Genomic DNA, 57,671 nt, shown 5'->3' with positions numbered 1-57,671 from the left:
GGCTGGACTATCTATCGTGTTGTTCGCGTTACTTTTTTGCATAAGGCTTCTCTATAGGACGCATTCAGTGTTGGCAGCGATTCAGAGTGCTGCGTGACGATATCGTTACTGACTGTATTTGCAAGCCTTATACCAAATTTAAAGTTTGTTTAGCTGTTGATTTTAAAGGGTATTGTTTGTATTGGACTTTGCGTGTGTCGCGATATGTCGTGTGTTGGCGATATATCGCGACCTTTAATTTTAAGAATAGAGATCGTGCTTGATTTAGCCTGTGGCTAAATTGGCCGAGTAATTGCGAGTTTATTCATACGTGAACGCAAAGTACTTGGCGGCAAACCAAGTACAGCAGCCGCGCCGCCACTGCCTGAGATCCGCCACTGGGTCTGCTTTAGAATATTAATAATATGCAGACGCTCGACTTGTTGCAGTGTTTGATTGCTAACAACTTTGTCGACTTCTTCAAGCGGTGCTGACATAGCGAGTTGGCTAAACTCTAATATGGGACCATGGGCCAAAATCATCTCCCGTTCTAATACATTTTGCAGTTCACGCACATTGCCTGGCCAGCTATTTTGCATCAGCTTTTGCATGCCTTTTTGGCTCACTTGGCTAATTTTCTTACCCAGTTTGCGGTTTAGGTCTTGAATTAAATGACTGACTAACTCTGGAATATCGCTTAAGCGCTGCCTTAATGGTGGCACCACAATTGGAAATACGTTTAAGCGATAATACAGGTCCATACGAAACAGACCTTGCTCTACACGTTTTAGTAAATCGTGGTGAGTCGCGGTAATGAGACGTATATCAACCTTAATGGTTTGGCTGCTGCCAACGCGTTCAAACTCTTGTTCTTGAATAACTCTTAATAGCTTTGATTGCGCTTCTAAACTTAGTTCAGCCACTTCATCTAAAAAGAGGGTGCCTTGATGGGCAAGTTCAAAACGCCCTTTGCGGCGGCTGGTGGCACCCGTATAAGCCCCTTTTTCATGACCAAATAGTTCGCTTTCTAATAGCGCACTTGAAAAGGCGGCGCAGTTAACACTGATAAGCGGTTTATCGGCACGATTACTCAAACGGTGTAAGTTACGGGCGACTAACTCTTTACCAGTGCCGTTCTCACCGCTTATCAACACGGTACTTTCAGTATTAGAGACTAGTTTAATTTGTTGAATCAATTGATTAATAGGTGTGCTTGAACCCGATATTTCAACATCACCGGTACGATCTGCAAGCTCTAGCTGCAGGTACTGGTTTTCAAAAGATAGCTTCTCTGACAGCGCTTGAACTTGCTCGAGCGCTTGCCTTAAAGATTGCTCGGTTTGCTTTTGAATACTAATGTCACGAAATATCGCGACAACGCCCATCATCACCCCATCTTTATAAACGGCTGTTGATGTGTAATGCACTGGAAAGCTAGAACCGTCTTTGCGCCAAAACACTTCATGGCTTATCTCTCGGGCGATGCCATCAATTAACGTGTTATAAATTGGGCAATCATCTTTATGGTAGTGGCTACCATCGCTATGACTATGGTGATGACAATCATGAATATTCTTACCTAGTAATTCATGAGCTTGCCAGCCAGTCATCTTCTCGGCTGCTGGGTTAATGAATACTGCATTTCCCTCAAGATCAAAGCCATAAATACCTTCACTGACCGCATTCAAGATCAATTGATTTTCAGGCAAAAAGTTGTCGTGATGGGTTTTATCTTTAAGGTTAATGGCAGACATAAGCAGCTTAGTGCAGAGGGGGGGATGGGGTCATTATAGATTAAAATACTCGTTAAAAAAATTCAGTCACGAAATAACGTGACAATTAGCGAGATAGAGCTTAATAGCGCAGTTGTTCATCTGTGCATTTCGCTATTTACTTGCTGAAAAGAGAGATCCCATCAACCTTTAATCTAATTGCGGTGATTATTTTTTATACTTATTTAAGGTGATGAAATTAAAGATTTAATCATACCTTTGTCTTTTGATTAGAGCAGTGATTGCTAATTTACCCATGGTAATTGTTTATTTTTTGTTATAAAAATGTAGTTGAAGTGTATTTTCATTTCTGGGGAAGTTTGACTATATGCCTGCATAGATAGGCGCTAATAAAGATATAACAATAAGTAGAGATTACGATGAATATTAATAATAAGACGTTTGGCTTAAACGCCATAGGGCTCGCGGTTGCGCTTGCTATTTCAGGAGTGACAGCAAATGTGACAGCAGCTGAAGTCGATGCTGAGGTAAAAGCTGAAGTTGATAGTAATGAAGACATTGAAACCATTGCTGTTGTTGGTTCACGTGCTGCACCGCGCTCCATTGGTGACTCACCTGTACCAATTGATGTCATAGGCGCAGAAGAGATTAAAAAGTCTGGTAACTCAGACATGTTAGAGATCTTAAAAGGCACCGTGCCATCTTTAAACGTACACTCTAATCCCATTAGTGATGCAGCGAGCTTAGTGCGTCCAGCAAATTTAAGAGGCTTACCTGCAGATAGCACCTTAATCTTAGTGAATGGTAAACGTCGTCACCGTTCGTCAGTTATTGCATTTTTGGGAGGAGGGATTAACGATGGTGCCCACGGCCCAGATATTTCTGTGATCCCTAGTGCTGCGTTAAAACAAGTTGAAGTCCTTCGCGATGGAGCGGCAGCGCAATATGGATCAGATGCGATTGCGGGGGTGATTAACTTTGTGTTGAAGACGGATGCTGAAGGCGGATCGATTGAAGCTAAAGCTGGCGAGTATTATGAAGGAGATGGTACGACAACCGAGATTAATGGCAATGTGGGGATGCCATTGACGAAAGATGGCTTCGTTAACTTAAGTTTTCAATATAAAAACTCAGACCCGACTAGCCGCAGTGTCCAGAGACCAGACGCCGCTGCATTTGGCGAAGCGGGACTTGCCGTTGATAACCCCGCGCAGGTTTGGGGTTCACCAGAAGTTAAAGACGATATCTCGTTATTTGCTAACTTAGGGCTAGATTTAGACGATAAATCAGAAGCCTATCTATTTGGTAATTATTCAGAACGTGATGTAAAAGGTGGTTTTTATTATCGTAATCCTCACACTCGTCCGGGTGTTTACTCTAACGATGACGGCGCGACGTTATTGGTTGGAGACTTAACCCCAGGGCCAGTCGGTCAGGTCAATGAAGGGCTAGGCATGGGCGATGGTATTAGTTGTCCAACCATTAATATCACCTCGGCCAATGTTACAACTCAGCAAGACTATATTGACGGAGTACAGAATAATCCTAACTGTTTTGCATTCAATGAAGTTGATGGGTTAGCCGCTGGGTTTACGCCTAACTTTGGCGGTAATATTGTGGATACGTCCTTAGTCGCTGGTACTAAAGGTGAGTTTGAAATTGAATGGCTAGAGGGCGTGCTTTATGACTTTAGTGGTTCATATGGTCAAAATGAGTCCAGCTATAAGATTTACAACACAGTGAACGCATCATTAGGTGCTGACTCGCCACGTGATTTTAACCCAGGTGGTTATACTCAAACAGAATGGAACTTTAATGTCGACCTCGTGAAATATATGGACTGGGGCATGGCGGATGATGTTAGCTTTGCCGGTGGTTTAGAGTGGCATGATGAGACGTTTAAAGTCACAGCAGGTGATGAAGCTTCATTTAAAGTGGGACCGTTAACATCTCAAGGTTTTGGTATCGGTTCTAATGGCTTCCCGGGTTTCCAGCCGTCTGCAGCGGGAGAGTATAGCCGTCGAAATTCGGCTGTTTATATCGATGCAAGTTTACCTTTCACAGAAGCCTTTCTCGCCGAGATCGCAGTGCGTTATGAAAATTATGACACCTTTGGTTCAACCATGAACTACAAGATCGCTGCTAACTACCATATTCTCGATGAGCTCTCTGTACGTGGTTCTTTTAATACTGGTTTTAGAGCACCAACGGTAGGTCAGGCTAATGTCAGTAATGTTCAAACTAACTTGTCTGATGGAGTGTTAGTGGACTCAGCGTTATTGCCACCAACGAATCCTATTTCTGTGCAGCTAGGCGGTACAGAGCTTTCACCTGAGGAGTCTCAAAGTTTTACCTTAGGTACGGTTTATAGCCAAGGCGACTTCTTTATGACTGTTGATTACTACAACATTCAAGTAGAGGACCGTATCAGCCAGTCTGATAAAATTAGTTTAACGGATGCCGATAAGGCGGCGCTTAAAGCCGCTGGTGTGCCCAATGTTGACGGTTTAAGTCAGGTGAGCTTCTTTACTAATGATTTTGATACCACCACTCAAGGTGTTGACGTGGTTGCTAACTATACATCAGAACTGTTTGCAGGTGACGCCAGCTTCTCTCTAGCCTATAACTGGAACGAAACTGAGGTAGATAAGTTTTCTGATATTACCGGCGACTTTAAAGTGCAGCGCTTAGAAAATGACTTACCAAAACATCGCGCGACATTCACTTGGGGGCAAGGCTGGGATAATGTTGGTTTGTTTACCCGAGTTAATTACTTTGGTGAGTATCAAGGCGTACATGTGGATTACGACGCAACGGTAGTGACAGGGAGCGCTGCAGTAACTGTTGATATGGAGTTGAGTTACTTTATTAATGACTCATTTACCATCGCCGTTGGTGCGCAAAACTTACTTGATCAACAAGCCGAAGAGTTAGATTTTAATAAGAATACGGGGATACCAAATAACAATTGGGGGGGGCAATATTATGAGACCTCGCCATTTGGTTTTAATGGTGGTTACTACTACGTAAAAGGCACTTATAACTTTTAATGAGTTCAATATTGGCTAATACTAATATCAGCTAAAGCCAAAAAGCCTTGTCGTTAGACAAGGCTTTTTTTGTGGTTTTTGGGGCTAAGTAGTTAGCCATTGCCGCTTACTTTATACCAATCAGTATAAACATTTAGTCACTCAGCGAGAGTTTAGCGGTTTTGAGGCAAGGCAACGAATGAAGAGCATAGTTGTTCTACGTTCAAGTTCGTTAACACAGCATCAGAATCGCTAAAACTCGCCAGTCTGGAACGTTTTTGGCTGCCTACTTCTGCGTTGAATAGATTTATAAGGGAATAACCATTATTACAGCTCTTCGCCTTGAATTAGTTTGCCAAAAATCGTTCTGAGCTGATCAAATTCTTATACTGATTGGTATTAGTTGCTAGCCTTTGGCTTTTTGTAGCCCTTGCAGGACTGACTCCATGGTCAGCTGAGTCGGCAGAATGACGCCATCTGGTGCACCAGGGCCGTAGACTTTATTGTAGGGGGTGCCGCCGCGGCCTTGAGTACGCATATAGTCTTCAATTATTTGGTTAGGCTCAGTCCAGTCACCTAACATTAAAATAATGTTGTCAGCAGCTAGGGCATTAACGATTTTTTCTCTGTGGGTCACGCCCACTTTATTGGCGTAACAGACGTTGCACCAGTCTGCGGTGACATCCACAAATACTGTGTAGCCTTCATCCACAAGCGGCTGAATTTGATTGGGAGTTAAGGTTTGCCAATGCAGCTTTTTGTATGCCTCGTAGTCTTCGCCATAGTTAATAAAGGCAAATACACTGCCGACGCATATTGTCATAAAACCTAAGACAACAATCACACCATTAGGGATGATTCTGCCTTTTATTTTAAGCCAGATAAGTGAAGCAATACTTAAGCAAAGTAGGCTGAAAAAAACTGCCATACTGATTGAAATTGTGTCCATCAATACTCCAAAAAAATGACCTAAAGGCCGCTGTATTAGGCGCCTAAAAAACTAAGCAGTGGCAATGGTAGCTGGCTGATTAATGCTTGCACTGTCCCAAGCTAACACTATTGTGCACCAGTTAAATGAAAATAACCTGAGTAATGGAAAGTAAATTTTGCTGTTCTTATGCTAGCAGACACTGCACTTTTGGCTGCAAATCGCTAAACCAAGTTGGTCAGATAAGGTATTAATCATGTATATTGTGGCCAATTTCTCGCTAGCCACTGGCTAGAGTATAAGTAAGGATGGTTATGACTTTTAGCGCTTGGCTAGGTCTACTAGCAATTTGTTGTTTAGGCGCAATGTCGCCGGGGCCGAGTTTGGCTATGGTGGTAAGGCACACACTTGGTGGTGGCCGCGGTAAGGGCATTATTTGTGCTTGGGCACATTCCATCGGTATTGGTGTTTATGCCTTATTGACCCTATTAGGTTTGGCTGTGCTGCTTAAGCAAGCACCTATGGTGTTTAACGGTATTGCGATTATTGGCGCGCTATATCTTGCCTATATGGGCGTACAGGCACTGCGCTCTAAAGGCGGTATGGCTGATAAATTGGCAGCAGGGGAGTCGACCGATGCGCTCACAGCTGCTCGAGATGGTCTCGCCATTTCACTATTTAACCCCAAAATTATGCTGTTTTTCTTAGCACTATTTAGCCAGTTCGTGATGGTAGCAGACAATATGACCGGCAAAGCATTAATCGTGCTGACGCCACTGGTTATTGACGGTTTGTGGTACACGTTAATCGCGCTAGTGCTATCGCATTCTGCTGTATTGCCTAAGCTTAGAGAGAAGTCGGCATTGATTGATAAACTGTCAGGTGTGGTGTTGATATTATTGGCGGTGAGAGTGATAGTGACGCTATAGATTTCAATTGTTAGCAACAAAAAACGCCATCATTAATGATGGCGTTTTTGATCATAGTAAGGGGTTAACTTTACTATTTAGCTTAAGAGTTAAATACCTGTACAGCGTCATCTTTTGCTGCTTCTGGCTCTGGCTCGCGAGATTGCACAGGATTCTTGATATGGTCTTCAAGGTTATCGTTCAACATCGCTTTATATTCATCAGTAAACCACTCAAGAGCATTGTCTTTTTCAGCAGCAAGATCTGATGATTTTAATGAAGCTTCAAATGCGTTGAAGCGAGCAGCGGCAAAACGCATTGCAGTGCCGACTTTACCAACGTCTTGCTCTTTACCTGCTAGCTCGTTTGCCAATGCAATGAATTGATCGGCTAGTTCAAAAATGGTGGTTTCTTTTTTAGCTTCTGACATCTTGCTTGTGCTCTTATTTATCTAGGATAGTGTCTCGATTCTAACTTAAATGAGACATTAATGAATCATTGATATTAACTATTGGGATCTGAGTCGGTGATCACGCTACCATCTCGAGAGTCATAGTAGATAGATAGAGTTTGCTCTTCGATGTAGAAGTAGCGGCATTGATCTGGGCTAATATAAGTGGCGAAGTACTCTGCATCTGCAGTATTAACATTGTTCGACACCACTGGAGGATCTTGCTGCACTGTGCGCCAAACAGACATGCAGTCAGCCACATTATTCAGCCTTGGGCTAGATTCAAACGGTGGGTAGTTTTGTGCAGGAAAGCCCCATTGGTTTATATCAAGCTGACCATTACTTCCGTCTTCAAATACTTGCAGGTTATCAACGGGGCCTGAGCCTCCTTTGGATGCCCACTTAACGTTAGCTAGACTTATACCGCCGCTAAATGCGGCGCCAGTTGCTTTGACTTCAGCAATCTGCGCATCTTGTTTAATATTAATAAATTTAGGAACAGCCACAACAGCCAAGAGCGCTAATATAATGATGACAATGACCATCTCTATTAAGGTAAAACCCAAAGACGTTGTATTTCTTGGCATGAATAATTCCTTTATTCTTAATTATCTAAGTCATATCCTAACGAGCTATATGGCGAAATACAATATTAGCTGGAACGACTTAAGCTGCTAGCTACTCGGATCTGAGTCTACGATAACGTTGCCGTTATTGGAGTCGTAACTGATTGATAGGTTGGTGTTGTCTGTGTATTGATAAGTACATGCTGCAGGTTCATTGTAAATAGCTTTATAGTCGGTTTCATCTGCTTTAGTTGCATCGGAAACCGTAGGCTCATCGTTTTGTAAAATGATTTGCCACACTGAAATACAATCTTCAACATTATCAAGCTGGGGTGACGGTTCATTATCAGTATGATAATGCTGGGCAGGCCAACCATTAGCATTAAAATCAACGTGTGCATCATCGGAGTCGCCATATACCGGTAAGTTTTCAGCTGGACCACTGCCCACTTTAACGGCCCATACTGAGCGCGCTAAGTTGATACCTGATTTAAATGCACCGCCAGTATTTTTGACTTGGGCCACTTGTGCATCTTCTGACAGGTTTAAAAACTTCGGTGCAGCGATTACAGCTAAAATCCCCAATACAATAATGACAACAACAAGTTCTATAAGGGTAAAACCTGCTTGAGCTTGGCTGTATTTGGGAGAAAATCGCGCAGTAAATTGCATTGCTATTGTCCGAGGCATGTAACGAGCGCACATCTTACCACTGACAATGTTTAATACAAATGATTAAAGGTTGGTGCGTTTGTGGAAAGTAATAGCTAACTAGACATATTTGTTGTTAATTGCGGTGCGTTTTTGCGCCAATCAGCTAATTATTCAGTTGCTGAATGCGTCAAAGTTAAGCAATTGCACGGCCTAGATTGCAAGCGCCGCAGAGACATTTTAAGCTTGTGTCATACACTGTAAGCCAACTGAATATGGCTTGCCTTTAAATATTTAATATTATGTTGAGAACACAGATGACAGCTACAACTTGGGCAGACTTTATTGCTGAGCAACAGCAGCAGAACTACTTTAGCACTCTGCAGCAGTTTGTCAGTGCTGAGCGCGCCGCAGGTAAAGTTATTTTCCCGCCAGAAAATGAAGTGTTTGCCGCTTTTGATGCCACACCACTTGATAAAGTTAGAGTCGTGTTGATTGGTCAAGACCCTTACCACGGCCCAAACCAAGCACATGGACTATGTTTCTCGGTAAAAAAAGGCATTAAAACACCCCCCTCTTTAGTCAATATGTACAAAGAGCTGGCTACCGATATTGATGGCTTTACGATTCCAGACCATGGCAACTTAACTGCCTGGGCAGAGCAGGGAATATTAATGCTTAATACGGTATTAACAGTGGAGCAGGGGAAAGCGCATTCTCACGCAAAGTCAGGCTGGGAGACTTTTACCGCCAATGCTTTAGAGTTACTCAATCAGCAGCCACAACCGATTATCTTTGTGCTTTGGGGCGCCCATGCGATTAAAAAGGGCAAGGGGATAAAGGCGCAGCAGCATGAAGTGATATCAGGGCCACATCCATCGCCATTATCGGCTTATCGCGGCTTTTTTGGTTGTAAGCATTTCTCTCATATTAATCAGTTACTACAAGCGCGTGGCGAAGCGCCAATCAACTGGCAGGTTTAATCATGAACAGCCAAGCGAGCTTTGTTAATCTGTAAATTTAAACACAGTGTTAGGCGTAATAATCATAGGTAAAGGTACATCCCAGTGCTCGCAAGGTAGGGTATCGACTTGCTGGCAGTCATGGCTAAAACCGATTGGATAAGGCTTACCTGATTGCTGCCAATTAGCGAGAGTGCGGTCGTAGTAGCCGCCGCCCATACCCATGCGATTGCCTTGTTTATCAAATGCCACTAACGGGGTAATGACTACATCAAGCTCATGGGTAAGGAGCATTTGCGTGATATCGAGTTTAGGTTCCCAAATCTTAAGCGAGTTTTGGACTAACTTAGTGTTTGCTGTATAGCGTAAAAATACTAAATTGCCGGCGCTAAACGGGTGTAATCTTGGCAGGTAAACCTCAATATCTTGTTGCCAAAGCGCTTCAATTAACGGCTTGGTATCTAACTCGCCATCGTTCGTTAAATACAGGGCGATGCGGCGGACATTGTGCTTAGATAAAGCTGAGATAGCCAATTCGGCTGCATCGCTGGCGTATTGTGTTTGTTGCCCAGCGCTAATGGCACGCCTAGCTTGACGAATTGTGCCGCGGATAAGTGTGCGGCTTTCTTGGCTTAGATTTGAACTGCTTGCTGGCATGGGTTGGCTTCCTTTCATCTCAAGTCAGTGTAACTTTCGAGTAAAACAAAAGCCACAGTAATAGACACGCCGCTTGATTCAAAAGAAGCAAGCGGCGTGTGATTTGCGGCTTTAAGGCGTATTGGTTAACGATCCATATTCATCGACTTTAGCAGTACGGGGCTGTTGTAGTCAGCAACGTCAGTTTTAGCATTAAGCCAAAAACGGCGACGGGTTAAGAAGTAGCTAAACAACACAGCGAACAAACCAATCTCAATAAAGTTGTACTGAATGTACATGAGTGCTGAGGCTACGATGTTGCCTAATCCTCTAAAGTAGTTTTCATCTGCAGGTACCGTGCCCAGTGCACCATTAAGCATGGCGAATACAAATTGAATCCCCGCATATAATGCGGTCGCAGCAATGAGACCTAATGGCTTTAAGTACCATTTCTTCGGCCAAGTCACGCCTAAAACCAGTAGGTATAAACCAACAAAAATAGCACCACCTGCTAAGCCCTCTGCGAATGACGGACCAAAGTGCATGGCGCTCTGCGTATTGTAATATAGGCTTAAGCAAATATGAGGTAATAGCAAAGTAATGCCCAATGCCAAAGCATAGGTTTTTGCTTTACCAATACTCTTCCAATAACCACGCTTAACCAGTTGATAGCTGGCAAAAAACAGACCGATGACCATGACATAGTTAGCTAAAGGATGAATACCAAATAAGGCAAAATCAGCGCTTAATACAGCAATAATCCACTGTGGATATTGCATAATTCCCATTCTGTATGGTGCTTCTTCAGCAAATTCAGGGAAGAAAAGAGCAATTAATATCGCTAAGGTAAAAAATAGGTAGCCATATTTTGCTAGTGACGCCATCATCTTAGGGACAATGCCTTTAACACTCTGCTTCTTAAGCTGGCTAACTAAGCTATCGTAATTAGCCACCACGGCATCTTTGATATCACTCGAAACCCAGTTTTCTTCTAGTAAAGCAATACTGGTCTTGGTCTCTTTGGCTTCAATGATATCTTTGATTGCCGGAGTTGCCAGAGCTTTAGTATCGTCGTTTTTACTGCCCGCGCCTAGTTTTTGCGCAACTTGCCACACTGCAGGATCGTATACCCCGCCTGCATCATGAGTGCGGTTTTGTTTGCCGGCAAAGCACATTCTTGTGTCAACTTTATCTATGCTTGCGGTAAATTGTAGGGTTGGTAACACTGCGGTAAAACCATACACAAAGGTACAGCCATCAAGATCGCCTTCCACATCGATTTCGGTGATATCGTTAAAGCTGTGCACGACGTTTAGACCTGTGCGTTTAAGGAAATCGCCGGTCCATTCATGGTAGTCGTTGCTGGTGTAGTACCACTTAGTGCTGCGTTTGGCTTCGCCATCGATGGTGTAGCTGTAGTATAAGGTGCCACTACCAGAGCAAGTTCCGCAAGTGACATCACCGCGACCGGAGCATCTAGAGCAGGTGTGGCTACCACTCCCCCAACAGCTTGAACATGACTCTGTGGTGTAAACAGTACGCTCGCTATAGCTATCGTACTTACTGACACTGATACGGCCGCGGCCACCACAAGAATAGCAGTTTGTTTTACCGCTACCATGACAGCTGCCACACCTAACACAACCTGAACCATTACAGGTGCTACAAGTGTCGCCACCTACGTACTCACTCGGAGCTGAATTTAAGCTGGTATTTTTAATCAAAAAGTTCTTAGAAACATCTGGACCAAGAATTTTTAAAAAACGTTCGTTAAACAGTGGATCTCGTCCACTCACAAACTCCTTTGCGGCGTTATGTGCATCAGCGCTCGCTTCAGATGAAGTACCGCAATAAATGCCAGATGGACGACTACCGCCGTGTGAATGACGGCTTACGCCAATTTCGACTCGCCAACCAAAATTAAACTTTAGTTGTGCATCTTTAGCCTGTTCATCGCTTAGGGTGACTGGTACATCAACGCCAGTAATTTCTTCGCCATTGCTTCTAATGTAATCTTGAAACTGTTGCAATTTGCTCATGTGATACTTCCTATAAAATCACAGGTTAAAGTTTGATCGTAAATTGGGTTTGATCTGCTTTTAGGTATACCCATTGACGTACAGGCTGGTGGCCAGGCGCGCTAACTTTAATGTCATATCCGCCTGGTGGAAGCAGCATGCCCGCTTGATATTTCGGTTTAATGTTCATCACCGAAATTCTGGCATTGTCCACGTTAGTATTGATGGTTAATGGCAGCTTTAGGCTTGGTTTTGCGGTTGTGGATTTAGCCGTTACCACCTCATCGTGCTCTGGCAAAATGGCTAGATCGAATCTGTCTAGCGGCGCACTAATCGCATGGAAACCTTTAGTCATGCTCAAGGCGTTATCTATCGATGTACCAATAGGTTGCACTAAAGGTTGAGTAACCAGTAGCCACTTAAGTGCGTAGGAAATACTGGCAGAATCATTCTTCTCCATTTGCTCGAAGAAGTAGTTCATTGCCGAGTCTTCCATGGTGTACTTATTCCCACCAACAGATAATGGCACCACAAAAATAGCTGCCAGCAAGGTCGCTGTGATTGCTGGTTTTAAATAAGGTTTACTCGTTTCTCCCTCTTTAGGTTTAGCCTGTTTCGCTTGTACTAATTCGACTAACTTCATTGGCAGTTTCAGCACCGTAAGCAGTACTAGCGCCAAACTTATCGACATTGAGATTGGCGGAATAATGGTTGCTCGTAGCGCCGACTTACCCGTTGATTCAAATACGCCACCATCTGCAAACTCAGCTTGTTGGGCCTCTAATACATTGATGTATTCAGTGGTCTTACGCTGAATATTTGGCTCAATAATCTGCTGCTTAAACTGACGGTTGTTCCAGTCAGCTAAGGTTGGCTTGACGTATAAATCACCCATACGCTGTTCAATACGCTGCTGAATTTCATGGTGACGCTGGAACTGCTGCCAACTGAGGTTTGGTGACATCTCAGAATTTTTAGCGCGCATGTTTTTGCGCCATTCAATGTCGGCTTGTTGGCGTACTTTGCTAGCCACGGCTTTGTCAAAGGTTAAACGGTCGGTAATAGACCAAGCCGTAGGCAAGCTTAGGCCTTTTTGTTTAAGCTTTTTGTTCACTTTAACGCTAGTGAGTTCATGTACTCTAAAGGTGTGTAGTGAGTTAATCCCAAGTGGATAACCGCCAGACTCTTTAATAAAGTTAGGCTCCATTTTTACCATCAATACATTTTTATAGTGATTGACGTCGTTGGTGTAAACCATGCGATGATCTTTAAAACCCGCATCGCCGCCCGTTGCAGCATCAACCGCTTGCATCGCGGTGAATAGACCAAATGTCATCACGCCAGCAATAATGGAATTACCGACATTCTCTGTGGTGCTGACCTCTTTACGGATGAGCCAATCATCGGCGGGAATATAACCAATGCTTAGCTTTTTGATTTCGCGGTCGTAGTTTTCTTGTAAGCGCTCATAACAACGGTCACGACTGCTGCCTTTTTTTCTTTCAGAGCATTTGCTACGACGTTCAAAGTAGTCGTACATTTTGGGCGCAATTTTTTGTGCGCGTGACTCAACTCGAGCTTCATAGGCCGTGACACCTTTTTGGTACTTTTCCCAGCCTTGTTTAACTTGGTTTTGGGTATCTAGCCAATACTCGTCTGACCGTTCAGGTGCGCTGGCAACGGCTCGGTTATATTTAGCAGATCCATCGGCGTACTCTTGATATTTACCACGCAAAGTTTGGCGGAAATCATCGTAATCTTGATAGTAGCTATCAAAGTTAGACATGGCTCTATCACGGACAAATTTTTCCATGATCATGCGTTTTTTCTGCGATAGGTCATCCACCAGTTTGTCGTCGGCATACACTAAGCCGCCAAATACAGACAAAAAGGCTTTTTCGGTGCTGCTGTGAGCAGTATGAGGATCGTAATGAATACCTTCAAATTGAATAGATTTTTCAATTAACGCACTGCGCAATACCTGTGAAATATAGGCTTGCTGGCGCTCTGCGGGCGTAGAGGCATCAATGATAAACTTATCGACTAACCATTTTTGACCAAAAAATACCGTCGGCCACACAAGTATTGCAATGAGGCTGAAATAACCTAAAGCGCGGCCAACCCGTGCCACACGTTTGCCACTTAGAAGCATGTCCGCCAGTAGCAAGGTAACACCAATACCACTAATTGTTCGGCCAAACAGCTCGACGGCACGCAGATCATCATGACTAGAATTATGACCACCTGCAACGTCGGTTAACGCTGCGTTGAATACCGCCTCAGGAAACAGGTACATTACAGAGCAGATGAACATAGTCAACAGCCACCAAAATGGCTTGCCAGTAATGGCTATCTGCTGCTCAACCGTTTGCTGTTTTTTTTGTTTAGTCGCTGTAGATTGCTGCTGTTTTTGTACTTTTCGCAGTTGTTTTTCTGCTTCAGCCATTTTAGTTTGCGTTGGCGCGGCCTTGAGTAAGCCTGTGGCAAATGGGCTGTTTTTTTTATCGGTCATTTTTGCTACTTGGTAGGGTTAACATAATGGTTTTGCTATTAGTGGTGTCGATATCTTCATCAACAATGATTGGAAAACCAAAGGCATCAGTGTTGGAGAGTTTACGGTTGCTCTTTTGAGGTTTTGCCTTGCCGCGGGCAATGGCTTTTAGACCCGAATTTAACGAGATGTAATAACCTTCCTGTTGATAACCTAGCATTTCGTCTAAGCGGTCAAAGTCAGCGTCGCTTGGTAACGAGGCAATATATCTGCCTGAAGCCGTCAGCGGCTGATAACGCTTTTTAGGTATGGCAGCATTAAATAGTTTTTGGCAGATTTTATAGGGGGTGTTATCGACAATCACGCCATCAGGCAGTTTTGCTTTAGATAAGCGGGTAAGTTGTGACTGGTGATAATCAGTGCCGTTGATACTGTAGCTATACACTTTCATACCGTAACGATGAGCACTATCTAACACGCTAGTATTTTGCATAAAACTGCGAATATCTAAATGTAGTCCTGAGTTACTGCCGAGTTTATCGTTGATCTTATTGATACCAGCAGATGAGGCGTAGTTTTTATAACGTGAACGATAGCGCTTGGTGCCATACTTGCCTGCAAACTCGATAATATTCTGATTATCTTGGTAGTAGTCATCGTTACGGGCGCCGCGGCGCAGATCCGCTGCGACTTTATCGACACTGGTAGGGTGGGCACCTTGCACAAATCCAAGGTAGATAAAAGGATTGATACCGCGCAGTTTTTCAAGCATGCCCATGTCTGAGGACGAGTAGTAATAGCCACCTATGCCTATGGTGCTGCGCAGCATATTGTCGAGTTCGGCAAGCTCATGGCCATTAGCTTCAGATTTAATTTCTACGTTGAGTTGTTGACCAATAGCTCTGTAAGCAGCAAAGGCGGTAAAGGCCTCGTAAGCTGTAATAGGGCGGATGTCTAATAGTTCATTTGAGCCTTTAGCACGTAATTTTAAATTGGCATATTGCTTACGGCTCATACGTTCCAGTTTAAAACGCTCACCAGTGTAATAAACCGTTGCGCGCCCAGTTTGGCTGTCGTGGTGATTCACCCAAGTGCCATCTTTAAGCTGCATTACATCAATTTCGACACTGTTATAGTTATCGATAAGTGCCGCGGCAATTGCAGTACTGCTACTTTCTGGATATCGAAAATCGCCTCTATGGGCCGAGATATCAAGTGGGCACTGCTTAATCGATATCATCTTAATGTGACCATTTTCAGCCATATATAAGTTACGATCAGCTAAAGCTAGCTGGATATCAAGTATGTCTTGACCATCAACTTTAACATCGCTTGGTAAGTGACTCAGTGCCACAGGAATCAATTTTTCCGCTGCAGGGGGGGCTGTTGGGGTCGATTTACAACCAGACAGCGCGAAGAATATCATCAGTAGTACCGCAAAATAACGGTGTGGGGCTTGAATGTAACTTGCCATAATCCCTAAATTACAAGTTATTAATTATGCACGCTTTATACTCGAAATGAAGGTTTAACACAATGTTGGCTATAAAAGATGAGTTGCGCAAGTCATTGATATTAATGTGTTTGATTTAATTTTGAGCTATGCGGTTTTTATATAATGTGACATACGAATACCGATTATCTGTCAAAATTGCTAATTACGTCAGTATTTTGGCTGAAGTCAGCGGTTGTTTTTGTGAGAGTAGTTAGTCATTAATTGGTGAGAGGCAGATACAAGAAAGCCACTCTGTTATCAATAAAGTGGCTTAATGTCGCTTTGGTTTACAAGAATAATGGCCCCCCGCACTCTCTTCATAAAGAGTCTTCATAGTAAGTCCGACGGGTCGGTATTACCAATGCGCAGATACAAAAAAGCCACTCTGTCATCGACAAAGTGGCTTAATGTAAAAATTAAATTGCTCCCCAGAATACCGACCGCTGGTGTAGCCCTTGAACCGTAGGTTCAAGGCGGGTAAATGAATACCTCCTAAGGCTTCTCGGTACGAGCCGAGCTTGCGCAATGTCAGTAAAACATTCACCCTGGGTTTGTAAGTATCGGCACAGGGACATTACCAGCTAGCGAATATCCCAGGGAGCAAAACTTGTGTTCGTAAACCAGTCGGGTGACTAAAATGGGCTTACGATAAAACTGTTAACACTTGCTTATAAAGCAACTGCGATTATAACTATTTTTAGTCAGCTTTTGTAGCGCGATCTACCAGCGCAACTTCAAGTGTTGACTGCAGCAAACCGATTTTATCATCCATTTGCTTAATATAATCTTGATTCTTTTGCTGTTCTTCTAACAGCTCATAACCGATATTTAACGCTGCCATAATGGCAATTTCTTCTCGGCTAATGTTATTGGTACGCGCTTTAAGCGAGCTTAATTGCTTTTCGAGGTTGTGAGCCACATGCCTAAGCGCAGCTTCTCGTCCTTCTGGACAAGCAATAGAGTAGGTACGACCCAAAAGGGTAATGTCAATCGCCTTGCTACTCATCCCGAAAACAATTCCTTAAACCGTGTACTTGAGCGGACTATATCGGTCTCACTAGCAAAGTGCAACACGATCTACGCGCAAACTGGCGCAGTTTAGATTAATTGTTGTTTAGATCGCCATTGGCGTACAAACATAGAGCTAATCACGGCTTTAAAGCGTCATAAGAGTCTTAAGGCGATAACTGGCGGCACTCAAAACAAATGCTTAGCATGAGATAAATTTAATCCATTTAGGGCTAAAGGCTTGTCTGTATTGGTTATGATTACAGCATTTGTGGTTTGCTGCACAAAGTTTTGCCGACTTTATGGTGCCGACTATTGGTCGGCACCCGCACTTCTGCTAGCATGAAGTGAGTAAATTTTGTGATTGGAAAATACCTTATGGCTAGCCTACCTACGTTGCAGATGGACAAACTCCTTGCTGCACTCAATGCCGCTGAAATTGGTCAGCACCCTGTCGAAGTTCACGGCGCACTTGTCGGACTAATTTGTGGTGGTGTAGAGCAAAAGCCATCGGGCTGGACGCAACCACTGCTTGAGCTGATGAACGACGGCCAAGCGCTGCCAAAAGAATTGCAAACCCTGATTGATGATTTATACCAAGATGCAGTGACACGTTTGTCTGATACCGACTTTGGCTTTAGCCCAATGCTACCCCAAGAAGAAGAGTCACTATCAAAGCGCGTTGAAGCCTTATCATTGTGGGTGCAGAGCTTTTTAACCGGTATTGCGATTATTCAGCCTAAGTTAAATCAAGCGCCGCTAGATGTGCGTGAAGTGATCCAAGACTTATCTGAGATTGCTCAGGTTGAATTTGATGTCGCCGAAGACGAAGAATCAGAAGCAGCATTGATTGAACTGATGGAGTTCACTCGCATGGCAGCACTCATGTGTTACGCCGAGTTTGGCCCTGCGATTGATGATGACGAGCCAATTGATGTAGGTGTAATGCACTAGCGCCTAGTTAAACCAATTACCGCCATCGCTGTTGCTGCATGGCGGTTTTTGTATCAGCAACACCTAACTTATCTTGTTATTGGACCAATACATTCCATGGCGAACCATAACCAACACGCTGATGTAGCAAGTACCACTGAAATTAATCACGTCGATATCGCTATCGTAGGCGGTGCAATGGCGGGAGCCACCTTGGCTCTGGGTTTAGCAGAGCTTGCTAAGCAAAGCAGCTCACATCTAAAAGCGCCAATTAAAATTGCCCTTATTGAGGCACATAAGCCAAGTAGCGAACACCCTGGCTTTGATGCCCGCTCAATTGCTATTTCTCATGGCTCTATTTTCGAGCTTAAGCAGTTAGGTTTGTGGCAGCATTTAGACTCGTTGGCTGAGCCTATTCACAATATTCATATTTCAGAGCGCGGCAATTTTGGCATGACCGAGCTTAACCGCGAGTCACTGCATTTGCCGTATCTTGGTCAAGTGGTCGAGCTCGAGGCTGTCGGTAATAAGCTATTTAGCTTGCTTGAAAAAAGTGATGTGAGCCTTTATTGCCCTGCCAAGCTGCAAAGTGTTGAAGCGGGTCTTGATGCACAATTGCTCAAACTCGATAATGGTCAGCAGATCTCGGCTAAATTGCTAATCGCCGCAGACGGGGTTAACTCTAAAGTACGCCAAGCCTTTAAGCAGCCGCTTGAGCAGGTGGATTTTAATCAAACAGCCATAATCGCCAACATTCATACCGAGAAGCCTCATAACGCCTGGGCCTATGAGCGCTTTACCCAAACGGGGCCGCTTGCGTTATTGCCGATGGCGAATAGCCAAGCCGAGTCGCGTTTATCTATGGTGTGGGCGTTAGAACCTTCTGATGCCGAGCGACTATTAAACGCATCTAAGGCTGAATTTATTAGCGAGCTGCAACACGCCTTTGGTTATCGCGCAGGGCGCTTTATCGATATTGGTGAGCGTTTTAGCTATCCGTTAATGTTGTCGTATATGCCAAGGCCGATTTACCAGCGCACCATCTTTTTAGGTAACGCGGCGCAAACACTGCACCCAATTGCAGGCCAAGGCTTTAACTTGGGTCTGCGTGATGTGGTATGTGTACTCGATGTATTAAAGCAAGTGCTTGCTAACCCAGAGCCTCACGATATAGGCAGTGTGGCGGTCACTCACGCTTATCTTGAGCGCCGCAAAGCCGACAGACAAAGCACCATGAACAATATAGAGTTTTTAGTGCGCGGTTTTTCTAACGACTATTGGCCATTAGTGATTGGCCGTAATCTTGGGCTACGACTGCTGTCATGGTTTCCACCATTAAAAGCGCCAGTGGCGCGCCAAGCAATGGGCTGGAACAAAGGTTAATCTTCAGCAGTTACTGCGCCGTATTAAAGTCAAATTAACAATAAACATGCACACTGTCATGACGAGGCAAGCAGTCAAAGTGGTATGTTGTTGGCGTAATACGCCATTTTTGAGTAAGGGTAAAAGATGTTAAGCACACAAACTTATGATGTCGCCATTGTTGGTGGCGGCATGGTTGGGTTAGCAACAGCCATAGGCTTAGCGATGGCAGGCATTAAAGTGGTAGTCATCGATGCAGGTCAAACTGAAGCCGTATCGGGCGAGCCTAAACTAAGAGTCAGTGCTATTAATAAGGCAAGCCAGCAGCTTATTACTAACTTAGGTGCTTGGCCTTACTTGGCTGCATCAAGAGTAAGTCCTTACCAAAAGATGCAAGTGTGGGACAAAGACAGCCTAGGTAAAATTGACTTTGACGCCCACTCGTTAAGCGAAACTCATCTTGGTTCGATTATCGAAAACGATGCCATCGCCTTTGCATTAGCCGAGCGAGCAGGGGAGCTTAGCGAGCTTACCTATATTGAAAACACCCGTTTAGAACGTATCGCCTTTGGCGAGCGTGAAGCTTGGTTAACCTTAGATAACGGCGACAGTTTAAGTGCTGCGTTGGTGGTTGCTGCTGACGGCGCCAATTCTTGGGTACGCGAGCAGTGCAAAATCCCACTGACTTTCTGGGATTATAACCATCATGCGATTGTTGCGACTATCCGTACCGAGCTGCCTCATGGCGAAACCGCAAGACAAGTGTTCGACAAAGAAGGGCCATTAGCCTTCTTACCGCTATATGAAAAAGATCTGTGTTCTATCGTCTGGTCAGTGTCACCAGAAAAAGCCGAGCAGTTATTAGCATTAGATAAAGTGGCATTTGAGCGTGCATTGACCGCAGCCTTTGATGGCCGCTTAGGCATGTGTAGCCTTGAAAGTGATCGCCAGTCCTTCCCGTTACGTATGCGTTATGCGCGCCACTTTGCCCGCCCACGCTTAGTATTAGCAGGCGATGCTGCCCACACTATTCACCCGCTTGCAGGCCAAGGGGTTAACTTAGGTTTTCTAGACGCCGCAGCGATTGTGGAAGCGGTAACTGAGCTTAAACAGCAAGGTAAAGACATTGGCGACTATAAGCACCTGCGTGATTTAGAGCGCTGGCGTAAAGCGGAGGCGCTGGAGATGATCACTGCAATGGAAGGCTTTAAAAGGCTATTTCAAGGCACAAATCCAGTGACTAAAGCGATTCGCGATTTAGGCTTAAATATCGTCGACAATTTTGCGCCATTGAAAACACTGTTTATTCAACAGGCGTTAGGTAACAAGAAGAATCTACCTAAACTGTGTAAGCGCAGCGAAGACTAACAACTAGTAATCATTAGCGCAGCCTAAATAAGCCTTTAATTTCATAGGTTTGTTTGGGTTTTTTGTGTTAGCGAAGATTTTTTGTGAATTAGTTACATTTTTGCAATAAGAAAAACTAATCCAAAAACTGTTCGGATTAGAAAATTCTTTTGTATACAAAGTGACTACTCAAGGTATAATTTCGCCGCATTTTAATGCGATGACATAAATCTGGTGCCAGTACCCTACACAAGCACACTCTATTAGTGCAGGCATCAGCAGCAGACTAAAAGACCCCAAAGAAGGGATAAAAATGGCTAACAAAACTGTACTTTTTAACAAGCATCTAGAATCAAACGGCAAGATGGTAGACTTCCACGGTTGGGACATGCCACTTAACTACGGTTCACAAATTGAAGAACATCACGCAGTGCGTCAAGACGCAGGTATGTTCGACGTGTCTCATATGACAGTAGTCGACGTGATTGGTGATGACGCTTGTGCCTTTTTACGTAAGTTGCTAGCCAACGATGTCGCTAAGCTTAAAGTACCAGGTAAGGCGCTATACGGCGGAATGCTTGACCATAACGGCGGCGTTATCGACGACCTTATCACTTATTACCTATCAGATACTGAGTACCGCATTGTGGTTAACTCAGCAACGCGCGAAAAAGATCTCGCTTGGATCAACGAACAAGTTCAAGGCTTCAGCGTTGAAGTCACTGAGCGTCCAGAGCTAGCGATGATCGCCGTACAAGGCCCAAATGCTAAGGCAAAAGCGGCTACAGTATTTAACGCAGAGCAAAACGCAGCAATTGAAGGCATGAAGCCATTCTTTGGCATGCAGTCTGGTTCACTGTTTATTGCGACTACTGGTTATACCGGCGAAACTGGCTACGAAGTGATTGTGCCAGAATCAGAAGCTGAAGCACTATGGCAAGCATTCCTAGAAGCAGGCATTCGCCCATGTGGTCTAGGTGCACGTGATACGCTACGTCTTGAAGCGGGCATGAACCTTTACGGCCTAGATATGGACGAAAGCGTTAACCCACTCGCCGCTAACATGGGCTGGACAGTAGCATGGGAGCCAGCGGAACGTGACTTTAACGGTCGCCAAGCGCTAGAAAAGATTAAAGCTGAAGGCACAGACAAATTAGTTGGCCTGATCATGGACGCTAAAGGCGTTATCCGTCACGGCATGTCAGTATTCTTTACCGACAGCGACGGCGTTGAGCAGCAAGGCACAATTACCAGTGGCACATTCTCACCAACTTTAGGTTACTCAATCGCAATGGCGCGTGTACCTAATACTATTGGTGATGTGGCTGAAGTGGAAATGCGTAAAAAGCGTGTACCAGTAAAAGTTATTGCACCTTCTTTCGTTAGAAACGGTAAGCAAGCCTTTTAGCGTTATCTATTGGTCCAGTTGATGCACTTAGTTGAGAGATTGGACCAATAGGCTACAGTTTATGGTTTCATCAAACGCTGATATAAAGCGAAAAGTGCTAGATTTGCGGGGTTGAACAGCATCAATGTCGCAAACCTTAAAAACTAGATGAAATCACTGCACTTATGATGTAAAAAAGGTGCAAAAATTGATATAAGCCTAAACAGGCAAATCAGTGTAACGTCTTATTAAATACAGAATTAGAACATCGAATAAGGATTTAGACCAATGAGCAATATCCCAGCTGAACTTAAATATGCTTCTTCTCACGAGTGGATCCGTAAAGAAGAAGACGGTAGCTACACAGTCGGTATCAGTGAGCACGCTCAAGAGCTTTTGGGTGACATGGTGTTCGTTGAGCTACCAGAAGTAGGCGACGATGTTAATGCGGGTGAAGACTGCGCAGTAGCAGAGTCTGTTAAAGCGGCATCAGATATCTACGCACCACTATCTGGCGAAGTGATTGCAGTAAACGAAGCATTGGAAGATTCTCCAGAGCTAGTGAACAGCGACGCATTCGGTGACGGTTGGTTCTTCCGCGTAATGCCAACAGACCTAGCTGAACTAGACAATTTGCTTGATGCCGAAGGTTATCAAGCAGTTATCGACGAAGAATAAGCGTCGATGACTAACAAAGCCCCAACTCATCGCTGAGTGGGGCTTTGTTCGTTTTATGGCTTATACCCTTGTAAAAAGTCAGGGAATTAGCGCCAATTGGCAGAGTTCAACAAGCTAAATACTGCCAAACAATCGAATTCTAAACTAAAGAGACCGGTAGCACCGCCCCCCTACAGGCAGGATACTGGCAAATAGGAACTAGGTTACCCATGACCACTGAAACCCTTACGCAATTAGAGCAGCACGAATTATTCATTCGTCGTCACATTGGCCCAGGTGCTGAACACCAGCAAGAAATGCTTAACTTTGTTGGTGCTGAATCACTTGATGATTTAACGGCGCAAATCGTACCTAATGCCATTTTACTTAACCGTGATCTGTTAGTCGGCGATTCATGTGGCGAAGCGGAAGGCTTAGCCTATATCCGCAAAATTGCCGATAAAAACCAAGTGTTCAAAAGCTACATTGGTATGGGCTACCACGGCACTGAAGTACCAAGCGTCATTCAGCGCAACGTATTAGAAAATCCAGGTTGGTACACAGCGTACACCCCATACCAGCCAGAGATTGCTCAAGGTCGCCTTGAAGCGATTCTTAACTTCCAGCAGCTATCTATGGATCTTACCGGTCTAGACTTAGCCTCAGCGTCACTGCTTGATGAAGCAACCGCAGCTGCCGAAGCCATGGCACTGTCTAGCCGCGTTTCAAAAGCTAAAAAAGCCAACATCTACTTTGTGGCAGACGATGTGTTCCCACAAACTATCGACGTGATTAAAACCCGCGCTGAATGTTTTGGTTTTGAAGTTATCGTCGGCCCTGCAGAAGATGCAGTTAATCACGAGCTATTTGGTGCGTTGTTTCAGTACACCAACGTACACGGTCAAATCGTTGATCACACAGAGCTATTTGCCAAGCTGCACGAGAAAAAAGCTCTAGTATCAGTGGCTGCCGACATCATGTCGCTAGTGGTACTGAAATCGCCAGGTTCAATGGGCGCAGACGTAGTATTTGGTAACTCACAGCGCTTTGGTGTACCAATGGGCTTTGGTGGTCCACACGCTGCTTTCTTCGTGACGCGTGACGCTTATAAGCGTTCACTACCGGGTCGTATTATCGGTGTATCACAAGATACTCGCGGTAACCGCGCACTGCGTATGGCTATGCAAACTCGCGAGCAGCATATCCGCCGCGAAAAAGCCAACTCAAACATTTGTACTGCGCAGGTGCTACTTGCCAACATGGCGTCGTTCTACGCGGTATACCACGGCCCACAAGGTCTTAAAACCATTGCAGAGCGTATTCACCGCCTAACCGATATCGTTGCTGCTGGTTTAACAGCAAAAGGCGTAGAGCTAGTTAACACAACTTGGTTCGATACTTTATCAATTAAAGGCTTAGATGTTGCAGCAGTTAAAGCACGCGCAGTAGAAGCGGGTCTAAACCTGCGTATCGACAGCGATGGCATTGTGGGTTTAAGCCTAGCTGAAACTACTACCCGCAACGATGTTGCCGAGCTATTTGACGTGATCCTTGGCGCTGACCATGGCTTAGATGTTGCTGCACTTGATAGTGACATTATTGCTAACGGCAGCCAGTCAATTCCATCTGAGCTAGTTCGTACCGATGCAATCTTGACGCACCCAACTTTTAATCGCTACCAAAGTGAAACAGAGATGATGCGTTACATCAAGCGTTTAGAAAGCAAAGATTTAGCCCTAAACCACTCAATGATCTCGCTTGGCTCATGCACCATGAAGCTAAACGCGGCAACTGAGATGGCGCCAATCACATGGCCTGAGTTTGGTAACATGCACCCGTTCTGCCCAACAGAGCAAGCAGCAGGTTACACTCAGCTACTTGAAGAGCTATCAGCATGGCTAGTTGATATCACAGGTTACGACGCAGTATCGCTACAGCCAAACTCTGGCGCACAGGGCGAGTACGCAGGTCTACTGGCGATTAAGCAATACCATGAGTCACGCGGCGACGCGCACAGAAACATCTGTCTCATTCCACAATCTGCCCATGGTACTAACCCAGCATCAGCGCAGCTTGCAGGCATGAAAATCGTCGTTACCGCCTGTGATAAAGCTGGTAACATCGACATGGATGACCTAAAAGCAAAAGCGGCAGAAGTGGCTGATAACCTATCTTGCATCATGGTGACTTACCCATCGACTCACGGTGTGTATGAAGAAGGCATTAGTGAGATCTGTGAAGTTATTCACCAGCACGGTGGTCAGGTTTACCTAGACGGCGCTAACATGAACGCGCAGGTTGGCCTAACATCACCAGGCTTTATCGGCGCAGACGTGTCGCACCTTAACCTACACAAAACCTTTGCTATTCCACATGGCGGCGGTGGACCAGGTATGGGCCCAATCGGTGTTAAAAAGCACCTAGCGCCATTCTTATCGGGTCACAGTGTCATTAAGCACGGCCTAGAGTCAGACAACAACGGCGCAGTATCTGCAGCACCATTTGGTAGCGCAGGTATTCTGCCAATCACTTGGATGTACATTAAGCTGCTAGGTAAAAAAGGCCTACGTCAGTCAACACAAGTGGCGCTACTAAACGCTAACTACGTGATGAAGAAACTGTCGGCTCACTACCCAGTGCTTTACTCTGGCCGAAATGATCGCGTTGCGCACGAGTGTATTATCGACTTACGTCCGCTTAAAGAAGCTTCTGGCGTGACAGAGATGGATATCGCTAAGCGTCTAAACGACTACGGCTTCCACGCGCCAACTATGAGCTTCCCTGTAGCGGGCACGCTAATGATTGAGCCAACAGAGTCTGAGTCTAAGGTTGAGCTAGACAGATTCATCGAGGCAATGGTGTCTATCCGCGGCGAAATCGCTAAGGTAGAAGCAGGTGAGTGGCCAGTGGACAACAACCCACTGCACAACGCGCCGCACACACTAGCAGACATTATGGATCCAGCATTTGATGAGCGTCCATACACGCGTGAAGAAGCCGTGTTCCCAACTAAAGCGGTTAAGGCTAACAAGTTCTGGCCAACGGTTAACCGTATTGATGATGTGTTTGGTGACCGTAATCTGATGTGTTCTTGCGCACCCGTATCTGACTACGAATAATTGCTGCTTGGGCTTGATAATACTGCCTCAGTTTGACGTTTTCGCTGCTCATTGACTGGAGTCAACTCCGCGGCGAAAACGACAAACTTCATTGTCTTATCTGCGCCAGCGACGCAATTACGTAAAACGCACCCACAGTGGTGCGTTTTTTATTGGGCGTATAAAGGTAAGTTTTCGCACATCTCGAAATAAAGAGTTTGACTGGAGCTAACTCCGCGGCGAAAACGACAAACTTCATTGTCTTATCTGCGCCAGCGACGCAATTATGGCTTCGGTGAATTTATTAAGCTGAAGTTTTGATATTTAAAAAGCGAACCGATTGGTTCGCTTTTTTGTTGGGGGAGATTTGAGGGGCTTTTAATTGTTGGCTGTTGCAACCTATGGGGTTAGCCCGCAGAATCAGCTTAATAGCGCTTAATTTAAACCACTTGATTTAAGCCACTTGATTTAAACCATAGCAGAGTGACGGAAATACCGATGACCAATATTGAAAAGCAAGAACAACTTCCGATTACGATTAGTGCCGATAGCGGCTTTTCTAATTCGCTTAAGCCGTTATTGCTTGAGTTGGAGATGTGGCTCAACTTTCAAGCCTTGAAAGCCGACTGGTATGGCGATGAAGCCTGTATCTTGGCTTTCGATTTCACCTTGGTTAGGAGCTTGGAAGATAAACGGTTGGACTCTAGTGAAGAGGGCGCTGCAGCGGGAAAGGAGTGGGTGACGGGTGAGGGTTACGCTTATTGCTACGACAGCGCGAGTTTAAACACCACGGCTTTTATTGCTGTTGCTGACTTGCTTGAGGCTGGTGTGGGGATAGAGCAGGCGATCAAGAGTAGGTTGGTTGGGGTGGTTAATGCTGTTGGGAAAGAGCATGGATTGGTTAGTTTGGGGTGAGTGGTTTGGTGATTTTGAATTGAAAAAGCGACCTTTGGGGTCGCTTTTAGGGGGAGAAAGTTTACTCTACACGCATTTATTTTTATTAGTTAACTACGTGATTAATAACTAAAAATAAATTACTAAATAGAATGTATATAAGTATTAGTATTCCAGTTATATAAAGTAGTATTGAAATAAGTTGAACTAAAGGTAATCTTGCATTATGAAACTCTCTTACAATCCAGTATGCTTGCGGTATTTTTTCAGATTGTATTAATATTGGTGTGCCCTCTTTACCGACCTTTATTATCTTATATTCTTCTTTGTCTATTATTTCAGGTGAAGGCATCCCTAAATTTTCTTTAATATCACTAATGAGTTCTTTTGATTTGTTGGCGCTTAAATTACTTATAGTGCTAGAAAGATTGTACTCATTCATTCCTAGGCTATTAAAGTCATCAAAAGAGTTTGTTTTTTTTATTAAACTAGGGCAAAAAAGAATATATACCATTAAGGCCAAGAAGAATGACATTGCACTAAAATATAATAATACGAAACTTTGAGGTGCAACTATTTGTAATTTGTAGTCATTTACAACATGAATTCCAATTCCATTTGAAATTTTTACAATTGCTGGAACTAAAAAAATCCAAATAGTAGATCCTGCGCTGATCTTTGATAATGACGCAGTCTTAATTGATTCCCAGAATTTCATGAGAAAAGTCCTATTTTCTTCGATTGATGAGAAATGACTTCTTCATAAATAGCTTTATTTTTTATCGCATTATCATAAAGCGTTTCTGATAACATAGCTAACATATCTTGATAGGTTCCAATATTTTTCAAAAAGTCAACAGTACTGACATATTTAAATTTGTCAGACTTTAAGTTATTACTTTTAGGTAATGAATCTATATGATCAAAATATGAGAATCCTTCATATCTCATGATTTTTCTAATGTAATCTGAAACTATACTTTCTGCTAAATTGAATACTTGTTTATTCTTTAATATGTTCTTGTAGTAATAGCTCCATGAATTTGGTAATAAAGCAAACAGGAAGGCTGGAGGGGTCGAGTCTACCTTATCAAATACGAGATATGAATTTTGTAGAATACTCTCTGAAACCTTGTTTGAGACTATATTATTGCTTTCATCTATAACATTTTTAAATATAGGGAGCATAAAATTTTTACTATATCTGTACCTGTCCATATCTTCTAAAAATCACAGTTCGTCTTCAAATATCTTACAGTTCTTAATTCTTGATGTATAAAATTCAATCGCATTTTCTTCCGATGTTTCTTTAATAAAGTGCGCGCTAAAATATTGAGCGACACTTTCATGAATAAACTCATAATCAAGTCCATCTTTCTTGAGCAAACACGTAACATTAGTTAAGTCATATAAATAGTCTGAAGATTCTACTTTTATATAACCTGTAATATTCAACGCTTGGCGAATGTAATCTTTTATCTCTTCAAAATTAAATAAACTATCCTGTGACTTTCGTGTTATATAGCATAATGCTGAAAATACTTCTTTGATTTCATCATCATTCAACCTAGACTTAGAAGCCCTATTGTAGCTTTCCTTTAACCCGTCGTGCCTAGATAATATTGCACCAAATAAATCCTCATAAAAACCTAATTTGGTTTTTGGGATTTTAAACTTTTTGTTGTAAATTATTATAAACCAAGTCAACATTAACGGGGTGTCAAGAACACTAAAATCAAACTCTTTTGACTCTTTGATTTTAGATATAATTGGAGCGGCTAATTCTTCTTTACTCATAATCCTATGAATAAACGGGGCTAAGTCAGAGCTCGTTAAAAGTGATATTGAAAATGACTTGAAGTTTGGGTTTTTTGTTATTTCTGTGTGATACCTACTTGTTACAATTATTTTGACTTTGCTGTGACCAACCATAGACACCCATCGTTATTGGCATGTTTATAGACCTCTTACTAAGCTTAAGTTATTGCTGAAGTAGGAGGTTGTTATGCCCCGTCCTAGAAGTACACTGATTAGCTTGGAAGACACGCCGTATTACCACTGCTGTAGCCGCGTGGTTCGGCGTGCCTTTTTATGTGGTGATGATAAATATACAGGCAAGAATTATGACCATCGCCGAGGTTGGGTTGAGGCGCAAATACTCAAGTTAACAGAGGTATTTGCGATAGACGTAGCTGCGTATGCAGTGATGAGTAACCATTTGCATGTGGTGCTTTATATCGACCTTGATACGGTGAATAGCTGGTCAGATAGGGAAGTGGTAGAACAGTGGCAGAAGTTGTTTAATGGTACTGATTTAACACAGAAGTTTGCTAAAGGTGAAGTGATAGACGAGTGTATGGTTGCATTACTAAAGCAGCTAATAGCGACCTATCGTTAACGCTTGTGTGACATCAGTTGGTTTATGAGGCACCAATCATAGACACCCATCGTTAATGGCATGTTTGTAGACCTCTTACTAAGCTTAAGTTATTGCTGAAGTAGGAGGTTGTTATGCCCCGTCCTAGAAGTACACTGATTAGCTTGGAAGACACGCCTTATTATCACTGTTGTAGTCGTGTGGTTCGGCGCGCCTTTTTGTGCGGTGATGATAAATACACTGGTAAGAATTATGACCATCGCCGTGGTTGGGTTGAAGCGCAAATACTCAAGTTAACAGAGGTATTTGCGATAGACGTAGCTGCGTATGCAGTGATGAGTAACCATTTGCATGTGGTGCTTTATATCGACCTTGATACGGTGAATAGCTGGTCAGATAGGGAAGTGGTAGAACAGTGGCATAAGTTGTTTAATGGTACTGATTTAACACAGAAGTTTGCTAAAGGTGAAGTGATAGACGAGTGTATGGTTGCATTACTAAAGCAGCTAATAGCGACCTATCGTTCACGCTTGTGTGACATCAGTTGGTTTATGAGGTGTCTCAACGAACCCATTGCAAGACAAGCTAACTATGAAGACAACTGTACAGGCCATTTTTGGGAGGGGCGCTTTAAGAGCCAAGCATTACTTGATGAAGCGGCTGTACTTGCTTGTATGGCGTACGTTGAACTCAATCCTATTCGTGCCAAGATGGCTAAAACGCCTGAAAAATCAGATTACACCAGTTTGCAATTAAGGGTAAATGCGGCACTGAAAGGAAAGCAGCCTGCTAAATTGCTACCTTTCATTGGCAATGAAAGAGAGCATCAGCCAAAAGGGATTAACTTTTCGCTGCAAGATTATTTAATGCTTGTAGATGAAACTGGTCGTGTTATACGTGGTGATAAGCGCGGTGCTATCTCTTCTAAAGCTGAGAACATTCTGAATCGAATCAATATTCCAATTGATAACTGGTTTAAAATCACGTCTGAGTTTGGCAAGTTATTCCATGGTCCAGTGGGTTCACTACAGGAACTAACTCACTATTGTGAGCATCTAGAAAAGCGACGACGGCACTTTGCCGGTAGTTGTCAGTACCTCTCAGCAAGATAAGCTATTCAAACATTATTTTGCTTACCTATAGAATGGCGTTATGGGTGTTTTGCTTTGCCTATAACTAGTCAATTTTTAATTGAATTCCTGCTTTTTTGTCGTTTTTACTTCCTAAACCTCCCCTAGCAAGAAGTACGGCGTCTGATTATCGATGCTTAGCTGTAAATCGTAGGCATAGGTGTGTAGGTCTTTGATTAACAATGGGTGGCTTCGTTTTCTTCCTCCCAACGTTAATGGTTTGTTTGTAGACCTCCTACTAAGCTTTAATTATTGCTGAAGTAGGAGGTTACTTTTCTTCTTTATTCTCCTGCCGCTGGGCGTGTTTTAGTTTACTTTACCCTACCAGTTTTCTTCCCCCCTTTTACTTTCAAGAAAAACGAATTAAGATGATTTTGTGAAACTTTCTGGTGAGTGCCTATACTCAATCATAGAAATTTAAGCAAAATCTGAAATGCTATAACTATTACATCTTGGTAATAATCATTTACCTAAATAGGGGATTATCACTGTTAATTTAACCAATATAATTGTCGGCATCTGCAGAGGGGAGTCACAGTGCTTCCCATGCCAAATCTTATAAAGCTTATTTAATTTAAAGGAAGTGAATAATGACAGCACAACCAATTACTTGTAAAGCAATGGTAGCCTGGGCTGCTGGTCAGCCGCTGAAAGAAGAAACTGTTACTGTTGCACCACCAAAAGCTGGCGAAGTACGTATAAAAGTGATGGCAACAGGTGTTTGTCACACAGACGCATTCACTTTGTCTGGTGATGACCCAGAAGGCATTTTTCCTTCTATTCTAGGTCACGAAGGTGGCGGTGTTGTTGAGGCTATCGGTGAAGGAGTGACTAGCGTTCAAATCGGTGATCACGTGATCCCGCTATATACGCCAGAATGTGGTGAGTGCAAGTTCTGTAAGTCAGGCAAAACTAACCTTTGTCAGAAAATCCGTGAAACTCAAGGTAAAGGTCTGATGCCAGACGGTACAACTCGTTTCACTGTCGATGGCCAGCCAATTTTCCACTATATGGGCTGTTCAACTTTCAGTGAATATACGGTTCTTCCTGAAATCTCACTTGCAAAGATCAACAAAGAAGCTCCGCTTGAAGAAGTGTGTCTACTGGGCTGTGGCGTAACCACCGGTATGGGTGCTGTAACTAATACTGCTGATGTTAAGAAAGGCGATACCGTAGCTGTATTTGGTCTAGGTGGCATTGGTCTGTCTGCAATTATCGGTGCACAGATGGCGGGTGCAGGTCGCATTATTGCGATAGATATCAACCCTGATAAATACGATCTAGCCCGTAAATTAGGTGCTACTGATTGTGTTAACCCTAAAGATTTCGATAAGCCAATCCAAGACGTTATCGTAGAGATGACCGACGGTGGTGTAGACTTCTCATTTGAATGTGTTGGTAACGTACATCTTATGCGCAGCGCTCTAGAGTGTTGTCACAAAGGTTGGGGTGAGTCTGTCGTTATTGGTGTTGCTGGTGCAGGTCAAGAGATCTCTACTCGTCCATTCCAGTTGGTTACCGGCCGAGTATGGAAAGGTTCTGCATTTGGTGGCGTTAAAGGCCGTTCTGAATTACCTGAATATGTAGAGCGTTACATGAATGGCGAGTTCAAGCTGGATGATTTCATTACCCACACTATGAGCCTGCAGGAAGTGAATGAAGCTTTCGAATTGATGCACCAAGGTAAATCAATCCGTACAGTTCTGCACATGAACCGTTAATCAGCATTAAAACGCATCGCTCAGCTATATTTGTTAGCTGAGTAGACAAGTCCGTTTGTCGGAGGCGTTTTCACTAGCCTAGTCGGCTTACATAAGCTGGAACTTCGAATGTTCGAGTTCCAGCTTAATTTTTCTGGGAGTTATTATATCAATGTTAAGTAACCTTTCTAGTAATAAAAGTTTTGGCGGCTGGCACAAACAATACGAGCACTTCAGCTCTGTATTGAACTGCAAAATGCGTTTTGCTATTTACCTGCCACCACAAGCAGAAACCCAAAAAGTACCTGTACTCTACTGGTTGTCAGGCCTAACTTGTACTGACGAAAATTTTATGCAAAAAGCGGGTGCTCAGAGTATTGCTGCTGAATTAGGTATTGCAATCGTTGCACCGGACACTAGCCCGCGTGGAGATGACGTTGCTAATGATGAAGCTTACGATTTGGGTCAAGGTGCAGGTTTTTATGTCAATGCGACTCAAGCACCATGGGATAAGCACTTCCACATGTACGATTATGTGGTAAATGAATTGCCAGCATTGATTGAAGCAGAATTTCCCGTTACAGATGTGCGTGCCATTAGTGGTCATTCCATGGGCGGGCATGGTGCGTTAATGATTGCGCTGCGCAATCCTGAACGTTATCGCTCGGTATCAGCATTTAGTCCAATTGTTAATCCAAGCCAAGTGCCGTGGGGCCAAAAAGCGTTTAGTGCTTACTTAGGTGGCGATAAAACAGCATGGCAGCAATATGATAGTTGCGCGCTAATGTCTGAGTCTGCCGGTTCACTGCAGCCGCCTGCGTTAGTTGATCAAGGGCTGTCAGATAACTTTTTGCCTGAACAGCTGCAACCGCAAGCATTGTTGAACGCTGCTGAGGTTTCTGGTTATCCGCTGACGCTGAACCAGCACCTAGGTTACGATCATAGCTACTACTTTATTGCTAGTTATATTGAAGCGCATTTACGCTTCCACGCTAAGTGGTTGTGATCTCGCTTTAGCTTATGTCGCAGTCGGCATAATGAAAATCGCAGCCATATCAAACTAAAATTTAGCGTCGCCATTGCATAACGCAACTATTACACAATGCGTCTATTGCACAACGCAACTATTACATAAAGGAATATTGGCGTTAGCGGCCTGTTGCTTGTTAGCGGCTTTCTGCGGCTACAAAAAGAGCTAATTTTAGCATAGATAAATGATTGCAACCCCACCATAGCCTAGCCACTAAGTCATCTTAGAGGCGATTAAACATTACAAGCGAAAGCTTTCAAGCATGTTAGCAATAGCTGATTAAATTCAATCCTATAAGTAAACAGCGCTGCTTTTAAATTGGAGCAAAATTATGAAAAAGATAGTCGTCGTCGGCGGTGGTGCTGGCGGTATGGAATTAATAACCAAGCTTGGTAAAACTCTTGGAAAAAAGGGTAAAGCTGAAATCACATTAGTGGATATTGCTAACCATCATATTTGGAAACCACTATTACATGAACTCGCAACTGGTAGTTTAGATGAAGGTACCAACGCCGTTGATTATCAAGTTCACGGCGCCAATAAAGGCTACCTTTATCAGCGCGGTGCGCTAACCGGTATCGATCGCGAAAATCGACAAATTATTCTTGCACCACTTTATAGTGCAGATGGTCGCCTGATTTTAGACGAGCGTCGTCTAGACTACGATTATCTGGTCATTGGGATTGGTGCAATTAGCAATGACTTCGGTATTCCTGGAGTGAAGGAGCATGCCTTCACGCTAGATTTGACCGAGCAAGCGATGATCCTACGTGAACGCATTCAAGATCAATTTATGCAGCATGCTAGTGGTCAGCGCCAAGGTAAGATGAAAGTGGCTATTGTTGGCGCGGGTGCAACGGGTGTTGAGATGGCGGCAGAGCTGCATCATATGACTCAGACCTTACGTACTTACGGATACAAGTTAGAACAAGACTTATTAGATTTAACGATAGTCGAAGCATCAGACTCTGTAATGCCTGCGCTACCTAAGTCAGATCTTCGCCAATCGGTACACGATAAATTGCTAGAGCTGGGCGTTAAAGTCAGCACAAGCACTATGGTGACCGAAGTGACCAAACAAGGTTTAACCACTAAAGATGGCCGGTTAATAGAGGCTGATTTAATTGTTTGGGCAGCAGGTGTTAAAGCGCCAGAAGTCCTAGCAACACTGGGATTAGAAGTTAATCGTGCCAACCAGTTGATAGCTGCAGATACTGGGCGTACTTTGTCGGATGAGCGGATCTTTACCTTTGGGGATTGCGCGAGTATTCCCCAAGATGACGGTAGTTTTTTACCACCGAGAGGGCAAACTGCTAGACAGGTGGCATTGATGATAGGCACTAACTTGACTCGTTTGTTAAAAGATCCGAATGCTAAGTTAGATCGTTATGTTTACAAAGATTTAGGTAGTTTTGTGAACCTAGCGCACTTCAATACTGTTGGTAATATGTTCTCGTTCTTCCACGGTGGTTTACAGTTAGTGGGCTGTCCAGCGCGTTTCGTTTACGCGTCGCTGTACCGTAGACACATTATATCGCTACACGGCCCGCTTAAAGGGTCAATGATTTTAATGATCCACGGCTTGAACCGCTTGCTTCGTCCACAGTTGAAGCTGTGGTAATAACGAAAACGATGCTTGATCACCTCCTATTTCAGGTATTACTGAAGTAGAAGGTGACTCTGCTTTATTCGTTCCGTCTTAGCAATACACTCATTAGCTTGGAACTCTCTATTTAACCAAAGTCTGTATTACCACTGTTATAATAGTGTGGTTTGGCGAGCCTAGATTTTTGTTATAAATAGCGTTCTGATGCTCAAAAATGGACTCTCAATTAATAATAGCTGGCTATGCTTTAGTTAATAAAATTAGTTTGCCTCCGCTTTGTATCTTTTCGAAAAACCTGCCTATAGAAAGCTAAAACAATTGATTTGCAATAATTACTTTATACTTATAATTGCTTTTAAATTAATCGCTTAGCTTAACTATTCGGTGTGTTTGTTCATATCTTCTGTTAGGTTGTTTTAACGCTTTTTAGAACATATCCAATATTATTATAAGGCTGATAAATGCAGGAAGAGCAGGTTAGTTTGCTGAGTGGCTTATATGCAGCGTTAGATCACGTGCAGTCTTTTGTTTATATCAAAAATCGTAAGTTCGAATATGTATACGCAAATATACATACGCTTAAACTTTTTGGGTGTACTGCTGAAGAGCTTTATTTGGCTACTGACATTAAATTTTTCCCCTCGGACGTCGTAAATGAACTTCGAGCTGTGGATTTAAAAGTGCTATCGGGTGAGTCAACTGAAGAAGAAGTTGTAGTTGATGCAGGTACTTCTAAAAGACGAATCTATCTCAATGTAAAAGCACCAATTTATTCAGATACTGATCCAAATGAAATTATCGGAATTTTAGGGATATCGACGGATATCACTACTCAAAAGTTACTTGAAGAAAAAGCGTTGAAGCTGGCTAAGACAGATGTGCTGACAGGGTTAGCTAATAGGTTAGAGCTTGATACTAGGCTTAGTCATGAAATTGAAAGGTGTAGACGTCTTAAGTATCCGCTAAGCGTTATCTTGGCAGATCTCGATCATTTTAAAAAAGTGAATGACAATTATGGTCATCTTTTTGGAGATAAATGTTTAATTCAAGTCTCTAAAATATTGACCAATAATACTCGTGAACTGGATACGGTTGGGCGCTGGGGAGGGGAGGAGTTTTTAATTTTGTGCCCTGAAACTGATTTAGATGGCGTAATCGCTCTGGCTGAGTCATGTCGAGCTGTTATTGATGAACATAGTTTTGCTGAAGGGCCACACGTTACGGTCAGCCTTGGTGTTACCACTTTGATAGCTGACGATACTCTTGAGGCGTTAATTAATCGAGCGGATCAAGCTTTATATAATGCGAAGACTAGTGGCAGAAATAGGGTTGAAATATTGCAGGGGTAGCGATGCGAAAATAAGTGTGGAGTAACCAAACTCTGCCCCCCATTTTTACTTTTAGCCACCCAGAACGGGTGGCTATTTTTTGATTATGGCTGGGAGATGTCAGCTCGAATTGGTGTTTCTACCATATTAACTTATTCCCAAAGTATAAATACCAACCACTTATGGTTAAGTTTAGATCGACTGGATTACCATATTGGTCAATGACTCGTATTGTCATAGAGTTGGATAATTGATTTTTTGCTGATGAGGGCCAAACCGTTCGACGGAACTCCTTGCCGTACATTGCTGCCAGTTTAACTATTGGTTTGACTGATGTGGAGTTTTTAGTATTTAAGGTAAAGTTAGTTATATTTTTTACATAATCTGGACGGCGATACCTTTTCGTTTCGTTTTTAAGAGCTTCAACATAGAAAAGACGATCTCCTTTTGATACTCGTAGCGGAGCTACATGCGGCATCGAGTAAACATCTCCTGCAGAATTAGGTTTTCTGATATTGATTCGTCTTGGATCTGCTAATGTGAACTTATTCGGGGTCTTTGATGCTAATTCGTAGTATCTAATTAATAGCTTTTTGTTGAATTTATCTTTCTGTTCTTGGTACTTTTGGGTTAAAGAAAAGACTTCAGTCGGATACTTCACTGGAATCAATGTGCGGATGGTAACTGCATTATCTTTTTGTTGACTATCATCACAAGTATCACGAGTGATTTCGCTAAGAGTGACTTTATTAGTAACGGTTAGCTCAACACAGACATCGATTTTGTCCGGGTGCCCTGTGTTATTAGTAATATAAAATAATCTAACAGGGTTGGTTCTTAGAGGTGGATTTTTGCCTTTTCTGCTTTTTCCACCAGCATTGCTGATAAAGTGAGGAAGTCTGTTGAACTCATGTTCAACATCCCACCCATCACGTGGCAGTAAATTATGCGTATATCTTTCTTTGATTAAAAACTTAGGGTTGATGAAGTCGGGCCCCAATTTATATTCAATAGCTAAGGGGGACTGCATCTTACCATTTGCATAAATTTCATTTTCATCAGTTAAAGGTGTTCTATGTGTTGTTATCTTAAGAACGGGTATTGCATCTGTAGGCTTTGCATAGCGAGTTGCAGCTAAAGCCTCTTTGCCGGCAAAGTTTGAAAATAATAAAAGTATGCTTACCAATGTTAATGTGTATTTTTTTGTATTGATGTTAAGATTTCTGTTGAAAGTATTCATAGTATTGACTCCCATAATAGTTAAAACGAGATATTGATGTCTGTTAAATTAAGTTGAACAAAGCAAACTCATTCTGCTTGTTTATAAGGGATCCCATTCTTTGTAGCCTTAAGTGAGGGGTCAGAGTAAACTTGGTTTTGGGTGTTTTAAAGGGCAGCTTATTTTTTGAATTTTGGTATTTGTGCCTATTTAATTTTCTAATCTCGCTTTAAATTTTTCATTTACGATTGCCATGCGTTAGCGAGTATTTTGCCTGACGCCTTCAATGAGTTTTCTGTTACTTCTGCTTTATATATCCTTTTTATTCGCAGCGTTTGATTAAACAAAATTGCTTTTTTTACTTGAGCTGAATACTAATTTTTAGTTGTTTCAAATATAATTTTCGCTTTGCGAGTCAATTATGAAAACAACAAAAATTACGTGGCAAGCTGGTGACGAGCTTCATGAAGGTACGACTGAGCTGAGTGCTTGGCATGGTTTTAAGGCTTACGGCAATGTTGGCTTTCTCACTCAAGAAGACCTGTCTATTGCTGATAGCATGCAGCAATGGTTTATTGATAATGAAAGGCGTATTTATGCGCTTGTCTGCGACTACGTTAAGCAAAACTATCAAGAGCTACTTGAAGAGTCAGAGTTTCTCGATGTGTTCGATGAAGATTCAGAAACTTACCCGACACGTGTTGGTGAGGTGAATGAAGCTGATATGCGTGCGGGTGACATATTTAAGTTAATGCAGCTTTCTGCGTTTGTTTTACACCAGCCAAGCAAAAATGCGCTAGGGATGATTTTTGAGTGTGCTTGGGATGAAGAGCATGGCTTCGGTATTGTGATCCAAGGGGATGAAGTTATCTCGCAAGGCTTTGAGCAAGTCGTGTATCGCTCGCTATAACTGTCTGTACTGCTTGGTTTTGTGCGTAATAGTGGTGTGAGTAAAAGCTGCCGGTGTTTGTAAATCTTACGGCTAATCACGGCTAGTTTATTGTTTGCTAATGTTGTTAGTGATATGTTGCTGCGGCAATTATTTTATAGCCGTAGCTTTTTAAGCTGCTAAGTACAACTATGACATTGGGAATAGATATGAATAAGTCCGCACAACTTTTACTTGATCGCCTGGCTATTACAGCCTCTGCATTATGCGCAGTACACTGTATCGCAGCACCTTTGCTATTAGTCGTATTCCCGTCATTGCTAGCGCTTCCCGTTGGTGATCATTTTTATCATATGTTGATGGTGTGGTTTGTTATTCCAACTAGCTCTATTGCGGTATTAATGGGCTGTACTCGCCATAAAGATCCTAAGGTATTGGTGTTAGCGTTTTTCGGTATTACTGGCCTTGCTGCCAGTGCGGTTTTTGGACACGACTTGTTAGGTGAGACTGGTGAGAAATTAGCGACTTTAGCTGCCAGTTGCTTTTTAGTTGCTGCGCATTGGCGTAACTATTCACTTTGCCGCAGTGACGCTTGTGACAATGCTAAAAGTGAGAATTAATACTTCTTTTAGTTATATTGTTTGCCCCTGATAGAACAAAGCCAGTCTGCTTGCACAGACTGGCTTTAATTTTATCGATAAAAAGTTAGCGACTAAGGCTTATTGCGGTGTTAACCCTAGCTGCTCTAGTACCAGCTTAAAGTTCTCGCGGCGCTCTTTAACGTTGTGCACATCACCGGTTGAACAGGTTAAATCAGGACAACCACGGTTAACAATACCAGACACATCATCAATAAAGTCAGTGCCTTTCATGCCACCTTCAACATACTTCTTCAGCTCGTTGTGGTAGTTCCAGTTACCGTACTGGCCGCTTTCATCTGGGTAAGCTTGTACTGAGGTTACCCAGTAGAACAGACCTGCAATCCACTTGATCTCACGGTTCTCTTCAGAGCTACAAATTAAGCCAGGGTTTGAACAGAAATCGAGTTCGGCATATAGCGGGTTCGCTGGTGGTGCCTCAACCGTTACACCATCAATGGTTTGGCCAACAGTTGCTGGGTCAACGTGTGAACGACCTAAGTAGTGGTTTAGGGTACCGAAGTTTTGGCGACCAGTGGTTTGAATCACACCACGGCCCCACCAACCACAGCCTTCAACGCTTTCTTGGCTGCTGCCGTCCCAAATAAACTTACCGGCTTTTTGGTCGACGTAGGTTTTACATTCGTCACGCTCCCACACCTGCTTAGAGGTATCAACAGCTGTCGGTACGTCATTACAGTGACCGTTGTTGGTCCAGCGACCCACACTGCCGTTAACCAGTAAACCGCGCTCTTCCAGTACTGCATCAGGCGCTGCGAATACTGGCGCTGGTGCACCGTACCACTTGGCATGGGTTAACGCGCTCACTTCCATCTTGTTATCACGCGGACAAGAGTAAGCATGGTCTAAACCTGACTCTGGGTTTACACCGTAATCAGCATATTTTTGTCCAAGCTGACCACAACTTGCTGTCATTGGGTAATCGGCTGGTGCACCGTACTTGATTTCAGACCAGTTGTTCTCATCACAAGCATTGTAGCGAATGGTTTCTTGCATACTTTGCGCTAAGAAGGCGGCAATAGCGACTTTGGCGTATTTGATGTTAGTTGCATCATCTGCATTTTCATCAAGTAACCAGAACTTATTACCTGCCACGCCGATGTTATGCATGGCATTTAGACCATCCATAAAGTCTGCCCACTTATAAACCGTTGACGGTACCCATTGTGATTGCGGTGTTTCGTACAGGAATGCAGTGTTGTTCATCGCATCTTCTGCATCCGCTAACTCACGGTTTAGTGCTTCAATCACCGTTAGGTTGCCACTTTCTGTGGTTTCACCCACATAGTACAAAGGCATTTTTGCAGCTTGGTATTGCTCGATTTTGCTGTTTAACTGTTCTGAGTCTTGGTCAAACAAAATGGCAAATACGTTGCTAAAGGCTGCTTTACGAAGCTGCGGTTTACTTGTGTGGTTACCCATAAAGTAGCTTGCCGCTTGCGTTGTTGGGATCTGCGCTAGCATCGCTGGGGTGTTAATAAAGTCAGTGACTTGCTTAACGTACTCTAGCGCGTTGTGCCATTGCTCACTTGATAACGCGGCTGTTGCGTCAGATTTAGTGAAAGCAACAAAGTCGGCTTTGTTGGCTGCGTCAGCTTGGTATAGCCCAAGTTTATTGAGTAAGTCTGCAGTAAATACTGAGGCTTCATCCCAAACTGATTGGCGACCAGAGTGAGTGTCGAAAGCAAAATCACCAATGGTTAACGACCAGCCGTAAGTCGCTTGCGGTGCAAGCGTGGCAATAATTAACTGATGCGCTTGCGCCCAACCTGTTAGATCGTTGCTCAGCGCGTTAATATCATCAAGATCAATACTATTGCCAGTGATATCCATCGCTTTGATTAGCGCATCTTTCACCGCAATAGTGCTAGTTGCTAGCGCGGTATCTTGAGTGGCTTTATCAAGCACATCACTGCTGATAATGATTGATGCAGATTCTGCTTGTGTAGCCTGCTCCATGATTGACACAAAGCTAGCTGTTAGCTGGTTTACATCAGTCAGTTCATCGCTGTTGCTGGTCTCTAGCGTCAATGTCACAGGAGCTGCAGTTGATGGGCTTGCTACCACTAAGGTATTTGGCCAGCCAGCCACTTCAAGGCGAACAGGGTCCATTGGGTTTGGCAATGAAAGCAGCGGCGCAGTGCCAGGCTCGGTGCCATCACAATTTAGGTGTAGCGCCCATGAGGCATCGCTACCAGGAATTGTTTTAGTCCAGTAGATTGCCGAGTAAGCGATATTGTTATGCACCATAATGTCGCCACCGGTTGCATGGTCGCCACGGGTCCAGTCTGGGTAAACATTAAAGTCAGCACACAATCCACCTGGTGGAGTCACTGGTGGGTCGATAACCTCTTCTTCAATGGTGATGTTTACATTGCTTGTGGCAGTTAGGCCTTCTGCATCGGTAGCTATCGCTTTTAGGCTGACGCTACCTACTTGCGTCGGCTGCCAATCACAGCTAAACACTTGGCTGTTAGCCGCCTCGAATGCACAGATTTGCTGGTTATTAGCCTTAACAACCAGTTTGCTTAAGTCATCATCAACATCGGTTGCGTTAACTGAAATGGCAACGCTTTCGCTATCATTAAAGCTTGCGCCATTGCTTGGGGTGATGAAGTTAACCACAGGTGCAGTGAATTCTTCTTCCGCTTCAATAGCAATGTTTACCGTTACGCTTGAAGACAGACCTTCAGCATCGGTAGCAATGGCTTTTAGGCTAACATTACCCGCTTGAGTCGGCTGCCAGTTACAGGCGTAATTCGCTGCATTGGTCGCATTGAATGAACAAATTTGTGCGTTATTGGCTTTAATCACCAGTTTAGTTAAATCGTCATCAACATCGGTGGCATTAACTGCAATAGCAACGGTGTCTGTTTCATTAAAGATGGCACCATTGTTAGGAGTCATGAATCTCACCGCTGGTGCAGTAAAATCTTCTTCCGTCTCATCTTTTACTGTTACAACAATTGCTTGCTGTTCGATTTTTTGGTTATTTTTATCGAATACAAATACCTTTACCGTAGCGCTGCCTGCAGTAGTCGGCGTCCAGTTTTGCGAATACATGCTCTGGCTTGGATTAACGGCTTTTTGCGATAGTTTTTGGTTGTTAGCCCAAAACTCGACTTTAGCTGCTAATTCACCAACAACCTTGGCTTGGATTGTTGTTGCTGTATCTAGGCTTAGTACTTGGCCTGCAACTGGCGACAGAATAGCTAGCTCGGTTGGCTCAGGATCTGGCTCACCCGGTTCGCTTGAACACTCAGTTAACTGCCAAAACCATGAATCAGCGCTTGGGGTTTCCCATACGCCTGGATTGTTTTTAGCAATAAAGCACTGGTTAGCATAAGAGACGATATCACCGTTGTTAACCTTGGTCTGACCTGGAATAAAGGCAATAATGTCGCCCGGTTCTGGTTCTGGTTCTGGATCGGGGTCTGGCGCAGGCTCGCCCGAGCATTCACTGGCATCCCAAAACCATGAGCCTGCTTTTGGTGATTCCCAAACGCCAGGGCTGTTTTTGGCAATAAAGCATTCGCCATTAAAGGCAACCATATCGCCATTTTGAACTTTTGTTTCTCCCGGAACAAAAGTGATAACACTCGATGTTAACGTTGCGTCAGCGGCATATAAATAGCCACTGAACATTACGCTAGTTAAAGCGACAGTTATTTTATTTATTTTTATCAAGGCTTAGTTCTTCTTTTATTCACTTATCGGTGTCGATAAGTGGATTAATTATTCAAGAGATGCGTTATAGGTGAGCTGTAAATTGATTAGCTCATAACCAACACACTCTGTTATTGATTAAAAATGCGTTGCCTATAGTGCTAAAAACATGATTAAGGATGCTGGATAATTCGCCATGTGAATAGCTAATATAGGAAATACATTCCCGGCGAAGATATCAGGTAGATGTTTGTAATACACTCAGTTTTTAATGCCTTTAAGCTCAATAGAATAAATAAGAATCAGTTGCTGGTGTTTTAGTTAAGTTATTGACTTAAGTCGAAAAATTGACACCTGAGTTGTGGGCGGAACTCACTGTTTACAATGAGGAAACAGGTGATGTGTTGACTTATGAGTGTGTGCAAGAATGATGTTTATATTGATTAGTATAAGTTGCGTATATTAGCGGTGGAAGTTTTAATGACAGACGCTTTGAAAGTGATTTCTTAAACGCTAATTTAATAAATCATTAAGTATTTAAACAAATGAATCGCCTAGCAAAGAGACTTTATTCAGGGGGGCTTTGAGCCTTAAGTATTTATTGCGATTTAATACACCAATTCATTTATCTTAGGGTTATATTGAGTCAAGAAGTGGGCAGGCATCTTATGGCCAACATAAGATGCCTAAAACACGGAATCTAGCTAATAGCATAATGCTTAGCAAGATACTCAATATGCGCTGGCACGACTAATGCCTTTGGGCGCAAAGCTTGTATCTGCGACTTAACATCTGCCCATGCAGCGCCTTGCTCTAACATTAGGATTGCGGCGACCAGACCTGTACGCCCTGAGCCTCCGCGGCAATGAATAGCAAGGGTATTTTTGTCTGCAATCAGCGCCAAAATTTGTTGCTTAGCATTGGCAAAAGCGGCGTCGAAATCAGCAGCAGGTGCGCAATCATCTTCAATCGGCAATGCAAACCAACTAATCCCTTGAGCTTGGATCTCATCACCCAGTTTTGGCACATTGAGCTTAATCATTTCTTCTGGTGTAACCGTTGAAATCACGGCGACTGCTCCAGCTTGCTTTAAGCTGGCAACTGAATCGGTAAGGCTTGCGTCTTTAGTGCCAGGGCAGGGGGTAAAAATTAGTGTGGCACCGTTATCTAGGGGGAATAAATCATAGGGATGAGACATAACACTTCCTTTATAGAGTGATTGGGTTTCTAGCGATTTATGCAATTAGTGTAAGTTGTGCTTGGCACAATTAGCAAACATGATTGTCAGTAGCAAAAATGAGATGAGAATGATATCTCACCACAGATAAGGTCTGTATGAAATTAAAGCATTAAAGTCTGGCGGTTGGTATAAGTCTTGATTTTAGCTATGACGCCACATTAATGTGGCATTACTTTGAATATAATCCTTATTTTTGCGAGCTTATGATGAAAGAATTTAACATTACTTGGAAAGCGGGTGCAGAGTTTCATGAAGCAACAACTGAGCTCAATGCTTGGCATGATTTTAAAGCATACGGCAGCATAGACTTTCTCACTCAAGAGGACTTAAGCCTTGCAGACAGCTTAGGCCAGTGGTTTTTCGACAACCAAAAGCGCATTTATGCCATCGTTTGCGATTATGTTCAGCAGCACTACCAAGAATTGCTTGAAGAGTCTGAATTTTTGGATGTGTTTGACGAAGAGGAGTCTTACCCCACTCCAGTTGGTGAAGTAACTGAAGCCGATATGCGCGCAGGTGATATTTTTAAGCTAATGCAAGTGTCTGGTTTTGTGTTGCTTAACCCTGAAAAGAATACCCTTGGTATTATGTTTGAGTGTGCTTGGGATGAAGAGCACGGCTTTGGCTTGGTAATCCAAGGCGATGAAGTGATTAAGCAAGAAGGCGCAACCGTCGCCTATTGTGAGTGCTTATAAAACTTCGATAGATAAGAGTAATCAACGGCAGTTCAAGGATTGGTATGTTAAAAGAGTGGTTTTGGCTGTTCAAAAAAATAAAGTCAGATCAGCAGTTTGCTGAGCATCTGCCGGCATTGCAGCACTTGCTTGACACAGGGCAAGATCTGCATGAGCTAGATGCTAAAGGGCGCACTGCATTAGGGTATATTTTTGCTAAGCCGTCTCCAAGTTCAGCTGCTGTGGCTTGGCTGTTAAATTTGCCGCAGTTTGCAGCGGGTAAAGAAGCCTACCTTTACCCTTATGATATTGATTTACCAGCAGGGTGCTTTCAGCTCACTAAAGCCAACAATATGATGGACAGATTAGATGAGCTAATGCCGTCCGTTTGGTGTGATACGAGTGAACTTGCAGAAAAACAGCATTTAGCAGAGCCCTATTTAATGCTATTGGCAAAACTTGAAGCCGCAGAACTCACTAACCCATTCCAATCGAATTGCCAATATTACCAGCAGGCATTTGCCGACAAACAACAAGAGCTACAACAACTTGCTTTGTTAGAAGCGCAATTTAATGATTTAAATGTCGGTTTTCATATGCTTGCGGCAGAGTATGACAATCCGTTTCAAAGTCGAATAACAGGTGCGCCTTGGTTACCAAGCGCAGCGCCTGACATTGACAGCGCTAACTTAAAGCAACTCCAGCTTATTCATTCAGATCCTAGCTTGAAGTTTGTTTGCCAAATCAACTTTTCAGAGTTGAAAAATGCTGCTCCTGATTTACTCAATACTCGCTTACCACAAGCAGGCTTGTTACAGGTATATATGCCGCAACCTGAAGATGGTGAAGAGCCGCAAGGACAGTGCCAAGCGATATACTGGAGCGACGCTGAATTACAAGCTCTTGATTGGCAAGAAGCGACTGATAAAGTCATGATAGGTGATATGTTTGCACCATCAAATTTTGATGTTAGTTGCCGTAAAACGGGAGCTTATCCAATATGTTGGCGACCCTATAAACAACTACCTGATGAACCAGAGCAAATAGCGTTAGCGCTAGAAAATATCGGGGCTGTAATTGACCCTGAGCTTTATACCCACTGCGATTATGATAGCGGCTTAATGCCACAGGTAGCCGAGCGTACTCAGCTTGTATTTAACCAAGATGGCTCCTGTATTGAGCAACCCTATTTACCCGCGGAGCATATTGCCATTTTAAGCTACCTTTATTGCGATTATGGCAGCTGTATCTTAAGTATTCCGAGTAAGGCTCTGGATGGCGAGGATAGTGATTGGCAGCAACTGACGTATACATTTTGCCAAGATTAACACCTGCTATAGATAACTGAGAATAAACATCCCATGCAGCAATTCCCGATGACAATTACCGCAGCGGCTAACTTTTCAGATTCTTTGAAACCGTTACTTACTGAACTTGAGATGTGGCTTAACTTTCAAGCGTTAAAAGCAGATTGGTACAGCAACGAAGCGCATGTTTTGCAATTTGATTTTTGCTTAGTTCGCAGCTTAGATGAGGCCATGGTTCAGCAAGGCAGAGAGACGGATAGATCACGCTGGGTTGTTGCTGGTGGTTATGCTTATCTGTTTGAAGTAAAAAACTTGCACACCAAAGCCTATATTGCAGTTGATGATTTACTTAAAAGTGGCACAGGTATAGAGCGGGAAATTAAAACTAGGTTGCTTGCTGTAGCCAATGCTGTAGCTGTTGAGCATGACCTATTGAAATTATCGCTGTAAATTAGCGAAGCTCGGAGCTAAGCTAAACAGAGTGAAAGGCTGCAAATATGCTGCCTTTTTTATGCCTTATCTTTAAGGAGCCTAGTTCGAACATAACCCACTTTGTCTAACCAGTGTAATGCGTAGTGTTTAAATACTGGGCCTAGAGGGCGCTCAAACACTTGGTGAACTCGTTAGATAAAGCATGTTTTTGCTAGAGGAATATTTGGAATGTCACCGCGATAAAAATAAGATTTGAATAACCCGATAAGCCTAACGGCTCTTAGTTCTAGGATTTAAATTTCTGCTTAAATTAATTTCTGTTCATCTTCTAGACAGCTTAGGTTGGCTATTATTGCCACAACAAGTTTGAATTCAGATCAGGCACGCAGGTTTTAGCTAAACTTAACTTTGAAGCTTACTGTCTGCACAGAGAGGAAATTTAATGAAACGTCATTTATTGCTGTTAAGTGTATTGTTCGCGCCAATGAGTGTATTTGCCAACATTATTGTTGATAAGACGGGTGTAGACGAGAAAGACTATGTATATGATTTGCACCAATGTACTGAGTTATCAACACAAGTACAAAAACAGCAAACTGAAGGCAGTGCCATAGGCAGTGCAGCAAAAGGCGCGGCAATTGGCTCGGCAGGTAAGGCGATAGCCGGGGGATCAGGTACTGATGGTGCCAAACAAGGCGCAGCAATTGGTTTAGGTGTAGGCGTACTGTCTAAAGGTAGAGAGAGACGCAATAATCAAGCGGCTTATACGAATGAGCAAAATATGGTGATCAAGAATTGCATGACTAATCGCGGTTATGTGGTACTTAATTGATTTAGCATTGTCTTGTACTGCCTTTTCTTAGCAGGATAGAAAAGCTCAGACTAGTACTGCTAGTCTGAGCATGTATTGGCTATTATGCGCATTGCGTTATAGCCAATGTTTGAGGTGAGATAGAGGCTTAGTTACAACGTCCGTTGTTACTCCACACCGCCCATTGTCCTGAGTTTTGCTCAGGGTTTTGGTTTCTAGTCCACCAATTAGCAGTGTATTTCACATTGTTATAAGCCACTTGGACTCCGGTCGTATAGGCCGTATCTGCTGACCAGTTACTTAAGCCTGTACAACCTTGTACCGCGTCACTCACCGCAATCGTCTGCACTTGGGTGTGGCTTAGACCTTGAGCATCTTCAACGGTTAAGCTGACTTGGTAGTTTCCTGCAGCACTAAACGTGTGTACTGGATTAGTTTGATTAGAGATAGACCCGTCACCAAACTGCCATGCATGCTTCGCGACAGCGTTGTCATCTGTAGCCTGACTAGAGAAACTTACCGTTAAACCCGAAACAGATGCAGTAAAGCTAGCTACTGGTGGCTGATTTGGGTTATCGCCGTTTCCGCTACACTGGCCTCGATCTGCCCACACATTGGTATAAACATCTGGTCGAGCGCCAGTTGACCACCAAGTGGCTTCATATTTGCCCGAATTATAGGAAACAAGATCACCGATTGAGTAAGCGGTTGCTACATCCCAAGCGCTGACGCCATCACAGCCGCTACCACCATTACTACCAATAGTGACGGTAGTTGAACGAGTATTGCTTTGGTTAGCCGTGTCAGTCACTGTTAGGCTGACATTAAAGTCACCATTGCTGCTGTAAGTGTGTACTGGATTTGCTTGAGTTGAGCTGGTTTGATCGCCAAAATCCCAATAGTAACTGCTAATACCTTTGTCATCGGTGGAAGCATCAGTAAAGCTAACAGTACTGCCATTGACTGACATATTAAAGTTCGCTGTTGGAGCGCTATCTTCAACACTACCACCGCCACAACTGCTGTTTTGTAGGTAATCGTAAGCAGCCTTTGTCTTTACAATACCATAGCCGTAGGAGGTATCACGGCCGTTACTGCCGCGATCTTCTGCTGTAGCATTGAGTGCACCACGGATCTCTGTTGGAGAGCAGCTAGGAAAATGACTCCACACCAGTGCGGCAACACCTGCCACATGAGGTGTTGCCATTGAGGTGCCGCTGATGGCTTTATAGCCGCCATCATTCCATGTTGAATTCACATCAACGCCAGGCGCTGCAATTTCGACTTGAGAGTTATATTGGGAGAACGAGGCTTTATTGCCAGAGCTGTCTACTGCTGCGACTGAAATAACTTCATCATAAGAAGCCGGGTATGACATCTTATTGTTACCATCGTTACCTGCGGCTGCAATACTGAGTACCCCTTGGCTTGTTGCGTTGGCAAATGCTTGACGCTCAGCCGATGATGAGCCACCACCACCTAAACTCATACTAATAATATCAGCTCCGGCATTTACACATTGATTAACCGCAGCAACTAAGTCGGAGCCATAAGCCCAACTGCCGCTATCGTTGAAGACTTTAACGATATGTAAACCAACCAATCCTGATGGGTTGACTCCAACAACACCTTGATTATTGCCGCCAATTGCGGCGATGGTGCCTGCCACATGAGTACCGTGACCGTTACCATCGTTATACCAATTGCCGGTGTTATTGCTACCGTAACCATCATCGCCAGTTACACCTGAGCTTGGTAAATCGACGTGACCTAAATCGTAACCAGTATCTGTGATACATACTTTACGGTTAGCTGTTTGGCTATCAGAGACTAAATTTGCTTGCACCATGCCAATACCGTAGGGAGAAGTTTCTGCCATCAAGTATCGTTTCGGGTCAACCTCAATCAAGGCTACATTTGGGTTATTAGACAAACTTTTATATTGCTCTGTATCGAGCATAACGGCCATTGAGTTGACCTCGGGCAGTGATAGAACAACATCTGCACTGATTGAAGCGGCTGTGTTTTGCATTAAATCAATTTTTGCCTGAGTAATCGCTGCTGGCGATAATTTTGATTGCTGCAAGCTTAAGATACTGCGATCTGTCATCTGCACAATAAAGCGCTGAGACTGATTTTGATTAACACTTGGTTCCGGCAAGGTTTGCACTTGAGCGCTCACAGCTGTAGCGACAAGACTGAGGGTAAATGCTGATACCAGCGGGAGTTTTTGTTTATTTATTGTTTTCATTGTGTACCTTCACATTGTGTGAAGCTCGCTGTGAAAACGCGACAACTTAACACGTAACAGGAGCCGTGTATTAACATGTCTTACAAGCAATGTAAGTAACTAATTATTCACATTGCTTGCATATAACTAAGCGTGAGAATTTGCTGCAGTCAAACTAAATATCAATGACTTAGCTTTTGTAGGGTTATTATTTGTGAATGCGAAAAATAGCGTAAACATTTAGTTACGATTAGAGTAAAGGTTTAGCGGTGGCAGGTTATTTTAGTGAGAACAACTGTTTAAGTGGGATAATTTTAGCAGATTTGATGCTAGCTTTTTTAGGTGTAAATTAGAGTTAACGAAAATACTATAACCTAACTGAATGACATATAAATCAAGGATATAAATAATCAAGTCGTTGCTTTAACTGTTTAAGCCGTTTTTGAGTGAGTTGTGAACTGAATAATGCTGCAATAAATGGCATTGCAAATTGAATGTTAGCTGAGCCTTGATTGCTATAAATCAAGGCTGCAAGCGTTAGTGAGATTAATGCGCTAATCGTATTGCTGAGAGAATAGTTGTTTTAGCTGGGCTGCTTCTGCTTGGCTAACCATAGGCTCTGGGGCAACTAATAAATTGCTAGGGCAGGAATGCTCATTGTCGAGTACTTTGTCAAACACTTGAAAATGGCTAGCTGAGACGGTTTGGTATTGGCAAATCAATAAGTTGTCTTGTGCGTTAGACTTTACCAGTTTGGCGGTAACGGCCGTATTGCTTGAGGCGTAGGCGGTATTAAATGACAGCATTAAACCACAAGTCACTACAGCCAGTAACTTTGCTTTTTTAGTTAATGTTTGAGTTAGTTGCATCATCTATCACCTCTGCTTAATCATCCTAATCTGACAATCAATATAGTGGCAGTATGCTGTACCGAAACTTAACAATTTGTTGAATAACCAAAAGGTTGATAGTTTACCTAACTCTTTTGTTGTTAGTGTTTTGTTGTTGTGTGTGTGCTCATGGTTATAAGTTGTAACTATTTATGTCGACAGTCACAAAAAGGCATGATAGCGCTTTCTTTTCTTATACGCCTGTATAGACTCCGCCTCAAGCTCAAATCAATTGAGCTAAATATAATAAATAATTAAAGATGGGTCATATATGAAATTACTAAAAACTGCTGCAGCTTTGGCTGTAGGTGTTGCACTTCTTACCGGTTGTAATGATGACGATGTAAAGTATGTAGACCATACTGAAGTTAAAATTGCCACTTACAATCTATCTTTCGATCGTAATACATTTGAAGACTTAGTTGCTGAAATGGCACTGACTTCTGCACAGCAAACTGCGTTAGTTGAAACTTACCTAGAAGATCGCGATGCGATGGCACCAGCAGATAAAACAACAGCTGAAAAAGTGATTCAAATCCGTAACGTTGCTGCGATTATCCAAAAGACTCGTCCAGATGTATTAATGATGGGTGAATACAACAACGATGGTACAGGTGAAGATTTATCAGCACTTAAAGGTTTCCAAACAAATTACCTTTCAGTTGCACAAAGTCTTGATGGTGCCGGCGGTGAAGCTAACCTAGAACCAATCGAATACCCATTCGCTGAAAGCTATGGCACTAACACTGGCCGCTTAAGTGGCTTTGATTTGAACAATGACGGCTATGTAGCAAAAAAGGAAGATGTTAATTCTTTCAATTATGCTAATGATTCTTGGGGCTTTGGTAAGTACCACGGACAATACGCATTTGCGTTAATGTCTAAGTATGAAATCGATACTAAAAATACCCGTACTTTCCAAAACTTTAAATGGAAAGATCTTGAAGGCGCTGAAAACCCATTCTTAGATGGCGAAAACTGGTATACAGATGAAGAGTGGCAACTAATGACACTATCATCTAAAAACCACGTTGATGCACCAATTTTAGTACCGACTAAAGATGGTACTGAAACTATCCATATCCTAATGTCTCACCCTACTCCACCTGTATTTGATACAGGTAAAAACTTGCTACAGAATGCTGCAGAAGTTGAGTTCTGGCATAGCTATGTAACTAATGCACAAGATTTTTATGATGACGCAGGAAAAACCGGCGCGCTTACAGAAGGTGCACACTTTGTTATTGTTGGTGACCAAAACCTTGATGCGGCAACAGGTGCGGGTGACGGTATGACTGAAGTGATGGCTGCACTGCATGCTGATCCAGTCGTCAACCAAAACGTGACTAACGGTGATTTGTACCCAACAAGTTATGGCGCTGCTGAGTATGCTGTAGAAGGTAGCCCTAATCACCCATACCCGAACCGCATTACTGCAGAGTTCGGAAGTGGCGGCATAAATGCTGACCATGCAATTCCTTCTGCATCGCTAAACATTGTAGACTCAGGTGTTTACTGGCAGGCAACTTATGAAGAAGGCCGTTTGCTATTTAACGACGATCGTATTGGTGGCGGTAAGAAGAAAGATATCTCTTCAGACCATCGTATGGTTTGGGTTAAAGCACAGTTTTAATTAATCCTTTAACTCAAAACAGTAAGCCCCGTTGTTAACGGGGCTTTTTTGTTGCCGAGTAAAGAAGAGTGGGAACCTGTTAACTAGGATTAGCTAAATTCGTTATAGCCTTCAGCAGGGATAAAGTCGATTCCTTTAGACTGAGATTGCATGATAGTATCGACGACACTCTTATGAAAAAATAGCTTGTCCTTCCAGCCCGCATCGCGAAAAATAAGCCGCTGTTGTAGAGGGATTTTACTTAACAAACTTTGGTCTAAAATCAGTTTATTCATTCCAGAAATAAATTCACCACCATTAAATTCATCATAAAAGTCGAATTCACTTTGTTGGCGATCGATAGCTTTTATCTCGTTTTCAACTTGTAGCATTTGATACAGGTGCCCACCTTGATCAAACAAGATTATTTGAACCCAATTGGTAGCATAGATATCGTTCAGCTTTAATTGTTGGAATAACGTCTGCTTAATACTCAGTCCCGGTACTAAAAAGATATCCGCGAGTTGATGTACATCGTCACCAGTAAATTTTACGACTAGGGGTACAGGTTCTGCTGGGTGAGTAAATATATTGGTAGGGACTGCACCTGAGAACTCGTCGGGAAAGTCATAAAAAGGAATATTCATGTTCTCAACGGCAAAAAAGTACTGGCTCATTTTCATGCACCTATAAATTCAGCTAACAGCTATTAAAATTCAAATAGTTAGTGATAATAAACAAAAGGACACCAATCGGTATCCTTTTGTTTATGCTTTTTGAGAGGCTTGTGTTAGTCAGCTGTCATCCAATCAACTTTGACGCCTGCTTGGGCAAACATATCTTCGCTGATCTTAATCTTGTCGCCCCAGCGTGATTGAAAATCTTCGCTTGGCATTGGACTATGTACAGTGCTTAACCCTGTTTGGATAATCTTGGCTGCGCAGTTCGGACAAGGGAAGTGAGTTACCCAAATCTCACAGCCGCTAAGGTCACGCTTAGCGTAAAGAATCGCGTTTTCTTCTGCGTGCAGGGTTTTGAGCAGCTTCATCTCACGGTTGTCGGTTTCTGCGCTATCAGACACACCATGAGGGTAGCCGTTAAAACCTAAAGAAACAATTCGGTTATTTTCAGTGATCACCGCGCCCACTTGAGTCGAGGGATCTTTACTCCAAGATGCAACGAGCTCGGCCATTTGCAAAAAACGTGTTGCCCATTTTGTCATCATCGAATGGATTCTCCTAAATCTATACAATTGAATAAACCGCTCAAACTAGCTGTTATTCTCTATGCAGAACAATGATAAATCAACAACCGAAGGATATCTTTGTGCTCTTTGAAGAATAGGGTATTAAAATTCTATTCTTGTCGTATTGAAAAAGGTCCATTTAGAGAAATGGACCTTAAGTTTAACTGAACGGCTGAAAAGGAAACGTTTTGCTAGAAACTTTAAAGTTCAAATTAGCCAAACTAGTTATTGTTATTGTTATTGTTATTGTTATTTATTATATAAACAGGTAGTTGAGGTTGAGTTTGTTGCTGCGGAGCTGCTGGTCTATCTTCTTTCTTTTGGCAGAAATAAGCATCGACTTCACCCGCGATTGGCAAGCCTTTCCAGGTTTCATCAGTTATGTGAACAGAGTAATGAGTAGCGCCTTGTTTATACGCCTCTACTTTTATAAAACGTTCGAAATTATTTGGATGTTGTTTGGGCACAGTGAATGACGTTACAGGCATACAGTTCATTAAAGCTGATACAACAGGGTTATAGTAAGTTATTTTATTTGCATCAACAGGAACTCTAATTTTAGGTGTAGCGCAACCAGCAGCTGTTATCGATATAACAGCACAAAGTAGAATTTTTTTATTTTAACGTGTTACTCGGGGAGTGATTCTAGGTGAAACAAAGAGTTTCTTCGACTTGAATATTATGGAAGAGTTGATCTGGAATCATATATAAAAATTGCAATAGAGGTTGTGATAAAGGTATTGGTTTTAAAAATTGGCTTTTAGATAGAAGATTTACTAAGGATTTCTAAAATTAACTTTATCAGGTGCTTTGTTGCATTTCTTTGATTTACTCCTGCGATTAAGGCGCTCACTTGGGTTTATGATGATTGTCTATTTTACATAACAAAGCGTTGCCACAGATGACAAGCATTAACCAACAAAGACTCGTTGAACACTTTATTTCGCTGGTGAAAATCGACAGTGAATCAGGCAATGAAAAAGCAGTGGCTGAGGCGTTGGCTGAGCAGCTTGGCGAGCTGGGTTTTGAAGTGACTAAACTTGCGGTGCCTGGTGAAATCACCAATGGCTTTAATATCTACGGCAAGTTAGCGGGGTCACTTGCTGGCAGTATTGCTTTCAGCAGCCATATGGATACGGTTACCCCCAGTAATAATATTGAGCCAATTATTGAAGACGGCATTATTCGCTCTAAAGGCGACACCATTTTGGGCGGCGATGATAAATCGGGTATCGCAGCAGTGATGGAGGCTGTTCGCAGTATTCAAGAGAGCGGTAAAGCCCATAAAACCCTTGAAGTGGCGTTTACTGTATTCGAGGAGCGCGGCATGCACGGCGCTAAAAATTTCGACATCAGTAAGATTGAATCTAAGCAAGCAATCGTACTTGATTCTGGCGGCCCTATTGGCACGATTATCACCACAGCGCCTGGGCAGCAAAGCCTGAAAGTGACCATTAAAGGCAAACCTGCTCACGCGGGATTAGAGCCTGAAACAGGGATCAATGCGTTAACGGTCGCAGCAGATGCGATTAGCAAGATGCAGCTTAGCCGCATTGATGCTGAAACCACAGCTAACATTGGTGTGGTACAAGGCGGACAGGCGACTAACATTGTGATGCCAGAGCTGTATATTGAAGCAGAAGCGCGCTCACTTAATGATGACAAGCTAGCTAAGCAAGTTGAGCATATGGTGTCGACTTTTGAAGCCGCGGCGCAAAAGCATGGCGCTATTGTAGAGATTGATTCAAGTCGCTCTTATAACGCTTATCATATCGCTGATGAAGACGCGCACGTTTTAGAGATTAAAGATACGTTTTCCGCTATTGGTATTGATGCGATGACCAAGCCGACTGGCGGTGGTTCGGACGCTAACATCTTTAACGCTAATGGCTTAAAGACGGTTAACTTATCAACGGGGATGGCTAAAGTGCACACCACCGATGAGTTTATTGCGGTTGCCGATATGGTGGCGATAACTGACTTCATTCATTGTTATCTAACCCGCTAATTACTCATTGTGTGTCTAGTCATAAAAAAGCTCGGCTTAAGCCGAGCTTTTTTATGCACTTAATTAGTGGGAACGCTTAAAACAGGTCAGCATTAAGCCATAGGTGACACAAAATACTCGCGGCGTAACCTAGTGCAATGACCGGCATCCACTTTAGATGACCAAAGAAGGTATATTTACCGTGGGCGGCGCCCATTAGTGCTACACCTGCGGCTGAGCCGATTGATAGCATACTGCCGCCAACGCCCGCGGTTAATGTCACTAGTAACCAGTTACCCAGACTCAATTCTGGCTGCATGGTGAGTACCGCAAACATCACAGGAATATTATCGACAATAGCAGAGAGAATGCCGACCATCACATTGGCCCAAATTGGGTCCCATTGGTTGTACATTACATCTGATACCACGCCTAAGTAACCCAATAAACTTAGGCCGCCCACACACATTACCACGCCATAGAAAAACAGTAAGGTATCCCACTCTGCGTGCGATACACGTTTAAATACGTCAAATGGTACTACTGAGCCTAAGCGTTTAAGTGCCGCTTCATCTTTATTAGCCATAGCAACGGCTTTCTTTTTCTCAAGTGAACGTGGCAGAGTTTTACGTAGGTAAAAGCCAAAGAATTGCAGGTAACCTAAGCCCATCATCATGCCGATAACTGGCGGGAAGTGCACTAAGGCATGGAAGCTAACTGCAGTGGCGATAGTCAATATAAATAGCGCTACAATGCGCTTGCTACCGCGCTTAAGCTCGACCTTCTCGTTAGCACAGTTAGGTTTAGTTTTAGGCACAAAGAACGACATGATCACTGCTGGGATAATGTAGTTAACCAGTGATGGAATAAACAAGTCGGTAAACTCAACAAAGCTGACTAAGCCTGCCTGCCAAACCATTAAGGTCGTGATGTCGCCAAATGGGCTAAATGCGCCACCAGCGTTGGCTGCAACCACGATATTGATACAAGCAATGTTGATGAACTTTAAGTTATCGCCGCCAACTTTCATCACAACGGCACACATTAACAACGCGGTAGTTAGGTTATCGGCAATCGGTGAAATCACAAAAGAAAGGAAGCCAGTTAACCAAAATAAGGTACGGAAATTAAAGCCTTTACTAACCATCCAAGCCTGAAGTCCATCAAATAATCGACGCTCTTCCATGGCGCTGATATAGGTCATTGCAACCAGTAAGAACAGCAATAGTTCAGAGTATTCTAGTAAGTTATGCTCTAAGGCCTGTTTAGCCACTTCAATCTGGCCTTGTTGTTGATAAGCAAAGCCTATCATGAGCCAGATAATTCCAGCTGCTAGCAGTACGGGTTTAGATTTACGTAGCTGTAAATACTCTTCTCCCATCACTAAGCAGTAAGCCAGAAAGAATATGATTAATGCTGCATAACCAACGCCCGATTGTGTTAGATCTAACCCGGCTTCACTGGCAAAGGCTGGCGTTGCCAGTCCCCAGCATAGTATGGCTAATATTAAATGACTGACTTTCATGTGACTTCTCGACTCCTTGAAGGCATTAAGTAGTTTTTAAACAATGCATTACGATTTAAAACAGATTAGCATCTAACGCATTGTTAATGGGTGGTGTGAATTTTGTTGCGCAGTTTAACTTGAATCAGATGAACAATACAGGTGAATAGGGGATTTGTAGTTAGGACTTTAGTGGATGACTTAGCTTGAATCGTTATAAAGTCTGAGCGTAACAAGACAGGAGATAAAGATTAGGCAAAGCATTGCTAGAAAGAAGAGTTTGAGCAATAAAATCGTATAGAAGATACAAAGCGGTTGAGATTGGCGCGGTAAAGTCATACCGCGCCAGAAAAACGAATAACCTGAAAGTGAATTAGCTAGCGATAAACTTAGCGACAAAATTGCCGACATTGCTAAAGCTTGCCGCGCCCATACCAATGACAATAAGTACCCCCATAATTGACAAATAAAGCGGGTGCTTATAGTCGCCAACAATGTCTTTGCGACGAGTAGCAGCAAGCATAAATGCCAGCACGATAGGTAAGATTAAACTGTTAATTAGGCCTGCCAACATTAACAATAAAATGGGCATGTCCATTAAGATAGTGCCAACGCTGGTGAATACGATAAAGCCAATACAGCACGCTTTTTCTTGGCGTTCAATCGCAGGGAATAGGGTTTTAACCAAAGAGACTGCCATATAAGAGTTACCCACCACAGAGGTAATCGAGGCGACAAACAGCACTAGACCGAAAATAAAGTAACCTAAATCACCTGCTCCTTGTTTAAATGCATCAGCGGCTGGGTTGCTCGTATCTAATACACCGCCAGCAGCAATTACGCCAAATACAGCTAAGAACAGTAAGATTCGGATAACCACGGCAATCGAGATCCCTGCCCAAGCAGCAGACTTAATCGCAGCTATGTTGTCTTTGCCTTGCAGGCCAATATCAACCAATCTTTGCGCGCCAGTATAGTAGCCGCCTACCGCGCCACCAACAATGGTCAAGGTCGGTAATATTAGGTTACCCATATCAACTGGCATCACGGCTGCTGTTAAGGTTTCGCCCATAGGTGGCAAGCTCGTCATGGCAACGTAAGCGATTAGAATAATCATAAATAGGCCTAAGTAGCGCGCCATTTGATCCATCCGCTTTGAGGCGTTATGCAAAACAAACAATAAGCAACCAACAACGCCTGTGAATAAAGCGCCCCAAGTGGTATCCACACCGGTTAATACATTTAAACCCAGTGCTGCACCACTGACGTTACCAAAGTTAAAAGCCACGGCACCGAGGGCTAATAAAATACCGATAAAGTAACCTGCACCAGGGGCAATCTTATTTGCGATATCTTGGATACGTAAACCAGAAACACCGACGATACGCCATAGGTTCATGACGATGGCAAAAGTGATAAACATTGAGGCAAAAACAGGAAATGCCATATCTATTTTGTAGATATTGGTGAATACGGCCGTTTGGGTTAAAAACCCCGGACCAACAGATGTCTGTCTAGTCCTAAAATAGGTTGACGGTTTTTATTAAGCCAGTTGGTACTCCCAACTGGCTTTTTCATGCACCTCGTTTGGGGTTTTCATT

At 43.2% G+C, this 57,671-nt stretch carries 47 protein-coding genes, 1 other RNA gene and 1 pseudogene (1 of these 49 running past the window's edge); 24 read left to right on the top strand and 25 right to left on the bottom strand.

Features of this window, described 5'->3' with window-relative positions; genetic code table 11:
* Positions 1-42, bottom strand: partial view of a cytochrome c oxidase accessory protein CcoG gene (gene ccoG / locus L2748_RS09825; protein ID WP_220781213.1) — the beginning only. Its footprint begins 1,371 nt before the window's first position; only the first 42 of its 1,413 coding nucleotides appear in the window; its start codon is at positions 40-42; its stop codon lies beyond the left edge, outside the window.
* Positions 43-275: 233 nt separating this feature from the next.
* Positions 276-1,733 (bottom strand): sigma-54 interaction domain-containing protein, encoded by a 1,458-nt coding sequence (locus tag L2748_RS09820; RefSeq protein ID WP_220781214.1) that lies wholly within the window; start codon positions 1,731-1,733, stop codon positions 276-278.
* 398 nt (positions 1,734-2,131) lie between these two features.
* Here L2748_RS09820 and L2748_RS09815 point away from each other — a divergent pair, with 398 nt between their 5' ends.
* On the top strand, positions 2,132-4,762 hold the full coding sequence (locus tag L2748_RS09815) for a TonB-dependent receptor plug domain-containing protein (protein WP_220781215.1): 2,631 nt from the start codon (positions 2,132-2,134) through the stop codon (positions 4,760-4,762).
* 385 nt (positions 4,763-5,147) lie between these two features.
* Here the strand turns inward: L2748_RS09815 and L2748_RS09810 are convergent, their stop codons facing one another.
* A complete protein-coding gene (locus L2748_RS09810; protein WP_220781216.1) occupies positions 5,148-5,690 on the bottom strand; it encodes a thioredoxin family protein in 543 nt (180 codons plus the stop codon).
* Between the two features lie 293 nt (positions 5,691-5,983).
* Here L2748_RS09810 and L2748_RS09805 point away from each other — a divergent pair, with 293 nt between their 5' ends.
* Entirely contained in the window at positions 5,984-6,598 is a 615-nt protein-coding gene (locus tag L2748_RS09805) for a LysE family translocator (RefSeq protein WP_220781217.1), read from the top strand.
* Positions 6,599-6,680: 82 nt separating this feature from the next.
* Here L2748_RS09805 and L2748_RS09800 read toward each other — a convergent pair whose 3' ends face one another.
* From L2748_RS09800 to L2748_RS09790, 3 genes are all read right to left on the bottom strand, one after another.
* Positions 6,681-7,007, bottom strand: a complete 327-nt coding sequence (locus L2748_RS09800; RefSeq protein ID WP_220781218.1) for a DUF3144 domain-containing protein — start codon at positions 7,005-7,007, stop codon at positions 6,681-6,683.
* A gap of 74 nt (positions 7,008-7,081) precedes the next feature.
* Complete coding sequence (locus tag L2748_RS09795; protein WP_220781219.1) at positions 7,082-7,615, bottom strand: type II secretion system protein; 534 nt, start codon at positions 7,613-7,615, stop codon at positions 7,082-7,084.
* Between the two features lie 87 nt (positions 7,616-7,702).
* Entirely contained in the window at positions 7,703-8,266 is a 564-nt protein-coding gene (locus L2748_RS09790; RefSeq protein WP_220781220.1) for a pilus assembly FimT family protein, read from the bottom strand.
* Between the two features lie 296 nt (positions 8,267-8,562).
* Here L2748_RS09790 and ung point away from each other — a divergent pair, with 296 nt between their 5' ends.
* Positions 8,563-9,228, top strand: coding sequence for a uracil-DNA glycosylase (gene ung / locus L2748_RS09785; protein ID WP_220781221.1), 666 nt, complete (start codon positions 8,563-8,565; stop codon positions 9,226-9,228).
* A gap of 24 nt (positions 9,229-9,252) precedes the next feature.
* On the opposite strand, the gene L2748_RS09780 is transcribed toward ung, so the two are convergent.
* The 6 genes from L2748_RS09780 to L2748_RS09755 form a co-directional block, all read right to left on the bottom strand.
* A complete protein-coding gene (locus tag L2748_RS09780) occupies positions 9,253-9,864 on the bottom strand; it encodes a 5-formyltetrahydrofolate cyclo-ligase (RefSeq protein ID WP_220781222.1) in 612 nt (203 codons plus the stop codon).
* A 125-nt stretch (positions 9,865-9,989) separates the two neighbouring features.
* On the bottom strand, positions 9,990-11,882 hold the full coding sequence (locus L2748_RS09775; RefSeq protein ID WP_220781223.1) for a DnaJ-like cysteine-rich domain-containing protein: 1,893 nt from the start codon (positions 11,880-11,882) through the stop codon (positions 9,990-9,992).
* A 25-nt stretch (positions 11,883-11,907) separates the two neighbouring features.
* Positions 11,908-14,373, bottom strand: a complete 2,466-nt coding sequence (locus L2748_RS09770) for a peptidase associated/transthyretin-like domain-containing protein (protein ID WP_220781224.1) — start codon at positions 14,371-14,373, stop codon at positions 11,908-11,910.
* Positions 14,363-15,826, bottom strand: a complete 1,464-nt coding sequence (locus tag L2748_RS09765) for a glycerophosphodiester phosphodiesterase (RefSeq protein ID WP_220781225.1) — start codon at positions 15,824-15,826, stop codon at positions 14,363-14,365. The genes L2748_RS09770 and L2748_RS09765 overlap by 11 nt, the downstream gene beginning before the upstream one ends.
* Positions 15,827-16,268: 442 nt before the next feature.
* A non-coding RNA gene (gene ssrS / locus L2748_RS09760) (6S RNA) lies at positions 16,269-16,450 on the bottom strand.
* 94 nt (positions 16,451-16,544) lie between these two features.
* Complete coding sequence (locus L2748_RS09755) at positions 16,545-16,853, bottom strand: cell division protein ZapA (RefSeq protein WP_220781226.1); 309 nt, start codon at positions 16,851-16,853, stop codon at positions 16,545-16,547.
* Between the two features lie 380 nt (positions 16,854-17,233).
* Here L2748_RS09755 and L2748_RS09750 point away from each other — a divergent pair, with 380 nt between their 5' ends.
* The 7 genes from L2748_RS09750 to L2748_RS09720 all read left to right on the top strand — a co-directional run bounded on the left by L2748_RS09750 (position 17,234) and on the right by L2748_RS09720 (position 26,554).
* Positions 17,234-17,809, top strand: coding sequence for a UPF0149 family protein (locus L2748_RS09750; protein ID WP_220781227.1), 576 nt, complete (start codon positions 17,234-17,236; stop codon positions 17,807-17,809).
* Between the two features lie 96 nt (positions 17,810-17,905).
* Positions 17,906-19,171 (top strand): 2-octaprenyl-6-methoxyphenyl hydroxylase, encoded by a 1,266-nt coding sequence (gene ubiH, locus L2748_RS09745; protein WP_220781228.1) that lies wholly within the window; start codon positions 17,906-17,908, stop codon positions 19,169-19,171.
* A gap of 126 nt (positions 19,172-19,297) precedes the next feature.
* Positions 19,298-20,518, top strand: a complete 1,221-nt coding sequence (locus L2748_RS09740; protein ID WP_220781229.1) for an FAD-dependent monooxygenase — start codon at positions 19,298-19,300, stop codon at positions 20,516-20,518.
* A gap of 292 nt (positions 20,519-20,810) precedes the next feature.
* Positions 20,811-21,905, top strand: coding sequence for a glycine cleavage system aminomethyltransferase GcvT (gene gcvT, locus L2748_RS09735; RefSeq protein WP_220781230.1), 1,095 nt, complete (start codon positions 20,811-20,813; stop codon positions 21,903-21,905).
* 267 nt (positions 21,906-22,172) lie between these two features.
* Positions 22,173-22,562 (top strand): glycine cleavage system protein GcvH, encoded by a 390-nt coding sequence (gene gcvH, locus L2748_RS09730; protein ID WP_220781231.1) that lies wholly within the window; start codon positions 22,173-22,175, stop codon positions 22,560-22,562.
* Positions 22,563-22,771: 209 nt separating this feature from the next.
* Positions 22,772-25,660, top strand: a complete 2,889-nt coding sequence (gene gcvP, locus L2748_RS09725) for an aminomethyl-transferring glycine dehydrogenase (RefSeq protein ID WP_220781232.1) — start codon at positions 22,772-22,774, stop codon at positions 25,658-25,660.
* 477 nt (positions 25,661-26,137) lie between these two features.
* Positions 26,138-26,554: a hypothetical protein gene (locus L2748_RS09720; protein WP_220781233.1), complete on the top strand. Its 417-nt coding sequence runs from the start codon at positions 26,138-26,140 to the stop codon at positions 26,552-26,554.
* Between the two features lie 85 nt (positions 26,555-26,639).
* Here L2748_RS09720 and L2748_RS09715 read toward each other — a convergent pair whose 3' ends face one another.
* The 3 genes from L2748_RS09715 to L2748_RS09705 are packed head-to-tail and all read right to left on the bottom strand — an operon-like array spanning position 26,640 to position 28,330.
* A complete protein-coding gene (locus tag L2748_RS09715) occupies positions 26,640-27,251 on the bottom strand; it encodes a hypothetical protein (protein WP_220781234.1) in 612 nt (203 codons plus the stop codon).
* A complete protein-coding gene (locus tag L2748_RS09710) occupies positions 27,248-27,721 on the bottom strand; it encodes a hypothetical protein (protein ID WP_248957689.1) in 474 nt (157 codons plus the stop codon). The genes L2748_RS09715 and L2748_RS09710 overlap by 4 nt, the downstream gene beginning before the upstream one ends.
* A 42-nt stretch (positions 27,722-27,763) precedes the next feature.
* A complete protein-coding gene (locus tag L2748_RS09705) occupies positions 27,764-28,330 on the bottom strand; it encodes an NACHT domain-containing protein (protein WP_220782251.1) in 567 nt (188 codons plus the stop codon).
* Positions 28,331-28,538: 208 nt separating this feature from the next.
* Here L2748_RS09705 and L2748_RS09700 point away from each other — a divergent pair.
* The 6 genes and pseudogenes from L2748_RS09700 to L2748_RS09675 all read left to right on the top strand — a co-directional run.
* Positions 28,539-28,928 (top strand): annotated as a pseudogene (locus tag L2748_RS09700) (transposase); the annotation flags it as partial.
* 116 nt (positions 28,929-29,044) lie between these two features.
* A complete protein-coding gene (locus tag L2748_RS09695) occupies positions 29,045-30,022 on the top strand; it encodes a transposase (protein WP_248957688.1) in 978 nt (325 codons plus the stop codon).
* A 608-nt stretch (positions 30,023-30,630) separates the two neighbouring features.
* Positions 30,631-31,761, top strand: coding sequence for an S-(hydroxymethyl)glutathione dehydrogenase/class III alcohol dehydrogenase (locus tag L2748_RS09690; RefSeq protein WP_220782248.1), 1,131 nt, complete (start codon positions 30,631-30,633; stop codon positions 31,759-31,761).
* Positions 31,762-31,912: 151 nt separating this feature from the next.
* On the top strand, positions 31,913-32,746 hold the full coding sequence (gene fghA, locus L2748_RS09685) for an S-formylglutathione hydrolase (RefSeq protein ID WP_220782247.1): 834 nt from the start codon (positions 31,913-31,915) through the stop codon (positions 32,744-32,746).
* A 355-nt stretch (positions 32,747-33,101) separates the two neighbouring features.
* Entirely contained in the window at positions 33,102-34,391 is a 1,290-nt protein-coding gene (locus tag L2748_RS09680) for an NAD(P)/FAD-dependent oxidoreductase (RefSeq protein WP_220782246.1), read from the top strand.
* 446 nt (positions 34,392-34,837) lie between these two features.
* Entirely contained in the window at positions 34,838-35,725 is an 888-nt protein-coding gene (locus L2748_RS09675) for a GGDEF domain-containing protein (protein ID WP_220782245.1), read from the top strand.
* Positions 35,726-35,843: 118 nt separating this feature from the next.
* Here L2748_RS09675 and L2748_RS09670 read toward each other — a convergent pair whose 3' ends face one another.
* Entirely contained in the window at positions 35,844-36,944 is a 1,101-nt protein-coding gene (locus L2748_RS09670; protein WP_220782244.1) for a hypothetical protein, read from the bottom strand.
* A gap of 400 nt (positions 36,945-37,344) precedes the next feature.
* Between L2748_RS09670 and L2748_RS09665 the strand changes: the two genes are divergently transcribed.
* Positions 37,345-37,833 carry a DUF6985 domain-containing protein gene (locus tag L2748_RS09665; RefSeq protein ID WP_220782243.1) on the top strand — a complete coding sequence of 163 codons (489 nt, stop codon included), beginning with the start codon at positions 37,345-37,347 and terminating at the stop codon, positions 37,831-37,833.
* 188 nt (positions 37,834-38,021) lie between these two features.
* The gene (locus tag L2748_RS09660; protein ID WP_220782242.1) at positions 38,022-38,432 is read left to right on the top strand and encodes a MerC domain-containing protein; all 411 of its coding nucleotides are present in this window, start codon (positions 38,022-38,024) and stop codon (positions 38,430-38,432) included.
* A 99-nt stretch (positions 38,433-38,531) separates the two neighbouring features.
* Here L2748_RS09660 and L2748_RS09655 read toward each other — a convergent pair whose 3' ends face one another.
* Both L2748_RS09655 and L2748_RS09650 read right to left on the bottom strand, forming a co-directional pair.
* Entirely contained in the window at positions 38,532-42,158 is a 3,627-nt protein-coding gene (locus tag L2748_RS09655) for an Ig-like domain-containing protein (RefSeq protein WP_220782241.1), read from the bottom strand.
* A 679-nt stretch (positions 42,159-42,837) separates the two neighbouring features.
* Positions 42,838-43,335, bottom strand: a complete 498-nt coding sequence (locus tag L2748_RS09650; RefSeq protein ID WP_220782240.1) for a phosphatase domain-containing protein — start codon at positions 43,333-43,335, stop codon at positions 42,838-42,840.
* A 248-nt stretch (positions 43,336-43,583) separates the two neighbouring features.
* Here L2748_RS09650 and L2748_RS09645 point away from each other — a divergent pair, with 248 nt between their 5' ends.
* The 4 genes from L2748_RS09645 to L2748_RS09630 all read left to right on the top strand — a co-directional run bounded on the left by L2748_RS09645 (position 43,584) and on the right by L2748_RS09630 (position 46,622).
* Positions 43,584-44,072 carry a DUF6985 domain-containing protein gene (locus tag L2748_RS09645; RefSeq protein WP_220782239.1) on the top strand — a complete coding sequence of 163 codons (489 nt, stop codon included), beginning with the start codon at positions 43,584-43,586 and terminating at the stop codon, positions 44,070-44,072.
* 44 nt (positions 44,073-44,116) lie between these two features.
* Positions 44,117-45,379, top strand: coding sequence for a DUF1963 domain-containing protein (locus L2748_RS09640; RefSeq protein ID WP_220782238.1), 1,263 nt, complete (start codon positions 44,117-44,119; stop codon positions 45,377-45,379).
* Positions 45,380-45,412: 33 nt separating this feature from the next.
* Positions 45,413-45,808 (top strand): hypothetical protein, encoded by a 396-nt coding sequence (locus tag L2748_RS09635; protein WP_220782237.1) that lies wholly within the window; start codon positions 45,413-45,415, stop codon positions 45,806-45,808.
* A gap of 424 nt (positions 45,809-46,232) precedes the next feature.
* Positions 46,233-46,622: a glycine zipper family protein gene (locus L2748_RS09630; protein WP_028766273.1), complete on the top strand. Its 390-nt coding sequence runs from the start codon at positions 46,233-46,235 to the stop codon at positions 46,620-46,622.
* A gap of 127 nt (positions 46,623-46,749) precedes the next feature.
* Here the strand turns inward: L2748_RS09630 and L2748_RS09625 are convergent, their stop codons facing one another.
* Both L2748_RS09625 and L2748_RS09620 read right to left on the bottom strand, forming a co-directional pair.
* Entirely contained in the window at positions 46,750-48,852 is a 2,103-nt protein-coding gene (locus tag L2748_RS09625) for a S8 family serine peptidase (protein WP_220782236.1), read from the bottom strand.
* Between the two features lie 533 nt (positions 48,853-49,385).
* Complete coding sequence (locus L2748_RS09620; protein WP_220782235.1) at positions 49,386-49,703, bottom strand: hypothetical protein; 318 nt, start codon at positions 49,701-49,703, stop codon at positions 49,386-49,388.
* A 289-nt stretch (positions 49,704-49,992) separates the two neighbouring features.
* Between L2748_RS09620 and L2748_RS09615 the strand changes: the two genes are divergently transcribed.
* Positions 49,993-51,354, top strand: coding sequence for an endonuclease/exonuclease/phosphatase family protein (locus tag L2748_RS09615; protein ID WP_220782234.1), 1,362 nt, complete (start codon positions 49,993-49,995; stop codon positions 51,352-51,354).
* Positions 51,355-51,443: 89 nt separating this feature from the next.
* Here the strand turns inward: L2748_RS09615 and L2748_RS09610 are convergent, their stop codons facing one another.
* The 3 genes from L2748_RS09610 to L2748_RS09600 all read right to left on the bottom strand — a co-directional run bounded on the left by L2748_RS09610 (position 51,444) and on the right by L2748_RS09600 (position 53,046).
* Positions 51,444-52,010 carry a hypothetical protein gene (locus tag L2748_RS09610; protein WP_220782233.1) on the bottom strand — a complete coding sequence of 189 codons (567 nt, stop codon included), beginning with the start codon at positions 52,008-52,010 and terminating at the stop codon, positions 51,444-51,446.
* A gap of 113 nt (positions 52,011-52,123) precedes the next feature.
* Positions 52,124-52,558 carry a dCMP deaminase family protein gene (locus tag L2748_RS09605; RefSeq protein ID WP_220782232.1) on the bottom strand — a complete coding sequence of 145 codons (435 nt, stop codon included), beginning with the start codon at positions 52,556-52,558 and terminating at the stop codon, positions 52,124-52,126.
* Between the two features lie 242 nt (positions 52,559-52,800).
* Positions 52,801-53,046, bottom strand: coding sequence for a hypothetical protein (locus L2748_RS09600; protein ID WP_220782231.1), 246 nt, complete (start codon positions 53,044-53,046; stop codon positions 52,801-52,803).
* A gap of 434 nt (positions 53,047-53,480) precedes the next feature.
* On the opposite strand from L2748_RS09600, the gene L2748_RS09595 reads away from it, so the two are divergent.
* Entirely contained in the window at positions 53,481-54,587 is a 1,107-nt protein-coding gene (locus L2748_RS09595; RefSeq protein ID WP_220782230.1) for a M20/M25/M40 family metallo-hydrolase, read from the top strand.
* Between the two features lie 76 nt (positions 54,588-54,663).
* On the opposite strand, the gene nhaD is transcribed toward L2748_RS09595, so the two are convergent.
* Together nhaD and L2748_RS09585 are read right to left on the bottom strand one after the other, a co-directional pair.
* Entirely contained in the window at positions 54,664-56,091 is a 1,428-nt protein-coding gene (gene nhaD / locus L2748_RS09590; protein ID WP_220782229.1) for a sodium:proton antiporter NhaD, read from the bottom strand.
* Between the two features lie 352 nt (positions 56,092-56,443).
* On the bottom strand, positions 56,444-57,517 hold the full coding sequence (locus L2748_RS09585; protein WP_246616208.1) for an NRAMP family divalent metal transporter: 1,074 nt from the start codon (positions 57,515-57,517) through the stop codon (positions 56,444-56,446).
* Positions 57,518-57,671: the final 154 nt, after the last annotated feature.

The organism is Shewanella sairae, from assembly GCF_023283535.1.
Taxonomy (GTDB): Bacteria; Pseudomonadota; Gammaproteobacteria; order Enterobacterales; family Shewanellaceae; genus Shewanella; species Shewanella sairae.
The sequence above is the reverse complement of the archived record's forward strand: the minus strand, read 5'-3'. Positions and strand labels throughout refer to the sequence as shown.

Coding starts and splice junctions, on each gene's coding strand:
- L2748_RS09585 (WP_246616208.1), bottom strand. CDS start 57,517: ATGGCATTTCCTGTTTTTGCCTCAATGTTTATCACTTTTGCCATCGTC.
- L2748_RS09645 (WP_220782239.1), top strand. CDS start 43,584: ATGAAAGAATTTAACATTACTTGGAAAGCGGGTGCAGAGTTTCATGAA.
- L2748_RS09675 (WP_220782245.1), top strand. CDS start 34,838: ATGCAGGAAGAGCAGGTTAGTTTGCTGAGTGGCTTATATGCAGCGTTA.
- L2748_RS09660 (WP_220782242.1), top strand. CDS start 38,022: ATGAATAAGTCCGCACAACTTTTACTTGATCGCCTGGCTATTACAGCC.
- L2748_RS09815 (WP_220781215.1), top strand. CDS start 2,132: ATGAATATTAATAATAAGACGTTTGGCTTAAACGCCATAGGGCTCGCG.
- L2748_RS09795 (WP_220781219.1), bottom strand. CDS start 7,615: ATGCCAAGAAATACAACGTCTTTGGGTTTTACCTTAATAGAGATGGTC.
- L2748_RS09720 (WP_220781233.1), top strand. CDS start 26,138: ATGACCAATATTGAAAAGCAAGAACAACTTCCGATTACGATTAGTGCC.
- L2748_RS09755 (WP_220781226.1), bottom strand. CDS start 16,853: ATGAGTAGCAAGGCGATTGACATTACCCTTTTGGGTCGTACCTACTCT.
- L2748_RS09680 (WP_220782246.1), top strand. CDS start 33,102: ATGAAAAAGATAGTCGTCGTCGGCGGTGGTGCTGGCGGTATGGAATTA.
- ung (WP_220781221.1), top strand. CDS start 8,563: ATGACAGCTACAACTTGGGCAGACTTTATTGCTGAGCAACAGCAGCAG.
- gcvH (WP_220781231.1), top strand. CDS start 22,173: ATGAGCAATATCCCAGCTGAACTTAAATATGCTTCTTCTCACGAGTGG.
- L2748_RS09750 (WP_220781227.1), top strand. CDS start 17,234: ATGGCTAGCCTACCTACGTTGCAGATGGACAAACTCCTTGCTGCACTC.
- L2748_RS09740 (WP_220781229.1), top strand. CDS start 19,298: ATGTTAAGCACACAAACTTATGATGTCGCCATTGTTGGTGGCGGCATG.
- gcvP (WP_220781232.1), top strand. CDS start 22,772: ATGACCACTGAAACCCTTACGCAATTAGAGCAGCACGAATTATTCATT.
- L2748_RS09635 (WP_220782237.1), top strand. CDS start 45,413: ATGCAGCAATTCCCGATGACAATTACCGCAGCGGCTAACTTTTCAGAT.
- L2748_RS09595 (WP_220782230.1), top strand. CDS start 53,481: ATGACAAGCATTAACCAACAAAGACTCGTTGAACACTTTATTTCGCTG.
- L2748_RS09715 (WP_220781234.1), bottom strand. CDS start 27,251: ATGAAATTCTGGGAATCAATTAAGACTGCGTCATTATCAAAGATCAGC.
- L2748_RS09665 (WP_220782243.1), top strand. CDS start 37,345: ATGAAAACAACAAAAATTACGTGGCAAGCTGGTGACGAGCTTCATGAA.
- L2748_RS09770 (WP_220781224.1), bottom strand. CDS start 14,373: ATGACCGATAAAAAAAACAGCCCATTTGCCACAGGCTTACTCAAGGCC.
- L2748_RS09780 (WP_220781222.1), bottom strand. CDS start 9,864: ATGCCAGCAAGCAGTTCAAATCTAAGCCAAGAAAGCCGCACACTTATC.
- nhaD (WP_220782229.1), bottom strand. CDS start 56,091: ATGAAAGTCAGTCATTTAATATTAGCCATACTATGCTGGGGACTGGCA.
- L2748_RS09775 (WP_220781223.1), bottom strand. CDS start 11,882: ATGAGCAAATTGCAACAGTTTCAAGATTACATTAGAAGCAATGGCGAA.
- L2748_RS09650 (WP_220782240.1), bottom strand. CDS start 43,335: ATGTCTCATCCCTATGATTTATTCCCCCTAGATAACGGTGCCACACTA.
- L2748_RS09620 (WP_220782235.1), bottom strand. CDS start 49,703: ATGATGCAACTAACTCAAACATTAACTAAAAAAGCAAAGTTACTGGCT.
- L2748_RS09695 (WP_248957688.1), top strand. CDS start 29,045: ATGCCCCGTCCTAGAAGTACACTGATTAGCTTGGAAGACACGCCTTAT.
- L2748_RS09800 (WP_220781218.1), bottom strand. CDS start 7,007: ATGTCAGAAGCTAAAAAAGAAACCACCATTTTTGAACTAGCCGATCAA.
- L2748_RS09805 (WP_220781217.1), top strand. CDS start 5,984: ATGACTTTTAGCGCTTGGCTAGGTCTACTAGCAATTTGTTGTTTAGGC.
- fghA (WP_220782247.1), top strand. CDS start 31,913: ATGTTAAGTAACCTTTCTAGTAATAAAAGTTTTGGCGGCTGGCACAAA.
- L2748_RS09625 (WP_220782236.1), bottom strand. CDS start 48,852: ATGAAAACAATAAATAAACAAAAACTCCCGCTGGTATCAGCATTTACC.
- L2748_RS09670 (WP_220782244.1), bottom strand. CDS start 36,944: ATGAATACTTTCAACAGAAATCTTAACATCAATACAAAAAAATACACA.
- ubiH (WP_220781228.1), top strand. CDS start 17,906: ATGGCGAACCATAACCAACACGCTGATGTAGCAAGTACCACTGAAATT.
- L2748_RS09710 (WP_248957689.1), bottom strand. CDS start 27,721: ATGCTCCCTATATTTAAAAATGTTATAGATGAAAGCAATAATATAGTC.
- L2748_RS09810 (WP_220781216.1), bottom strand. CDS start 5,690: ATGGACACAATTTCAATCAGTATGGCAGTTTTTTTCAGCCTACTTTGC.
- L2748_RS09610 (WP_220782233.1), bottom strand. CDS start 52,010: ATGAGCCAGTACTTTTTTGCCGTTGAGAACATGAATATTCCTTTTTAT.
- L2748_RS09690 (WP_220782248.1), top strand. CDS start 30,631: ATGACAGCACAACCAATTACTTGTAAAGCAATGGTAGCCTGGGCTGCT.
- L2748_RS09705 (WP_220782251.1), bottom strand. CDS start 28,330: ATGAGTAAAGAAGAATTAGCCGCTCCAATTATATCTAAAATCAAAGAG.
- L2748_RS09630 (WP_028766273.1), top strand. CDS start 46,233: ATGAAACGTCATTTATTGCTGTTAAGTGTATTGTTCGCGCCAATGAGT.
- L2748_RS09790 (WP_220781220.1), bottom strand. CDS start 8,266: ATGCAATTTACTGCGCGATTTTCTCCCAAATACAGCCAAGCTCAAGCA.
- L2748_RS09640 (WP_220782238.1), top strand. CDS start 44,117: ATGTTAAAAGAGTGGTTTTGGCTGTTCAAAAAAATAAAGTCAGATCAG.
- L2748_RS09765 (WP_220781225.1), bottom strand. CDS start 15,826: ATGGCAAGTTACATTCAAGCCCCACACCGTTATTTTGCGGTACTACTG.
- gcvT (WP_220781230.1), top strand. CDS start 20,811: ATGGCTAACAAAACTGTACTTTTTAACAAGCATCTAGAATCAAACGGC.
- L2748_RS09615 (WP_220782234.1), top strand. CDS start 49,993: ATGAAATTACTAAAAACTGCTGCAGCTTTGGCTGTAGGTGTTGCACTT.
- L2748_RS09605 (WP_220782232.1), bottom strand. CDS start 52,558: ATGATGACAAAATGGGCAACACGTTTTTTGCAAATGGCCGAGCTCGTT.
- L2748_RS09820 (WP_220781214.1), bottom strand. CDS start 1,733: ATGTCTGCCATTAACCTTAAAGATAAAACCCATCACGACAACTTTTTG.